Genomic DNA, 53421 nt, shown 5'->3' on the forward strand with positions numbered 1-53421 from the left:
CGCCAGCTTTATGTCGGGTCGCCGCAGCGTGACTTCGTCGGGTTCGACAAACGGAGCTGATCATATTTCATGCCGGGCGGCAGGAATGTCGCCCGGCATGGACATGATGACAACCAGCCGCCCTCTCCCGTCACCGGCCTGATTTCAGGACTGAAATAACGCGATAGGGTCGCATCGGGATTTACCCCCGATACAAAAAAGGCAGGCCACATTCATGTGCCTGCCTTTCTCATGTCTTTGGCCCCAGCCAGTGGGGTCAGTCGCACTCGCAGCCGTTTGTGGGGCCGGGGCGCTTCTGGATCACGTGATGGTCGATCCATTCCGACACCAGCCGCCGGGCCTCGTTCAGCGAGGATTCGGGATGGTGGATGCGGTAAAGGGTCGTGCAGGCATGGAAAGCCGACACATCGCTGGTCCCAACGCCACGCAGTTCCTGGTAGGCGGTGATTACGGCACGCTCACATTTACGAGCGATGCGACTGTTTTCAACAGACACGATGCGATGACCTATTATTGAGAATGATTATCAATACTGGGATACTAGAGCGAATGGACTGATTGGGCAAGGTATACATGCCCCTCATCCCGCGCCGAGTTGTCACATTATATTTCCCGGACCGCTTTTTTACGCATTTTTGGCCGCAGGCCGTGCAGACCGATGGATTTTCCCATCTGTTGCGGTTAATCGTCTGTCCTGTCATTCACGACAGCGAATATCATTTGGCCGGAGATAGGGTATGCACGACGCCACGGGAAACGGGGCTGGACTGTCAACAGGTTCAACAGCGTGGGACCGCGATGCGGCACTGATGACGGCGCGCCTTCTGCTGGAAATCAAGGCCGTCAACTTCCGTCCCGATGATCCGTATACCCTTACGTCCGGCTGGAAGTCCCCGGTTTACATCGATTGCCGCCGCATCATCTTCTTCCCCCGCGCGCGGCAGAAGATCATGGAACTGGCGGTCGAGAAGATTGGTCGCCATGTCGGCTATGAAAGCATCGACGCGGTAGTCGGCGGCGAGACGGCCGGGATTCCCTTCGCCGCATGGATTGCGGACCGCATGATGGCCCCCATGGCCTATGTGCGTAAAAAGCCCAAGGGCTTTGGCCGCAATGCGCAGATTGAAGGCGATGTGCCCGAAGGCATGCGCACCCTGCTGGTGGAAGACCTGACCACGGACGGTTCTTCCAAGGTGCAGTTCGCCAATGCCCTGCGCAATGCAGGCGCGATCGTGGACCACACATTCGTCGTGTTCTTCTACGGCGTGTTCCCCGGCGCCTACCGTACGCTGGCTGACATGAACATCAGCCTGCATGCCCTGTGCACATGGTGGGACGTGCTGGAAGCCTGCGCGGGCAAGCCCTATTTCTCAGAAAAGGATGCAGCCGAGGTCCGCCGCTTCCTTGAAGATCCCTGCGCATGGTCCGCAAAGCATGGTGGCGTGGGCAGCGCGGAAGAAGCGCTGGCGCTCAAGGCCAAGCGCGACGCCGGAGCCTGATCCGCATCCCTGCTGATGTCGCGTATCCTGGCTTTTGATTCCGGTATCGGGGGGCTGGGCGTTGTCGCCCGGTTGCGCACGCTCCTGCCCGCCGTTCCGATTGACTATCTGGCCGATACCGCCGTCTTTCCCTATGGGGAACAGCCCGATGCGCTCCTGCGGGAGCGCATCGTCAGGCTTCTGGGCCATGCCATCACCCGGCTGAAACCCGATGTGGTGGTCATTGCCTGCAATACCGCCAGCACCCTTGCGCTGGACGGCCTGCGCGCTGCCTATGCCGTGCCCTTTGTCGGGTGCGTGCCCCCAATCAAATGGGCGGCGGATCATACCCGTACCGGCACGATTGGCCTGCTGGCTACGCGCGCGACAGTGCGCCGTCCCTATCTGCATGATCTACAGATGCGTTTTGCACCGGCCTGCACGCTGCTGGCCCATGGTGCGCGCCATCTGGCGGATATGGGGGAAGCCGCATTCCGGCAGATCCCGCCCGACCCCGAACGACTGAAAGCCGAACTGGCTGGCCTGTTTGGCCAACCGGGTGGCGAGCATATTGATGTCGTGGGCATTGGCTGCACCCACTACACCTTTGTGCTTGATGCCATGCGGGCGCTGGGACCGGCTGATGTAACATGGCTGGACCCCGCCCCTGCGGTTGCAAGACAGGCCGCCCGCATGCTGGCGACATGCAGTTTCCCCCTACGGGAAACCATACCTGCCAGAGCCGAGCAGGTGCTGTTCACCGCAATGCCCGCTGATCTGGATGCCCTGCTGCCGGGTCTGGGCCATATGGGGTATGACGCCAGCAATATCGGCTTTTTTGACGAAGACGGGGCTGAGGCCCCTCGAAAGATGACTGCCCCATAAAAGGGGGCGTCTTCCAAAGCTTTTTGAAAAAAGCTTCACCAGAAATTTTCTTATGATTTCTGGATGTTTTCTGAACAGGGGCGGCTTTCACCGCCCCTGTCCGGGGTCAACGCAGGCGGTTGACCGTGTAGCTTGCCGTATCCTGCAAAAGCTGGCGCAGGCGGCCCGGCGGGAAGATCGACAGGGCCTCGCAGGCTGCCTGTGCATATTCCGTCGCACGGTCCAGGGTGATGCGGATCGCATCGGTCTTTTCAATCAGGCTAAGCGCATGATCCAGATCGTCGGGACGCTGCTCGCTTTCCTCAATCACGCGCTGCCAGAAGGCACGGTCTTCCTCCGATCCCGCGGCATAGGCCGCCAGCACCGGCAGGGTGATCTTGCCTTCACGGAAATCATCGCCCACCGTCTTGCCCAGACGGGCCTGATCGGCGGCGTAATCCAGCGCGTCATCCACAAGCTGGAACGCCATGCCCAGATTGGTGCCATAGGATTCAAGCGCGCGTTCCTCACGCTCGTCACGTTCGGCCACAACCGCCCCCACACGGCAGGCTGCGGCGAACAGGGCCGCCGTCTTGCCATGGATGACTTCCAGATACTGGTCGATCCTGGTGGAAAGATCGTTCTGGGTGGACATCTGCAGCACCTCCCCTTCCGCGATCGTGGCGGAAGCGGAGGAGAGGATGTTCATGACCTTGAGAGAACCGTCATCGGTCATGAGCTGGAAGGAGCGGGCGAACAGGAAATCGCCCACCAGCACCGATGCCTTGTTGCCGAATACGGCGTTGGCGCTCGCCATGCCGCGACGCAGGGCGCTTTCGTCCACCACGTCATCATGCAGCAGGGTCGCGGTATGGATAAACTCCACACAGGCTGCCAGCGCCACGTGCCGCTGATGGGTGGCATCGGGCTGGTAACCGCACAGCCGCGCAGAGGCCAGCGTCAGCAGCGGCCGCAGCCGCTTGCCGCCAGCGGCGACCAGATGGGCCGCAAGTTGGGGAATAAGCGCAACCGGGCTGTCCATCCGCTCGACAATGGCGCGATTGCACGCAGCCATGTCATCAGCGAGATATTCCGCCAGATCGCGCAGGGCGACTTCTGATCCATCTGCCATCGGGCGGCGAGCCCCTTCGTCTTTCTGACTTGCCGTTTCGTCGGATTCCGGCAGACTAACTGCTAGGGCCAAAAGGTTACTCTCCGGGTTCCGAATGTATGAACATGAATATGAGTATATGGGCGGCGCTGGAATAACGGTCAAGCGGGAGCAGACAGGCATGGGGTCCGGGGCGGGTGATTTGCTGCCCGCGCCACCTGTCGGCCTGCCCCCGGTCTCGACCGGTGCGCTGCTGGGCGGAAAGGTGATCTATCGCCAGTTTATCACGGGAAACAGGACCGGACTGGAACCGGTTCTGATGGCCGCTTTCGTGCCTGCGCGCGCCGGTCAGACCGTGCTGGAGGGTGGATGCGGCGCTGGCGCAGGGCTGCTCTGCCTGACGAATCGGATATCCGGTCTTGCCGGAATCGGGCTGGAGCATGACACGGCGACCGCCGCGCTCGCCGGTCATAATTTCGAACTGAACGGACGCCACGACCTGCGCGTATGCGCTGCCACCATTCCCGCCCTGCCTGATGATCCCCTGCTGTCAGGGCCGGGCAAGCGCCGGATCGACCATGCTTTTGCCAATCCGCCATGGCATGGGCATGATTCGTCCCCTTCGCCCCATCTGCGCCGTGATCTTGCCCGCCGCCTGCCCGCAGGCACGCTGGTGGGATGGGTAAACGCCCTTGGCAGCCAGCTTCGCCATCATGGCACGCTGACACTCGCCCTGCCCGCCACGCTGCTGGCCACGGGGATCGCCGCCATGGAAGACGCCGGGCTGGGACGGATCAGGATTTTCCCATGCTGGCCCCGGCAGGACCGCCCGGCGCGTATCGTGCTGCTACAGGGATGCGCGAACGCACGCGCGGGCAGCGAAATGCTGCCCGGACTGGTTCTGCATGAAGCCGATGGCCGCTTTACCGCCGCCACCCGCGCGGTGCTGGAAGATGGAGCCGCCCTGCTGCCCTGATCCGGGCAAAGGGCGGCCCTGCCGGCGGTTCAGTCGGCGAAAGCTTCTTCCCACGTGCCGGTGGTCGAGGCACGGCTGTATTCGGTCGCCCGGTTTTCAAAGAAATTGGCGTGTTCGACCGCGTTGATCATCTCATCCACCCACGGCAGCGGGTTGGTGGCGACATCATAGATGCCATCAAGCCCGAGTTGTCCCAGACGGCGGTTGGCGACAAAGCGGATGTACTGCTTGACCTGGCCGGCATCCAGCCCTTCGACCGCGCCCATTTCAAACGCGAGGTCGATGAAGGCGTCCTCGTGTTCGACAATGTCGCGGCAGATCTGGCGGATGTCGTCACGCAGCGTATCGGTCCAGATTTCCGGATTTTCCTGCACGAAGACCCGGAACAGCCGCGCCATCGAATCACAGTGCAGGGATTCGTCACGCACGGACCACGAGACGATCTGCCCCATGCCCTTGAGCTTGTTGAAACGCGGGAAGTTCAGCAGGATCGCGAAGGATGCGAAAAGCTGGAGCCCTTCGGTAAATGCGCCAAAAGCCGCGAGCGTGCGGGCAATCTGGTAGTTATCGGAGACCGAGAATTTCTGCATGTAGTCATATTTATCCTTCATTTCCTTATAGCTAAGGAAAGCGGAATACTCGGTCTCGGGCATGCCGATGGTATCGAGCAGATGACTGTAGGCAGCGATATGGATCGTTTCGATATTGGAAAAGGCTGACAGCATCATCAGCACTTCAGTCGGTTTGAACACCTGACTGTAGTGCTTCATGTAGCAGTTGTTCACCTCCACATCCGCCTGCGTGAAGAAGCGGAAGATCTGGGTGACCAGATGGCGTTCGCTTTCGCTCAGCGTGCGGTGCCAGTCCTTCACGTCATCGGCCAGCGGCACCTCCTCGGGCAGCCAGTGGACGCGCTGCTGCGTCAGCCACGCATCATAGGCCCAGGGGTAGCGGAAGGGCTTGTAGACGGGGTTTGAGGTCAGCAGGTTATGTTCCTGCCTGGTCGTGGCATCTGCGCCGGGGGCGTTGTCGGTCATGGCCATGCCTGTCCTGTACATCGATATGCGCCCCCCGGCCCGGACAGGCTGGGGAACGCATGGAATACTATATCAAGGGTGGAATGCCCCGCCTTACTGGCAGGCTAGGCATTCCTCGTAATCGGTGGAAGTGCCCGTGGCCGCCGGAGCGGGCGCGGAGCCTTCCTTCTGGGTCATGTCACGCTTTTCCTGTCCGTCGCTTACCGCATCGGCGCGCTGGATGGACAGCGAACGGCAGTAATACAGCGACTTCACGCCCCGCTTCCATGCCATGTAATGGATCTGGTGCAGGTCGCGCTTGTTCACGTTGGCGGGCAGGAAGATGTTGATCGACTGCGCCTGACAGATGAACGGCGCACGGTCGGCGGCATGTTCGATCACCCAGCGCTGGTCCAGTTCAAACGCGGTCTTGAACACGTCCTTTTCCTGCTGGGTCAGGAAATCCAGATGCTGCACGCTGCCCTTGTTCAGGGTGATGGAGGACCAGATATCGCTGGTGTTCTTTCCCTTTTCGGTCAGCAGGCGGTCAAGGTGGCGGTTGCGCACGGTGAAAGAACCCGACAGCGTCTTCTGCAGGAACACATTGGCCGCGATCGGTTCAATGCCGGGGCTGGCATTGCCCGCGATAATCGAAATCGACGCCGTGGGTGCAATCGCCATCTTGTTGGAAAAGCGTTCCATCACACCGTATTCGGCGGCATCGGGGCACGGCCCACGTTCCTGCGCCAGTTTGATGGACGCCGCATTCGCCTGCTCACGGATATGCTTGAATATCTTGCGGTTCCACACCTTGGCTACAACGCTTTCGAACGGCACGTTATTGGCCTGAAGGAAGGTATGGAAACCCATGACCCCCAGCCCTACCGAACGTTCGCGCATGGCGGCGTAGCGGGCGCGTTCCATATCGTCAGGCGCGCGGTCGATGAAATCCTGCAGCACGTTATCGAGGAACAGCATCACGTCCTCGATGAACTGCGGTTCGTCCTTCCACTCATCCCATGTCTCAAGGTTGAGCGAGGACAGGCAGCACACCGCCGTACGTTCCCGGCCATGATGGTCCATGCCAGTGGGCAGCGTGATTTCCGCGCACAGGTTGGATGTCTTGACCTCCAGCCCCGCCAGCTTGTGGTGTTCGGGACGGGCATTGTTCACATGGTCGGAATAGATGATGTACGGCTCACCCTGTTCCATGCGCGCGGTCAGAATCCGGATCCACAGCGCCCGCGCCGAAATCTTGCGGATGACCGTATTGTCCTTGGGCGAAAGCAGCGCCCATTCCGCATCGTCCGCCACCGCGCGCATGAACGCATCGGACACCAGCACGCCGTGGTGCAGGTTGAGCGCCTTACGGTTGGGATCGCCGCCGGTCGGACGGCGCAGTTCGATGAATTCCTCGATCTCGGGGTGCCAGACCGGCAGGTATACCGCAGCCGATCCACGGCGCAGCGATCCCTGGCTGATCGCCAGCGTCAGGCTGTCCATCACGCGGATGAAGGGGATGACACCGGATGTCTTGCCGTTACGGCCCACATTCTCGCCAATCGAACGCAGGTTGCCCCAGTAGGAGCCGATGCCCCCACCCTTGGAGGCCAGCCATACATTCTCGTTCCACAGGTCGACAATGCCGCGCAGGCTGTCATTCGCTTCGTTCAGGAAGCACGAAATGGGCAGGCCGCGCGTGGTGCCACCATTGGACAGCACCGGGGTTGCGGGCATGAACCAGTGGCGGGAAATATAATCATACAGCCGCTGCGCATGGGCTGCATCGGCACCGTAATAGGACGCAACCCGCCCGAACAGGTCCTGATAGCTTTCACCCGGCAGGAGATAGCGGTTATCAAGCGTGGCCTTGCCAAATGCCGTCAGCAGCGCATCGCGGGAATGGTCCACGCGCACGGGATGATGACCGGGCAGCTGGACCACGTTATCCAGCATGTCAGACATTGTCTCACTGTCCTTTCCCCGGACGCTACCGTCCCCGTAGGCAGAACAGTCGGACATGCCTTCGGATACGTCATCCAGGACCATTTACATTCTCCGTAATCGGCTCGTGCCAATGCACAGGGTCTTTCGAGCCTGTGGCTGGGGGCAAGGTTTTCTGATTTGCCCCCTATATATGGACCACCGCGCGCCCGATTGCACTATATAATGTAGGGGACAAAATTGTGGACGGATTGTCCGAATCAGCGGGGAAGCTGGGTCAAGCACGAAAAGGGGCAGAATATTTTTTAAATTTTCCGCCCCGACGCCATCAGGATTCCAGGGTGCCCCAGCGCGCCGTCGCCGCGTCATCCTGCGCCCGGGGTTCGACCCACGCGCTGCGACCATTTCCGAATTCCTCGCGTTTCCAGAAGGGTGCGCTGGTCTTGAGCCAGTCCATCATGAATTCGGTCGCATCGAAGGCGGCACTGCGATGCGCGGCGGCACATAATACCAGCACGATGGGCATGCCCACCTCCAGCCGCCCTACGCGATGGATGACCGTGCAGCCAACCAGCCCGAATCGCGCACATGCCGATTCGGCGATGCGCTGCATCATGGACTCGGTCATGCCGGGATAATGTTCAAGTTCCAGCGCACACAGCCCGTCACCGCCACGGACGATGCCGGTGAATGCGGCAACCCCGCCCACACTCTCCTGCCCGTCCAGCAGCAGGGTGGTTTCATGGCCGGAATCGAAGACTTCGGCCTGAACCCGGATCGTGATGCGCGGCATGACCGGATCAGCCCCCCGTGACCGGGGGGAAGAAGGCAATTTCGTCATTGGCGGCGATGGGGGCCGAAATGGCGGCGAAACTCTGGTTGACGGCAACGCGGATCAGTTCGGGCCGGGCAAAGATTTCGCCATATTCACCACCACGGGCACGCAACTGGTCAACCAGATCCTGCACGGAACGCGCGCCCTGTGGCAGGTCCAGCGTTTCACCTGAACGACCGAGCCGGTCCCGCAGCCATGCAAAATAGAGAATGCGCAGCATTCCGGTCTTATCTCCCTTAACGCCAGGCCGAAAACTGACAGCCACTCGCTGTCAGGGGGTCTGCTGTTCCTGCACCGTGCCGTCTGATGCGACCACGGTATTGGTGCCATCGCCGTTGGGCACGATGATGGCCGTATCCGACACGCCCTTATGCGTCGGCGATGCCCCCGAAGACAATGCAGAAACGCGCGCCCCCTGCCCCGGCATGGCAAGCAGCACGCCATCGTTGCCGATCTGCATCTCCCCACCCGCGGGCAGGTCCTGCTCTCGCACCGCCATGCGCGCGCCGACCGTTGTGCCGGATGTATCGTCCGTATCCGCCAGCATCGACTGCCCCCGGGGCACGACCGGCCATATATTGGTTTCCTGCGGCAGGATCGGCAGCACCTGTGGCGCTTCGCCCGCCACGCGCCGCATGTTTTCCACATCGGCACGCGGAGTATTGGGAAGCGAGCCGGGCAGTTCCGTATTGTCGGACAGGATTTTGCCGAATCCACCGCATCCCGCCAGACCGACCAGCACTGGCAGCATCAAGACATGGCGCACCGTTCTTCCCCCTTGACCTGTCTGGCAACAGGCGGGCGCATCGGCCCGCAGGAAAGAACAACAACGATACGCGTTAATTTTTCATGTAGGTCAGGAAGATAATTTGGTCGCGCCCGTACCGGTTCCGTTGACGTGGCGCAGCCCGGTGGACAGGTAATCCCACCCGGTGATGAGGGTCAGCGCCGCCGCGATCCACATCATTACCGCCCCCAGCGCATCAACCGGCAGCCAGCCGATATGCAGCAGGGCCGCCGTGCTGTCCCCGGCCAGCAGGAAGCCGATGGCCGTCATCTGGAATCCGGTTTTCCATTTTGCCAGCCGCGTTACCGGCAGCCCCACACGGGTCGCTGCCAGATATTCACGCAGGCCGCTGACCAGAATTTCGCGTGAAAGGATGATGATGGCCGGATACAGGCAGCCATAGGGCAGCCGCCCCAGCCCAGCCATGACCATGAGCGAGGCACCGACCAGCAGCTTGTCCGCAATGGGGTCGAGCATCCGGCCCAGATCGGAATTCTGGTTCCACGCCCGCGCCAGCTTTCCGTCCAGATAATCCGTGATCCCCGCAAGGATGAACAGCACGCAGGCCGCGCAATCGGTCTGCGGGGTATGGATGACGACCAGTCCCACAACAATGGGAACCACGACAATGCGGGACAGGGTCAGGAGATTGGGCAGGTCGGTAAGCATGCTGATACTGCTATAGCCAAGGATGAGGAAAAATCGAAATACCGATAACGCCTGTCAGGCAGGTTCTGCGCTCACACCTGCATGACAGGCGCTCAGTCCCCTGTCCAGTCCGGATGGAAATATCCGTATATGGCGCGCGCCATGTCACGGTTGATGCCAGGCGCATTTTCCAGTTCCCCCAGCCCCGCCTGCCGCACACTGCGCGCCGAGCCGAAGTGATTGAGCAGCGCACGCTTGCGTGCCGGACCAACGCCGGGAATATCATCCAGTTCCGAGCGCACCAGCGTCCTGGACCGCCCCGCGCGGTGGGTGGTGATGGCAAACCGATGGGCTTCATCACGCAGGCGCTGAAGGTAGTACAGGACCGGGTCGCGCAGCGGGAGCTGGAAGGGTGGACGGTCAGCCATATGGAACCACTCCCGCCCCGCGTCACGATCCGGCCCCTTGGCAATGGCCACCAGCGTCACGCCCGTCACCCCCAGTTCATCCAGAACCGCCCGCACGGCTGAATACTGCCCCGCACCGCCATCGATCAGCAGGATGTCGGGCCAGTCTTCGGGGCGGTTGCCTTCTTCCCGGTCGCGCAGGGCGCGGCGAAACCGGCGTTCCAGCACTTCGCGCATCATGCCGAAGTCATCGCCCGGCGTGACCGGTCCCTTGATGGAAAACTTGCGGTAGGCACGTTTGTCGAACCCTTCCGGCCCGCCAACCACCATCACGCCATAGGCATTCGCGCCCTGAATGTGGCTGTTATCGTAGGTCTCGATCCGCCTGGGCGGGGCATCCAGCCCGAACAGGTCGGCAACCCCCTGAAGCAGCCGGGCCTGCCCGGCACTTTCGGCCAGCCTGCGTTCCAGCGCTTCGCGCGCGTTGATTTCGGCATGTTCGATCACGCCGCGCTTTTCCCCGCGCTGCGGATGGGTGATTTCCACCTTGCGCCCGCGCCGTATGCTGAGGGCGGATGTCAGCACATCGCATTCCGGCAGGTCCTGATTGACCAGCACCTGCGCGGGGGGCGGCTTGTCATCGTAAAACTGCCCGATGAAGGCGGCCAGCACGTCGGGCGCGCTTTCATCGCGCGCATGGCTGGGAAAAAACGCGCGATTGCCGTTGTTGCGCCCGCCGCGGATGAAGAACACCTGAATGCAGGACTGTCCTGCAATCTGCCAGATGGCGATGATGTCCGCATCGCTCACGGTAGAGGGATTGATCACGCTGGAATCCTGCTGCAGCGCGGACAGGCCGCGTATCCGGTCACGGATGGCGGCGGCGCGCTCGAACTCCAGCGCCTCGGCGGCCTGTTCCATCTCCCGGCCCAGTTCCTCGCGCAGGTGGGTGCTTTTTCCGGCAAGAAAGTTACGGGCCTCGCGCGCCAGTTCGGCATATTCCTCACGGCTTATGCGGTCGGTGCAGGGCGCGGAACAGCGGTGGATCTGGTGCAGCAGGCACGGACGGGTGCGGCCCTGCATTTCACTGTCGGAACATGAACGCAGCAGGAAAGTCCGCTGAAGCAGGTTGAGCGTCTGGTTGACCGACCATGCGGACGCAAATGGCCCCCAGTACGACGCCCCCTTGACCGGCTTGCCCCGATGTTTGCTGATCTGGGGGAAATCGTGCCGGTCGGTCAGCATGATCCATGGATAGCTTTTGTCGTCACGCAGCAGGATATTGTAACGCGGCTGCATGCGCTTGATGTAATTGGCCTCCAGCAACAGGGCTTCGGCCTCGGTATGGGTCGTGACGATTTCCATGCTGCCCGTTTCGGACACCATGCGGCGCAACCGTTCGGTCAGGCGGCTGACATGGGTATACGACGTCACCCGTTTTTTCAGGTTCAGCGCCTTGCCCACATACAGCACATCGCCTTTCGGCCCCAGCATGCGGTACACGCCGGGCGATTGCGGCATGGTCTGCAGGGCATGGTGAATCGCTTCCACCCCTTTGGGACGGGTGGAGGGGGCTGAAATGGCTGTTGTCATGGATGGTAGCCGTTCATCCACCGATGATGTGGATAAGTCTGTGGAGCAGAAGCAGAAAAAAACGTGCGGATGGCGGTTTTCCTTTCCTGAACTTGGATTGCCCAAAAAAACATCACTAATGCTAACCCATTGGTTTTAAATAAATATATTTGGAAACCCATAGACCGGAACAAAATTCCTTCGCAACATTAGCCAAATTTAACCCTGTCAACCCCACAAGTGGACAAATTGTGGCATCCCTGTGTTCAAGAGGGTTGTTTTCCTTTTCACACGAAATATCAGCCGCCTTTTGCAATTCGTTCCTGTTTTTGTCCTGCCCGCTTCCCGATGGTGGCAAAAATATTCTTGTCAGCCCGCGCCGGATCGGCAATGCACCCGATATGCGTATCATCACCTGGAATATCAATTCCCTTCGCCTGCGGATGCCCCTGCTGGAACAGCTCTGCCGGGATACGGCACCCGATATGGTGTGCCTGCAGGAAACCAAGGTACCGGACAATCTGTTCCCCATGGAACAGGTCCGGGCGCTGGGATTCGATCATGTCGTTTTCCGGGGCATGAAGGGGTATAACGGGGTCGCCATCCTGTCACGCCAGCCCGTAACCGTGCTGGAGGATACACCCGACTGGTGCCAGCGCGGCGACTGCCGCCATATCGCCGTGCGCCATGGCGCGGGCGCGGACGCCATTGATGTGCATGACTTCTACGTCCCCGCGGGCGGCGATATTCCCGATCCGGTGGAAAATCCGAAATTCGCGCACAAACTCGCCTTTATCGAAGAAGCGCGGCACTGGTTTTCCGCCCGCGCGATGCGGCGCACGGTTCTGGTGGGGGATCTGAACATCGCCCCGCTGGAACATGATGTGTGGAGCCACAAACAACTGCTCAAGATCGTCAGCCATACGCCCGTGGAGGCTGAGGGACTGCTGAAATGGCAGGATACCGGTTTTGTTGACGCCATGCGTCACTTCGTCCCGGCCAGCGAGAAGCTTTATACGTGGTGGTCGTATCGCAACCGGGACTGGAGCGCATCGAACCGTGGGCGCCGCCTGGACCATGTATGGGTCACGCCGGACCTGAAGGACGCGCTGCGTGGCATGGAAGTGCTTCGCCCCGCCCGTGACTGGGACAAGCCATCCGACCATGTGCCGGTCATTGTCGATCTTGCCGTCTAGCAGCGTTTTTTCGACACAGGGCGGGAAGAAACAGGCCACCGGTTAACGCCCGATGTGGATGGCTTCCCCCTGAAATGCGACCGGGCCACCCATAACAGGTGGCCCGTCATAATCAGCCTGTAAATCCAGGGGCGAGCGTCCTCAGGCGAGGACCGTCTTGCCACCTTCGGGGTCCAGACGGTAACCGCCCCCTTCCGTCACCAGCAGCGTGGCGTTGGTGGGGTCCGGCTCGATCTTCTGGCGCAGGCGGTAGATATGGGTTTCCAGCGTGTGGGTGGTGACCGCTGCGTTGTAACCCCATACCTCGTTCAGCAGTACCTGACGGGGCACGGGACGCGTGCCGGCGCGGTACAGGAACTTCAGGATGGCCGCTTCCTTCTCCGTCAGGCGGATGCGGCGGTTCTTCGCCGTTTCCTGCAGAAGCTTGGCGGACGGGCGGAAGATATAAGGCCCGATAGCGAAAACCGCGTCCTCGCTGTTTTCAAAAATACGCATCTGCGCGCGCAGACGGGCCAGAAGTTCCGCGATACGGAACGGCTTGGCGACATAGTCATTCGCCCCGGCGTCAAGCCCGCGCACGACATCCGTTTCATCATCGGAACCGGTCAGGATGATGATGGGAATGCGCTTGCCCTTGCGGCGCAGCTCGGCGCAGAAATCGCGGCCATCCCCGTCGGGAAGGGAAACATCCAGAATAATTGCATCGAACCGGGCGCCCGGCGTCTGCAGTTTCTCCCAGGCTTCGGCGACGGAGCCAGCCTCGATCGCTTCAAATTCACCATCAACCTGTAGCTGTTCAACGAGCATTTGACGTAAAGTCTGATCGTCGTCCGCTATCAGTATGGGACGTGCTCCTGCCATCGAACCCTCTTTATCACTTTAGTCCCGGCCCGTTATCGGTCCGGTCTTTGTCTTGCCTGTTCATGCCCGGCCCCACAACCCCCGGTCATGATGCCGTACGCAGTCAGATCAGGGCCGGAGATAAACATAAATACGACCCAATCCAGAGGAATCCATGATACGCGCAATTTTGCAAACGAATACAGGGCTGGATGCACAACTGCATTGCATGCGCGAAATTGTTCCCGCCATCATCGGCGCGGGGGGCATAAAAAACCACAAAACTGAGGGAGATCACGCAACGCCTGCCGGTATTCTGCCGCTGCGGCGGGTTTTCTACCGCGCGGACCGCGTGTCATCACCAGTCTGTCATCTGCCGGTTGAACCCCTCTCCGCGTTTGATGGATGGTGCGATGACCCCACCCATCCCGACTATAACCGCCATATCACGCTGCCCCATTCCGCCCGCCATGAGCGGCTCTGGCGGGACGATCACGTTTACGACATCATCGTGGTACTTGGTTATAACGACGCGCCTGTACGCCGTGGCGCGGGGTCGGCCATATTCATGCACCTGCCGCCCGCCGGTGGCAGACCGACGGAAGGCTGCATCGCCCTGCCCGAACCCGTGCTGCGTCACCTGCTGGCGGCGGGACTGGGGGAAATCGAGGTCAGGCCGGTATAGGCGCCGCCATCTGTGGCGCATCCGGCGCTACGGCCTCTTCTGGCGGCACGTAGGTAATGATGATGTCACCCGCCGCAGGCTCGATCGGGGTTACGTCCTCGGCCGAAAAGACCCAGATCGCGGTTCCCTTGCGAATAATCATGAACAGCATGACCGGATCAGAGGGTAACGGGTTTTCATCCTCGTTATCGGATTCTTCGATGACGTGGCTGCTAAAACGCCAGCCTTTCGCATAAAGGGAATCGATCAGGGAGAAATTCCAGCCCGGTTCCCCCAGCACCTTCCCGCGCGAATCCCGGCTCAGGCCATGATACAGGTCCAGGCGCGCCAGTCCCGGACTGACCTGAAACACACGCTGCCGCCCCAGATCAGGCGCCATGCGCGCGCAGACAAGACCGTTATAGATGGCATCCGGCGTCGCCGCGATCAGGTAATCCGCAGGCCGCTCCTCAAGGCTCTCCTGTCCTTCGACCGATAACAGTTCCGCCTTGAGCACCGGCACGCCAAACCGCGCGGCCTTGTCCAGTGCCGGGGCATAGGTATCGACCAGCAGCACCGGCACTCCCACCTCGTGCACCACGCGGGCAAGGTTGGTGGACCACGCATTGGCCCCCATGATGGCCAGCGCCGGTTCATCAGACAGCGTAAGCCGCAGCGCGCGCGCCAGTGGACGCAGCGAGAAGCCATGCAGGATCATGGTCGACGCGATCAGGGCGAACACGGCGGGCGTAATCAGGTCCGCCCCCGGATAACCCGCTTCCTGCAACTGCAACCCGACCACCCCCGCCACGGCGGCGGCCACGATCCCGCGCGGCGCGATCCAGCCCACGAACAGCCGCTCCTGCCATGACATGCTGGCCCCGATGGTGGACAGGAAAATACCCAGCGGGCGCACCACGAACATGACCGTAAGTGTCAGCGCCATGATCGGCAGGGAAAGCTGGTTCAGCAGGGTACGCTGCAAATCGGCCGTCAGCAGGACAAACAGGCATGAAACCACGATCACGCCGAGGGATTCCTTGATGCGCTGCAGTTCCGACATGCCCGAGACCTGCAGGTTGGCCAGCGCCATGCCGAACACGGTCGCCGCCATAAGCCCTGCCCCCTGCATGACCAGATTGCACACCGCCGCAACCCCCACGGCGAAGGCCAGGATCATCGGGATACGCAGGATCTCGGGCAGCAGATCGCGTGAGGAGAGGAATTTGATCAGCAGGGCGGCAAAGACACCACATCCGATCGCAACCATGGTGGCGAACAGTAGTTGCGGCCCGATCTCGACCGCTTCCAGCGAAATGCCCCCCATATGCGAAGGCCGGATCAGCAGGTATTCCAGAACCAGCGTCGCAAGGATGGCCGCAATCGGGTCATTGACGATGGCTTCCCACCGCAGGAAGGCCGCCACCCGGGGTTGCAGCTTGGTATGCCGCAGCAGCGGCAGCACCACGGTCGGCCCGGTCACGACCACGATCGCGCCAAACAGCCATGCCGTGCCCCAGTTCAGGTGCCCGACATAATGCGCGGCAATGGATGCAAGTACCCAGTTGACCGGCAGGGCCGCCGCAGTCAGCCGCAGCACCCCTTCCCCCGATTCACGCCACTGGCGCAGGTTCAGGGCGAGTCCTCCCTCGAACACGATGAAGGCCACGGCCATGGAAACCAGGGGATGGAAATAGGGGCCAATGGTCGCCGCCGGATGCAGCATCCCCACCCCCGGCCCGTAAAACAGCCCGAGGGCGAACAGCAGCACGATGGCAGGTAGCTGAAAGCGCCACGCCACCCACTGCGCGGCGATCCCGCCGCCCAGAACGCACAGAATTCCTATGGCAAGGTTTGTGGCCTGCATGCCCGTATCCCACTTTGTTGCAAACACCCCTGCCGCCTGGCCGGCATCCAGTTCATGCGCGTAAATACGACCGGGCGTAATGGTTCGTGTATATCAGGATTTACGCTGCATCATGGCAGCAAAAAAGCCATCCGTATGATGCTGGCGGGGGGTAAGGCTGACCTGACCATCCGTACTCAGTCCGGGCGGCAGGTCATCATGTTCCGAATCAGGGGGAACCAGTGCGAAGTCGGGATTACGCGCCAGAAAGGCCGTGATCTGGTCCGTATTTTCTTCGCGCAGCACGGAACACGTCGCATAGACCATGCGTCCGCCGGGACGGACCAGTGCTGCGGCACGGTCAATGATTTCGGCCTGTTTGGCGATCAGTTCCAGCAGGTCCTGTTCACGCAGGCGCAGGCGGGCATCAGGGTTACGGCGCCACGTACCCGTGCCCGTGCATGGCGCATCGACCAGAACACGGTCGAAACTGCCGCTACGCCGACGCGCCCAGCGGTCGCCCGCTACCAGCAGGTGACGTTCGGCATTATGCACGCCCGCACGGCGCAGGCGGCGCACCGCCCCTTCCAGCCGGGGTTCGGATACGTCGCAGGCCACGATATGACCGCGATTTTCCATGGTCATGGCCATGCCCAGCGTCTTGCCCGCAGCACCCGCGCAATAATCCAGCACCCGCATGCCCGGTCGCGCACCAACGGCCGCGACGACAAGCTGGCTGCCTTCGTCCTGTATTTCGATCAGGCCACTGCGGAAAGCAGCGCTGGATGTAACCGGCAGGCGCCCCGTTACCCGCAACCCCCAGGGGGAAAGCGTGGTCTCCACGGCATGAATACCCTCCGTCCCCAGTGCCGCGCGCGCCGTGGGACGGTCGGACTTGAGCAGGTTTACACGCAGGTCGAGTGTCGCTTCACCTTCCATGGCCGCCAGTTCGGCTTCCAGCGCATCGCCGAACGTGCGTTCCAGCCGGGGCAGCAGCCAGTCGGGCACTTCCAGCCTGACGGCGCGCGGCATGTCCGGATGGAGCAGGTCCTGCCCCCGCAGCCGGTCATACAGCCGCCGCTCCGGTCCGGTCAGGCCCAGCGGGGCATAGCGTTCACCCGTAAAAAGATCATCGGGGTTTTCACGCCCCTGTGGCCCCAGCGCCATCATCGCCAGCGCCAGCAGACGGGGCGTCGGCTGCATGTCAGCGTTTTCAATCCACCAGTGCAGCCTGCGCCAGTGCCGCAGGATGCCCCACACCCGCGCCGATATGGCCCGGCGGTCGCCCCCGCCGATATAGCGCCGTTCACGGAAGAAGGCATTGGCCAGAGCGTCCGCCGGTCGCAGCGGCGTCGCCTCCATTGCGGTAAGAAGATCAATGGCGGCGGAAAGCCGTGCGCTGGGTGTCATGGATTATGGAACCGTTATACTGTCATGAAACCGGCAGGGTCAGTCCTGCCGGTAGTTCGGGGCTTCACGCGTGATGGACACGTCATGCACGTGACTTTCACGCAGGCCCGCGCCGGTAATCCGGCGGAAGCGCGCGCGTTTCTGCAGGTCGGCCACCGTAGCGGACCCGGTATAGCCCATACCTGCGCGCAGGCCACCCACCAGTTGATGGATCACGGCACCCATCGCGCCCTTGTACGCAACGCGGCCTTCGATCCCTTCGGGGACCATCTTGTGCGTGTCCTTGATGTCCTGCTGGAAATAGCGGTCAGCCGAACCACGGGACATGGCGCCAAGGCTGCCCATGCCACGATAGGATTTATAGGTCCGTCCCTGATACAGGAACACCTCGCCCGGGGCTTCTTCCGTCCCCGCCAGCAGCGAGCCGATCATGACCACGTCAGCACCCGCGCCGATCGCCTTGACGATATCGCCCGAGGTACGCACGCCACCATCGGCAATGGCAGGCACATCGAGTTCATGACAGGCCGCAGAGGTTTCCATAACAGCGGAAAACTGCGGTACGCCCACGCCAGCGACCACGCGCGTGGTGCAGATCGACCCCGGCCCGATACCGACCTTTACGCAATCGGCACCAGCGCCGATCAGCGCCCGCGCGGCTTCCGGCGTTGCGACGTTACCGGCGATGATCTGGATGTCATTCTCGATCGCGCGGATACGCTCGATGGTTTTCAGCACGCCAGCGGAATGGCCGTGGGCGGTGTCGATCACCACCACGTCCACGCCTGCCCCGATCAGTTCACGTGCGCGGACCACCCCGTCATCACCCACACCCGTCGCGGCTGCGCAGAGCAGACGGCCAAGGCTGTCCTTGTTGGCCTGCGGATACTGCACCGCACGGTCCATATCCTTGACGGTGATGAGACCGATGCAGCGGTCTTCATCATCAATGACCAGCAGTTTTTCGATCCGGTGGCGGTGCAGAAGCTGGCGGGCCTGATCGCGGTCGGCATTGTTGCGCACGGTCACAAGGTTTTCGCGCGTCATGAGTTCATACACGCGCTGCGCCGGATCGGTGGCGAAGCGGACATCGCGGTTGGTCAGGATGCCGACCAGACGGTTGGTCTCACGCTCGACCACCGGCAGACCGCTTATGCCGTGGCGGGACATGATGGCGTTGACTTCCGCCAGCGTCTGGTCCGGGTACACCGTGACAGGATTGACCACCATGCCGGATTCGAAGCGCTTGACGCGACGGACCTGTTCGGCCTGCTGTTCAACGGTCAGGTTTTTGTGGATGACACCCAGGCCCCCGTTCTGGGCCATGGCAATGGCCATGCTGTCTTCGGTCACGGTATCCATGGCCGAGGAAATGAGCGGAATGTTCAGGGTGATCTTGCGGGTCAGCCGGGTCCTGGTCGATGTCTGCGAAGGCAGGACACTCGATTCGTCGGGAACGACCAGCACATCATCAAACGCCAGGGCCTCGCGGATGCGATCCTCAAGCCGGGGAGCAGATGTGTTTTTCTGAATGGAAGACATGATGCAGGGGCCTCGTCAGCAGATGGCGGCTTCCCCGCGCCTCGGGTCACCGACCGTTGGCGCACCCTCATAGGGTGCGAAACCGCTGCTGGCAAGCATTACACGCATGGTCCGTACGTTTTCTGCCCCCCGTGGCCCGTACACGGTGCGGGATCAGGCGTACAGCCGCATCCCGTCATAGGCGGCCTCGACCCCTGCAGGCAGGTTTTCCTGCATCCAGCCCCAGTCCATGTCCGGCCCCATATGGGTCAGCACCGTGCGGCGGGGCTGTATGATCCCGCGCCAGTACAGCACCTGATCCAGCCACCCGTGGGAAAGGTGATCGTCACGCTGGAAACAGTCCACCACCCACGTATCGACCCCGCGCAGTGTATCAAGGGCCGCGTCGCTCAGTTCGACCACATCGGTGCAGTACGCCATCGGCCCCACCCGCAGGCCGATCGTCTCGGTCCGGCCATGCCGCTGGCTGAACAGGTGTATGGACATCCCCGCCATCACATGACGGCAGGGCAGCGTAAGCGGATGCGCGTCCAGTATGGGACGGAAAATGCGCGGCGGTGTCCACGGGCGAAAGGCATAGTCGAACCGGATGGCGATTTCATCCAGCGTCTCCGCCGTTCCGTAGACGGGCAGTGGTCCCTCGATAATACGGTTGATCGCCCGCAGTTCATCCAGCCCGCCCACATGGTCGGCATGGGCATGGGTATACAGAACCGCATCCACCACGCTGACACGCTGCGCCAGAAACTGGTCCCGCAGGTCCGGCCCCGTATCGACCAGCAATGTGCGTCCCGGCCCGTCACTGATGATGACGGAAGACCGGGTGCGGCGATTACGCGGCTCCGCCGGATCGCATTCGCCCCAGTCCCCTGCCCCGTCCGGACCGCCGAGCATGGGAACGCCAGCCGACCCACCGCAGCCGAGGATGATCATTTCCATCCCGTCAGACCGCCTGAGTGAACAGGCGGCTGAAATTGGCCGTGGTCATTTCGGCAAACGCCGCATCTTCCATCCCGCGCAGTTCCGCCAGAACGCGGGCGGTATAGGCGACATAACCCGGCTCGTTACGCTTGCCACGCCGGGGCACGGGAGCAAGGTATGGCGAATCGGTTTCCACCAGCAGCCGGTCGGCTGGCACGTCTTTCGCCACGTCGCGCACGGACTGCGCACGACTGAACGTCGCAATACCCGAAAAGCTGATATATCCCCCCAGTTCCAGCGCCCCGCGCGCCAGTTCCGGCCCCGACGAAAAGCAGTGGATCAGGAACGGGAAAGCACCGTTGCGCGTCGTCTCATCGCGCAGGATCGCCAGCGTGTCCTCATCAGCCTCACGCGTATGGATCACCAGCGGCAGGCCGGTCCTGCGCGCGGCGTCGATATGGACGCGGAAGCTTTCGTGCTGCAGCGGGCGGACATCGGCCTGACCGTGGAAATAGTCCAGCCCGCTTTCCCCGATTCCCACCACGCAGGGATCATCCGCCATGGCGGCGATGGTGGCGGCGTCGGGCAGGTCTTCTTCCGTCACATGGTCGGGATGGGTACCGATGGTGCACCACACCCGCAGGTCGGGCTGATCCAGCGTAGCCAGTTTCTTCTGCTGCTGCGCGCGCGACAGACGCGTGCCGATGGTGACCATGCCATCCACCCCGGCCTGTTGCGTGCGGGCCAGGATTTCGGGCAGTTCCCCGTCAGAAAAATGGTCGAGATGACAGTGGGAGTCAGTCAGTCCCGTACGGGTCATGTGGCCTCCGGTTCGACAAAGCGGGGGAAAATACCCTGCGGCGCGGGCAGCACCCGGCCACCGGGCAGCGGCGTATCAAGGGCCGCGAAATCACGTTCCCCGGCTTCCACGCCAAGCTGGGTCAGCATCCGGTCCATGCTGCCGGGCATATAGGGCTGAAGCACGGTGGCGATGATCCGCAGCGCATCAGCCAGCACGCGCAGCACGTCCGCCATGCGCGCGGCATCTGTCTTCTTCAGCTTCCACGGGGCCTGATGGTCGATATAGGCGTTACAGGCGCGGATGACCTTCCACACCTCCTCCAGCGCATCGGTCAGGGCCTGACGGTCAATCTGTTCATGCATGATCTGCGGCAGCAGGCTTGCCGGGGCCAGCAGGGCGGTGTCTTCCGCCGTGTGGGCGCCCTGCGGGGGCAGCACCCCTTCACAGTTGCGCGCGATCTGCGACAGCGTGCGCTGTGCAAGGTTCCCCAGATCGTTCGCCAGTTCCACATTCATGCGCGAGATGATGGCCCGGCGGCTGAGATCACTGTCCCCGCCAAAGGGCATCTCCCGCATCAGGAAGAAGCGGATCGGGTCAAGGCCGAAGGTGTTAACAAGGTCACGCGGGTCCACCACGTTGCCCAGCGACTTGCTCATCTTCTGGCCTTCGATGGTCCACCAGCCATGAGAGAACACACGCTCAGGCAGTTCAAGCCCCGCCCCCATCAGCAGCGCGGGCCAGTAGATGGCATGGAAGCGCAGGATGTCCTTGCCCACCAGATGCAGGTTGGCGGGCCAGAAATCCCATCGCGGCCCTTTTTCATCCGGGAAGCCAAGGGCGGACAGGTAGTTGGCCAGCGCATCCACCCACACATACATCACATGCTTCGGGTCACCCGGAACGGGAATGCCCCAGTTGAAGCTGGTACGGCTTATGGACAGGTCACGCAGGCCCTGACGCACGAAGCTTGCGACCTCGTTACGGCGGCTCTGCGGTTCGATGAAGCCGGGACGGTTTTCATACAGTTCCAGCAATCTGTCGCCAAAGGCCGACAGGCGGAAGAAGTAGGACGGCTCGCGCACCCATTCCACGGCAGCGCCGGTGGGGGCCACCTTCCTGCCATCGGGACCATCGACCAGTTCGTCTTCGCCGTAGAAACATTCGTCACGCAGCGCGTACCAGCCTTCATACGCATCAAGGTAGATATGGCCGTTTTCTTCCAGCCGCTTCCACAGGGCGGATGCCCCTTCGGCATGGCGGGGTTCGGTCGTACGGATGAAATCATCGTAGGAGATGGCCATCGTATCGTACATATCGCGGAAATCGGCCGCCACGCGGTCGGCAAACGCAATCGGTTCCATGCCCGCCGTCTGCGCGGCCTGTTCCACCTTCTGCCCGTGTTCATCCGTGCCTGTCAGGAAAAAGACATCAAAACCCGCCAGCCGCTTGAAACGCGCGATCACGTCGGCTGCAACGGATGTGTAGGCGTGGCCGATATGTGGCGCCCCGTTCACGTAATAGATTGGTGTTGTGACGTAGTAGCGCCGTGTCATGTTTCACTCACCCGCGCAAGCGCCGTTAGGACCGCCTGCTGTTTATCCAGATTGAATTGTTCGGTTTCCGCACGCAGCCGTACCATTTCCTGCCATAGCAGGGCCAGGCGGGCCGGGCGAAGGTCACTCATGCGCGCGGGGCCGGGATTGCAGGCCAGCGCGCGCGTCTTTTCAGATATGGCATTACACAGCAGATCGAAAAAGACGGAAAAGCCATTTTCCCGTTTTGTGACCTGTTCGGCAATATCATAGCCTGCCGCCTCGCCCCCTTCACCTTCCATGACGCGCGCGACAAGGCCGGCCAGCACATCCCCCTCACCATCAAGCAGCGCCAGCGCCCTGCCCGGCGCGCCACGGGCCTGCGGCAGGATAGTGGCCAGACTGCCCGCATCGGGACCACCCGTGCGCCCGGCGAACACGGTGCGCATGGCTGCGTCATCCAGCGGGGACAGGCCCAGCACCCGGCACCGGCTGCGTATCGTGGGCAGCAGACGCCCCGGCACGGAGCAGGTCAGGATCAGGATGGCGCGTTCGGGCGGTTCCTCAAGGATCTTGAGGATGGCGTTGGCCGCCGTGCGGTTCATGTATTCCGCACCATCCACGATCACCACGCGCCAGCCGCCCTCGGCTGCGGTGCGGCGCAGGAAGGCTGAAATGGGACGCACGTCATCGCCCACGATCTCGCGCCGCTGGCGGTGCCGTCGATCGTCCATCCCGCGGGCCACCACCAGCAGATCGGCATGCGTGCCAGCCGTGACCCGGCGGCCCACGGCGCTGTCATGATCTTCCGCGCCCAGCAGCACACGGGCCATCATGAAGGCCATGGTGGTCTTGCCGATCCCCTCGGGCCCTGTCAGCAACCATGCGTGGTGCAACCGGCCCGACCTTATGACCGCAAGAAACTCCTGCCATGCCGCGTCATGCCCGATCAGGCGACGGCAGGCACGGGGATCATCCATTGCCAGCCCTGCCCGCCATACCTGCAAGGAAAGGCTCCAGTTCCGCGCGAAGCGCTGCCTGCACCCCGTCCACCGCACTACTTGCATCAATGCGGCGGCAGCGCGTGCCGTCACGGCTGGCCACGGCATCAAACCCCTGCGCCACGCGGGCGTGAAAAGCGGTATCCAGCGCTTCATACCGATCCGTGCGGTCGCTGCCACGCTGCGCCATGCGGGCATGGGCGATGGCGGCAGGCACCTGCAGCACGAAGGTCAGATCCGGCACGACCGGAATGAGCGCGCGCAGACGGGCGATCATGTCCAGCATGGCAGGATCGGCATGGCTCAGCCCATAGCCCTGATAGGCTTCGGTTGAATCGGTAAAACGGTCACAGATGACGATCCGCCCCTGTTGCAGGGCAGGCAGGATGCGCCGCTCGACATGATCGGCCCGGGCGGCGAAATGGGCCAGCACCTCCGCCCGGGCGCACAGGTCATGACCACCGAACAGCAGGAAATCACGCAGCGCCTCCGCCCCCGGCGTGCCGCCGGGTTCGCGCGTAAGCTCCACCTCATGCCCCGCCGCGCGCAGGAAACCGGCCAGAAGGCCCGCCTGTGTGGACTTGCCCGCGCCTTCCCCTCCTTCAAATGTAATGAACAGGCCGGACATGCCTAGCCCCGTCCCAGCTTCTGGCCCAGAACCGCCGTAGCCCGCCCCATAAGCCCAAGCCGGGGCACGCTGGCGCCCGCGACCAGCGGCACGCGGATTTCAGCCAGCCCGGTATTGGCGATGACCAGTTCGCCCACCTGCTGCCCCGCCATGACCGGGGCGGGAATGGGACTGCTGTAATCCATGCTGACATGCACCCTGTTCTGCCAGCCGTGCGGCAGGGTCAGCGTCACGTCCCTTGTGGCCACCAGCGGCACGGTCGCCGTCTGCCCCAGCCATACGGGCGCGTTGTCCATGGCCACGCCCTTATGGATCAGCGTCGCGTTTTCAAAATTGACGAAGGACCATTCAAACAGCCGTTCGCCTTCCTGCGCGCGGGCGTTGCTGCTGGGCAGGCCATTGAGCGCCATGACGACACGGTTGCCGCCACGCTCGGCGCTGGCGCACAGGCCGAATCCACCTGCGTCCGTGTGGCCGGTCTTCAGGCCGTCCGCAATGCCCTTGACCACCAGCGCGTTGCGGTTTTCCTGCGTGATCTTGTTGAACTGGAAACTTTTTTCCGAAAAGAAATGATAATATTCCGGAAAGTCGTGGATCAGGTGCATGGCGATCGTCGCCACATCGCGCGCGGACATGTAATGCCCGTCCATCGGCCAGCCCGTCGCGTTCAGGAAGTGACTGTTGGCCATGCCCAACTGGGCCGCCTGCGCGTTCATCAGGCTGACGAACTGGTCCTCCGATCCGGCAATGCCTTCGGCCAGCACGATGCAGGCATCGTTACCGGACTGGATCACCATGCCCTGAATCAGTTCGGCGACCGTGACGGTTCCGTTCAGCGGCACGAACATTTTCGAGCCCTGCATCCGCCATGCCTTCTCGCTGACCGGAAGCGTCTGCTCCAGCGTCAGCCTGCCCGCATGCAGCATGCCGAACACCACATAGGCCGTCATCATCTTGGTCAGCGAGGATGGCGGCATCCGTTCATCAGCCGCCTTTTCCAGTATTACCGCCCCGGTGGTGTAATCGACAATGCACGCCCAGCGCGCGATCGTGTCGATGGGACCGATCAGACTATTCGCCGGGGTGGATGGCACGGCTGAAGCCTGCGTCGCGCCATCGGCTGCGTGTGGGGCCGCATGGCGGCGACGTGCCGGGGCCGCCAGCGCCGTGGTGGATACAAGAAGGCTGGTTGCCCCAGCCAGAAGGAAACGTCGGGTGTGCATTGCATCCTTGGTCCGGTAGGTACCGACCGGGCGCGGACCGCCGGTCGGGGTGACGGTGCCCGTCACGCGATTTCGTTCCCCAGCAGGCCAACGGCCAGCGCATAGAAATCAGATGGATTGTAGCGACGGATCGCGGCGAAATTACGATAGACCATGAAGGCTTCGCCCCCCGGCCCGTCCGGGCGCAGCACGGCGCCCGTCATGTCGGGCTGGGCGAAGGGCGCGCCACCGATCTGGCGCACGCCCATTGCCGTCCATTCCGCCAGTGTACGGATACGGGCATGGCCCAGTATGGCTTGCGGCACGCTGTCGGGCATCGTGACCTGCTGCCCCCAGCTTTCGCCCCCCACCCAGCCGGAACCGGCAAGGTAGCTGGCGATGGAACCGAATATGTCAGGCATCGAATGCCAGATGTCGCGTCGCCCGTCGCCATCAATATCCACGGCGTATTTCAGGTAGGCGCCTGGCATGAACTGTGGCTGGCCCATGGCACCCGCGTAACTGCCGGTCATGTCCCCCGGGGCGACATCCCCCGCATTGAGGATGGCCAGCGCATGGAACAGTTCATCGCGGAAGAACTTCGCCCGCCGCCCTTCATAGGCAAGGGTGCACAGCGCATCGACCACGTCGAACCTGCCGGTCAGCGTACCATAGGCCGATTCCAGCCCCCATATCCCCATAACCGCGCCCGGCGACACGTCGTAACGGGTCAGGACCTGCTGCTCCATCACGGCGCGTTGGGCGGCGAAGGCGGCGCGTCCGTCATCTATCTTGCGCTTTGTCAGCACACGGCTGCGGTACTGCGCCCATGTCAGGTGGAATTCGGGCTGGTTCCGGTCGCGCTGGATCACCTGCATGTTGGGCGTGGTCAGGGCAAGCGCCTGGGTTACGGCATCCGCCGTCAGTCCCTGCCGAATCGCATCACGCCTGATGCCTGCGACAAAACTGGCGTAATCCCCCGGCACCGCCGCCGCTTTCGCGCCCGCATGCGGATGTGCCGCATGGGCGGGCAGCAGCCACGACGCACCCGCCCCGGCGAGGGAGGCGGCGGCAACATGAAGAAGGCGACGACGTACGAGCATACCCGATGCTGTGCCACGCCGTTCCGCCCGTTTCAATCACTGATAAGCAGATCGGATAAGGCGTGATACAATACGCGACATAATTTCCGGTTTGTGGCCATGGACGAAGCATGCCACAAGAACGCCAACAGCAGTTCATGCGTTGGCCTTATGGCCTGTATTTCCCTGCCCGCCTGACGGGCCGACCGAAGGGCTTGTGTTACGTGGTTACGGTTTTTCCCTTCCATCCCCGCCGGATGTACTGAAACAGCCTGTATGCCAACATACCTGATGTCCTGCCTGGCCGCCGCCGGTGCCTCCCCCTTCGTGCAGGCGATGGCGATCATTGTCGGTACCTTTATACTGGAGGATGCGGCGACAATCCTGACCGCCATGCAGGTGCGCACCGGGCATGTCGATATCATGGTGGCGCTGGTCGCGCTGTATATCGGCATCGTGGTGGGGGACATGGGGCTTTATGGCATGGGCCGTCTGGCCGCGCTGTGGCCCCCGGCGCGACGGTGGATCACATTGCCCGATCACGTGCAGGAAGGCCGCTGGTTCGACCGCAACGTGTTCCGCATCGTGTTCATAAGCCGCTTCGTACCCGGCGCACGCTTGCCGCTTTATACGGCATGTGGTTTCTTTCGCGCCCGGTTCGGACTGTTCTGTATCGCCGCGGTCCTCGCAACCCTGATATGGACATCCCTGCTTTTTCTGGTCTCGCTACGCGTGGGACAGTTCCTGATTGACCATCTGGGAACATGGAAATGGGCGGGCATGGCCGGTTTTGTCCTGACCATTTTCCTGATCAGCCGCATGATCGCACGTTTGCAGAGCAATGAGACCCGATGACCGACATGACCACCACCCTTGACCACCGGCCGCCGTCATCAGCAGCCGCCCCCACCGTGTCGGCTTTCGAGTTCTGGCCGGGGTGGATCTTCTACACGCCGGTCGTCCTGTACTGGATCGTGCTGGGACTGTGGTACCGGGATTTCAGCCTGCCCACCGCCGCCAATCCGCGCATCGAAACCGGCGGGCTGTGCGGTGAAAGCAAAAGCTCCATCCTTGACATGGCGGGCGATGTGGCGCGCGAGTGGATCGCCCCCTACGCCGTGCTGACCACTGGCGACAACGACCTGCCCCGCGCGCTCGACGCCATGGAAAAGGCCGGCCTGTCCTTTCCCGTCGTGCTCAAGCCCGATATCGGCTGCAACGGAACGGGCGTGCGGATCATGCGCGACGTGGACAGCCTGCGCACCGGGCTTGCCGCCTTTGGCCGCAATGTGGCGGTCATGCTCCAGCACCTGATCCCCTACGGGCATGAAGTCGGGCTGTTCTATATCCGCCACCCTGACGAGGCGGAGGGCCGCATTACCTCCCTCACCTACAAGGAGGTGCCGCACCTGACCGGCGATGGCCATTCCACGGTGGAGGAACTGATCCACGCCGATGCCCGCACCCGGCTCGTGCCGCATATCTACCTGCCCCGTCTGAAGGACCGCCTGCGCGACGTTCTGCCCCTGGGTCAGTCCCTGCCGCTGGTATTCGCGGGCAATCACTGCAAGGGTTCGATTTTCCACGACCGGGCGGTGGACATCACCCCGGCCCTTGTCGCGCGCGTCAACACCATCATGCGCGACATTCCCGATTTCCACTTCGGCCGTATCGATGCCAAGGCGCAGAGCCTTGCCGCCCTGCGCCGGGGGGAAGATTTCCAGATCATCGAAATCAATGGCGTGGGTTCCGAAGCCACCCATATATGGGATGCGCGCACCACCCTGCGCGATGCCTACGCCACGCAGTTCATGCACTACCGCGAGACCTTCCGCATCGGCGCGCGCAAACGGCGCGATGGCTGGAAAAGCAGCGGCGCGATGACCATGCTGCGGAGCTGGCTGCGCCAGCGCAGGCTGATGGCCAGCTACCCCCTGAACGACTGAAGGCCGATTGCCTGCCCCGGTCAGTCCGTGGGCAGGCCGCCATTGCCGAAAATATAATTGCTGACCTGCTGCTCCAGACTGACCGGTTCGCGCGTATTGGTAATCACGGCGCCAGGGCGGAGCATGGTGGTCGCATGCCCGGCTTCGATCATCAGGGCGTTATCGGCGGTAAGGGTGGGGCTACCGATTGAAATGCTTGTATCTTCAGGCAGGGACAATGTACGGTCCACCGTGAAACCCACATTGGCCATATAAGTCGTCGGGTCTAACATGATGGAGGTAACCCGGCCCACTGGCACACCATCCATGGCGACATCCGCGCCCACGGACAGCCCGTTAGCCGACACGAAACGCGCGGTTACGGGGTAGCGGTCATGGTATCCGCCACTTTGCGATGCACGGGCATAAAAACAGAATCCCCCCGCAACCAGAAGGACAAGCCCGCTGGATATGATCGCGCCACTTCTTTCCCGTGCCATGCTGGCCCCCTGCCCGATGCGGCCCCGTACCATCCTGAAATCCGCCGCAATGCGGGACAAGGTGGGACCGGCGCTACGCCGTACCTTCTTTTTTCATCCTACTGCGTCATGGACGAGCGGACAATGACACTCCTTCAGGCAATTATTATAGCGATCATTCAGGGGGCTACCGAACAGTTCCCCATAAGCAGCCTTGGCCACGCGGCCATCGTGCCCGCCATCCTGAAATGGCCGGTGGACCTGCACGGGGAAATGTTCCTGCCCCTGCTGGTCATGCTGCATCTGGGCACATGCGTCGCACTGCTGGTATTTTTCTGGCGCGACTGGGTGGCGCTGTTTACCGGCACAACCGGGCGCTACGGCGTCACCATCCAGATGGACAGCATCCGTATCCTTGCACTGCTGATCGTGGCCACCATTCCGGCGGTGCTGATTGGCGGCCTGTTCGAACATGCCATCCGCAGCCTGTTCGGCACGGCGCGTTACGCAGCGGTTTTCCTGGCACTCAATGGCGTCATGCTGCTGCTGGTGGACCGGATGCGCGAAAACCTGCTGCCCGAAAGCGATCGCCCCCTTGCTTCACTGGGATTTGGGGAAGCCGTGGTCATCGGGCTGTTCCAGTGTCTGGCATTCTTTCCCGGCCTGTCGCGTTCGGGGGCATGCATCGCAGGCGGGCTGCTGCGCGGCCTGTCGCATGAGAACGCAGCGCGCTTCGCCTTTCTCATGGCGCAGCCGGTCATTCTGGCCGCCACCGTGCTTGAAGCGCTGAAACTGCGGCATGCCCCGCCCCTGCCGGGACAGATGCACGTGGCCGTTATCGCCGCGATCGTCGCCGCTGTCGTCGCACTGGTCTGCACCGGCATCCTGATGCGTTATTTCCGCGAACATGAGGACTGGGCGCTACGCCCCTTCGGCTGGTACTGCATTGGCGCCGGCGCGGCGGCGTTCCTTTACCTGTCCTGATCCATAACCGGCCGGTGGGGGTCAGCCATGCCCCTGCCCGCCATCGGTCGATCCCATACCGCCGCTCATGCCATTACGCGGCCCCATATAGGCGCCCGGCGGCGGGCGTGAGATGGGTGGTGACAGCATGGCCGGATCACCCATCATATCCAGCCCCGATGCGGATGCGACGTGCGAAAGCCGGTCACGCGGCAGGGCTTCGGGGCATTCATCGCGCAGGAAGGCAAGGATCTGTTCGCGGATTTCACAGCGCAGGTCCCAGCTCTGCATGGCGGAGCGCGCGCTTGCGATCACACGGATCGTCATGACATGGGCGTTGCAGTCGGAAACCTGAACGGCGAATTCCTTGCCATCCCACAAGGGGGCAGAATGCACGATTTCACGCAGCCGTGCCCGTATCCGGTCCATCGGCGCGTTAAAATCCACATAGATGAACACAACCCCGATCAATGCTGCCGAATTATGGGTCCAGTTCTGGAATGTATTTTCCAGAAAATAGGAAATCGGCACGATATGCCGCCGCCAGTCCCACACACGCAGCACAACGTAGGTTGAGGTGATTTCCTCCACCCACGCCCAGTCCCCGTTGATGATGATGAGGTCTTCCATACGGATGGGCTGGGTCATGGCGATCTGCATGCCCGCGAACAGGTTGGTCAGCAGCGGGCGCGCGGCCAGACCGACGACCAGCGATGCCGCACCGGCGGAAGCGAACAGGCTGAGGCCATATTGCCGTACCGGCTCGAACGTCATCAGCGCAGCACCGATGGTCAGCAGTCCGATCAGCAGATCCGTCGTGCGGCGCAGGACGCGCACCTGCGTCATGTGCGTGCGTAGCAGGATGTCGTCCTTGTCATCCTTGCCATTGATCCGCCTGAGATAGGCGTCGGACAGGATACGGGTGGCGACAACCGCCGCATAACCCAGCATCAGCACGAACAGCACCACCAGCGTATGGGTGGCGACCTGCATGATTGAATAAGGCAGCCCCGAAACCGGCAGCGCCGTGCCCACGAAAAGAAGCACCAGCATGATGCGCACGGGGCGCTGCATGGCCATGGTGAAGGAGCGTATGAAAGCCCCACGCTTCTGCCCCGGAATACGCAGGATCAGTTTCGTGATGAATCGGCTGAACATTTCAGCAGCTAGACCCGCCACGCAGAGCATGAGGATGGAAGACAGCAGGCCGGGCAACCAGCCGAACATCAGGCGTAGGGCAGTCAGAAATCTAAGGAATTCAGTTCTCACAAAGGATACGCAGCCTTTTCGGGTTGTGTGCGTGCCATGGGGTGAGCGGACACTTTTACCCCCTAACGACTGAGCCTGACAAATCAGGCGACTTTTTGCGCTTTTTCATGCAGGTGCCCAAAACGCGGGTTGACTTCCCCCATAAGCGCGGGTATTTCGCACTCATCCTAACGCGATGGCGGTGTAGCTCAGCGGTAGAGCAGGGGAATCATAATCCCTTGGTCGGCGGTTCAAATCCGTCCACCGCTACCATCACGTTAGGGTTTATCCTCAATGACTTAGACAGCTTTTCTACGGCTTGGCCGGTATCGTTGTTAGTCACTTTTTTTCCCCTGTTTAGAAATGTTAGTCACTCCCCTCTTTTCCTGCCCCTGCTCCAAGGCGCGGTTGGAGAGCTTGGCGATGGCATTCACAGCACGGGTTTTCTGCTCGGCATGACGTACATATACGCTCACGGATGCAGCCGTAGTATGTCCTGTAATCGACATGATTTCCCGTTCCGTGCATCCCATTTCTGCCAACCATGATGCCGCTGTCGCCCTCAGGCCATGCCACACGATTCCTTTCAAACCGGCAGACCGGATTGCCTTACTGACAGCAGATTGAAACTGTCCTAGTTCCCACGGCCTTCCCGGTGTGTGTGTCAGAATGGTATCGGCAGTCCGCAACGTCAGTTCCCTTTCAAGGGCGATTTTCAGTTCGGGGTGGCAAGGTATCCATACCTTTGCGCCGGTCTTCTCCTGCACCACCTCGATCACGTCCCCATCAAAGGCGCTCCAGGTCATGGCAATCTGGTCGATCCCACGCTGTCCCGTACCCAGTGCAAGCAGAAGGGGTAGCCGAAACTGCGGCTTTTCCCGCAGGAAGGTCTGAATTTCATCACGCGTCCATGCCCGATAGCCCGGACCAGTCTTGAGCCGTTTGGGACGAAGGGCCGGGTTATCGGAACGCATGCCGATCTCGATGGCATAGCTCATCAGGATCGAAAGCATCGATACCGTCTTGTTGGCACGACGCGGGCTTGGAATCGGATCGTCGCCTTCTTTCCGGCCTGGCCGGATGGCATAGCGATCCCGGACCAGCCTGACAGCCGCCCTGTCCAGATCAGACACCAGCGCCATGCCGAAATCATCCTCCAGCAGTTGGAGAAACTTTTCGTAGTCCTTCCGCGTGCTGGGCTTGAGCTGCGTCCATTCCGGTGTTCCCCGATAACGAGCAATCAATTCGGCCAGACTGCCGGGAATAATGCCCGGCCGAGGCCTTTCCCTTTGCTCAAAACGGTTATGAATTTCCTGGTAGGATTTCAGAAACTCGGGGCTGCCTATCTCGCCCGCAATTCGCAGGCGAACACCATCTCGACGGTAATAGGCGTATTTTTTGCGACGGGCCTGATAGGTATTAACGTAAGGTAGAACGACGTTGGCCACTGGTCTTTCCTGCCGCTGCTGCAGCAGCGGCCCATGAGTTAGTTGTCTGCTTCTTTTCTGGGTGGGCTGAGACAGCCTGCCCTTTTATCCGGTCCATCCATGCATCCAGTTCCTCAATGAACCAGACGACCCGTCGGCCAGAGATATGATGGGGCTTCGGAGCATTGCCTTCGGCCACTTCTCGCCGCAATGTCGTGACGCTGATGCCGCCAGCATACGCAGCCGCAAGTTCTTCACTCATGGCGCGCGGCCAATATGGCAGGCGTGATGCGTCCTTCATCTCGTATCATCCTTCCGCTTATCAGAAGTCCAAGCCTGCGTACCGCGCGCCCGGATCAGCTTACGTCCGTTCTCGGTGACAAGGCTGCCCCGAAAGACAATGCAGCATGGCCCGTCGTCCTCGCGCGTGACGCCAACATACTCGCCCCGGCCATTGCCATGGATTTCGACGCTGTAGATTTCTTTGCCGAATTCAAGGCCCTGCAGGATGGGATGGTTGGACAGATCGCTCATGCCGTCACCTGCCCGCGCGTTGCACTAGATGGCATGGTATAGCCGAGTTGGCCCTGACTGGCGGATATCGCGAGCCTACCTTCGCTGACCAGAATGTTCAGCATGCGGGTGACATGGCTCTGCCGCTTCAGGCCGGGCATGAAGCGCCGCACCGTCGTGGCGGGAATGACACCGGCACCGGTGTATCGGACCGCATCACGGTGGGCGCCAAGCACCTTGTCCTTCATGGTGAGCTGACGGCTATTCATGACAGCGCCTCCAGCACGATCAGGATCAGGCTGCCCCAGATGACACAGAACAGCAGCACATGCGCACCGACTTCCTGCGCTGTTGGCAGGTTATCGCGGATGCGGTCAAGGTGATGGTCGGGGATATGGATCATGCTTCCTCCATCACGCGGAAAGGTGTTTGGACCGGACCGGGCGCATGGAACGGTACGGGCTGCCAGTCGGGCAGCTTGCCGACCAGCCATTCCCGCAGTTCGCCAACCTTTGCGGGCGGTTTGCCGTGGCCGTCCGCAACAAGCAGGGACAGGGCACGCAACTGATCGCCCGACATTTCCCCCAGTATTTCCGGCGCATCGAGACGGGGCATGCTGTAGTCGGCATCCATCAGGGCGCCAATCCATTCGGCCCGGGCATAATGGTCCTGTGAATACGTGACGGTGTTTTGCCTGTGTTCAGGTGTGACGTGAACCTCGCGCGCCAGGGCCTCGCATGCCAGCCGCACCAGCTGGTCGGCTGGCGGGATGGTGATGTCCCCTGCCCTGTCCACCAGTCGTGCCAGTATGTCGGCCTTGAGGGCGTCCCCCGCCGTGACGCGAATAAGCAGCGCGGTCAGGGCCACATCGATGCCGGGCGTCTGGTTGCGCAGGGCGTCGTGCAGGGCGCGTGTACGGACCTTGGCCAGCACATCGTGGCCACGCCTGGTCAGTTTGATCGCGGCGTCGGTCACGACGATACCTCTACCTGAAAAGGATTGGTCTTCTCGTAATGGAAGGGTCGCCGCACGCCAGCGCTAAACCGTTCGGCCTGTAACAGGGCGCGGCTGAGCATGTTTTCAGGCGTCCGGCTTTTGTCATCAATCAGAATGGACAACGCTCCCAAGGCATAGGGCGCGCCGCACCCGACGGCATCGGGAGTGTCCTGAAGTCTGTGTATCTGGCCTGGCCCATGAGTTTTCAGATACTCAAGCGGCGAAGCGCTCGCCAAACATTATGGCGAACTGGTTGCGGGCTGCAAACCATTCCCGCACATTCCGCCCGTCTTTCTCAAAGTTGCGGATCGCCAGGTAGATCAGCTTTGCTGCGGCATCGTCAGTCGGGAACGAACCGCGCGTCTTGATCGATTTGCGGATGACCCGGTTCAGGCTTTCGATGGCGTTCGTCGTATATATGATCTTGCGGATCGCCGGATCGAAGGCAAAAAACGGGATCACTTCGGCCCATGCCCGGCGCCATGCCGGGGCGATTGACGCGTATTTCCCGGCCCATTTCTCCTCGAACTCATCGAGCTCTGCGGCTGCCAGGTCAGCGGTTGCGGCCCCGTAGATCCGGCGCAGGTCGGCAGCCACGGCCTTGCGGTCCTTCCATGAGCAGAAGTTCAGGCTGTGGCGGACCAGGTGGACTATGCAGGTCTGAACCATCGCCTCGGGAAAGGCGGCGGTGATGGCCTCGGGAAAGCCTTTCAGCCCGTCCACGACCGTGATCAGGATGTCCTGGATGCCCCGGTTTTTCAACTCGTTCATGACCGAAAGCCAGAATTTGGCGCCTTCATTCTCGGCGATCCAGAGCCCCAGAACCTCGCGCACCCCCTCGCGGGTGACACCGAGGGCGACGTAAACCGCCTTGTTTTTAACGGTCCGGCTGTCAGCATCGCGGATCTTTACCCGAAGGGCATCGAAGATCACGATGGGATACATCCGATCCAGCGCCCGGCCCTGCCACTCCCGGACCTCGTCCAGCACGGCATCGGTGACGCGACTGATCAGGTCAGGAGAGACCTTCAGGCCATAAAGATCAAGCAGATGGGTCTGAATGTCCCGGACAGTCAGACCGGCGGCATAGAGACCGATGATCCTGTCATCGATCCCGTCAATTCGGGTCTGGCCCTTCTTTACAAGCTCTGGTTCGAAGCTGCTGTCGCGGTCGCGCGGCACCGTCAAAGGCAAGGCACCGTCCTGGCCTTTGAGCACTTTGGTCGTGGAGCCATTCCGCCGGTTCGACTGGCCCGGCGGGGCAGCCTTGCCTTCCTCATAACCCAGATGCGCGGTCAACTCCGCACCCAGCATACGCTCCATGAGCCGAATTTTCAGCTCCTTCAGCAGACCGGCATCGCCGAGCAGGTCTTCAGGACGCTCCACGTCCGTCAGCAGTGCGTCCAGGATTTCTCTCGAGATGGTCATTCATGCTTCCTTTCGGGACAGCATGGACCAGATCAGTCATACACAGAAGATCGGACACTCTCACGGCATCAAATGCGTAATGGCTTTCACCGACCTGAAAATCGGATTCAATCTGGAAAAGGCGTCCTTCAATTCCGACCAGAAAGCAGCCTCCCCGTTCTTCGTTATTGTCGATGCGGGCATAGCCACCGCTTTTCAGACAGTTCCGAACGGCCGGAATGAATTCTGTAACCATGTAGGTAAACAGATCTACGTCCGGATGATGCTTTGGCACGGACAGGTTGTATTGCAACAGCTGCCCCATACGGAATGAACTGGTGAAGCCCATTACAACCTCACCAACACGGAACACCTTGTTATCCTTGCGCAAGGACAGGTCCCATCCGGCCACGCCGGCGCTATCTCCCATCATGTGTACGGCGCCACCGAAAACGACTGCGGCTATGCAGGTCATGACCGCACTCCTCCTGTGTGGATCTGGCGGAATGTAGCGGCCTCGATCTCGGGGCCTTCGGCCATGAACCGGCCCATGACCAGGCGCTCAAGGTCCTCCAGCCGGGCATCGGCCACACGGGCAGCGAAGCGGGCTGCGTGCAGGCTGCCCTGCGCGCGGTAGCCCGCTACGGCCATGAAGTTGCTGCGGAACTGGTGGTGCATGTTGATGGCGGCGGCCTGCTCCTTGGCGGATAGCAGGCCGACCAGCTCGCCGGGCGGAACGGGTGTAAGGTTCTGGCTCATGCCACACCCCGCGTGGTCTGTACCATATGGCGGGAGACGTGCCGACGGGCGATGCGGTTCAGTTCCGCTTCCTCGGCATCGATCTGGCGGTTGAGTTCTGCCGTAGCGGCGCGCAGGGCGCGGCGTTCGGACATGAGCAGGGCAATGCCGGCGCCCTGACGCGGCAGGGCAGCTGCCACGGCGCTTTCGGCCATCTGGCGGCGGACAATGATGTCCTGCAGGGCATCAGGGGCACTCGGTGGCGGGCCTCTCCTGATGGGAATGATCGTGATCTGTGACATGGAAACTCTCCATTACTGGACGCGCGTCAACAGGCCCGGCGATGCGGGGGAGCGCGAAAAGCTTGAAAATTGGAACGTAGGGTCTCAAATGCGGGAACGGCTGTTGTCAGCCATTCCCGCACTCTCCATCATCGGGTTCGAACAGACTCGATGAGGAAACTGATGGCAAAAGAAGACGCACCGCCTCCTCCACCGCCGCCGCCGCCGCCCCCTCCACCGCCGCCTGTGCGGCATGAAAAGGGGAACGGATTTCCGATAAAGGTCAGCTGACCAGGTGCAGCCAGTACTGCTCCGCAGCGAACAGGACCATCCAGATCAGGCCGATTACCGGAATGCGCAGGAACCAGATCCATGCCTTGCGTACGACGGTATAGGCCCGATGGAGGGTCTGTTCGTTGCGAGCCACTTCGCCAATATAGAGGCCAGCTATACTTTCCAGTGTGGTGCGTTCGGTTGGTTGGGGCCAGTCCCGCATCAGCCATTCGGGGCGTATGCCTGTAACTGACCACTCCTTGGGCTGATAGACGCGGTACAGGTAGTAACCCGACATCAGGGACGGAAAAACCACACCGATTGAGCCGACGACCCAAGGCCATGTAGGATGCGACCCCAGCATACCAGCAACCGCCAGCAGGTCCGCGCAGACCCAGCCGATAAGCGACGTGGCGCGCCCTTCGTGATACGCCATTGTTGCGGCCTGCGATGCCAGCAGTTTTTCCGCCTGGGCCACGGCTTCCCGCGCGCGCCACAGGGCATAATCCTCGCCCCGTGCGCCGTAAGGCGCGGGCTGATCGGTTTGCTCGGACATGTGGCCCTCCCTGTCTGGATGCAATCATAGCAGTGATAGGGAGGCTGCGCATTGATGGACCGAGGCCGCTGATGCGCGAAATCTCGTCGGGGTTGGTGAGCATGAAAAACCTCCATCACGTGGCGTGATGGAGACATAATGCGGTGAAGTCCCCGCATGTCAATAAAATATTGCGGGGATTTTACCGCAACAAGCGCGCAGGCTAATCGTTTGTCGTGTCCGGGAACTGCCCGACAGATATAGCTAAGCCTGCAGCGCCATCGCATGCGCTCGATGAGCTCTCCTCTTGGCATGCGTCGTGATAGGCCTTGCGCTGCATCCTGCAGGATATGTTTATCTGTCCTGCTCCGGTAATATCGCCAAGAATATTGTATTTTATTGCATTCGTGCGAGCGCATTGCGCAAGGGAAGTGGCGAGCGGCAAATGAGCAGTCCGCATGTAGTTAAATGCCTTAAACATTTCTTGTTTTGTATTTTCTGCTTCGGGCAGTTTGTTTGACGCCATCATCGCTTCTGCAGGCGACGTCGGTAGTCTGTCATCGCTCGCATCCGACGGCGGCGGACTGTCACTTAAAGAACTTTCGGGGACGGAAGACGCAGGCGTAAACGGAGCGGGAAGAATCCAAGAATGTTCCTTTGCATAAAATGAAAGGCATTCGATTGATACTGTGCTTCCCTCAAGAGAAATATTGTATTGAATGTTTCCTGCATGCACTTCAGCTACCTTGGCTGCTGTCAAAAGGTGAATAAAAAGTCCTATTTTTTCAACGGGAAGATCCTCGGCAAAGTCGTATCCTGTTAAATTCCCGCCATGGGTCTGGGTAAAACTGACGGATCCTTGACCAGGAAAATCAACATCCAGTTCTGGAGCGGAGATTGGTGTCTTCAAATGAACACCAATGGTAAACCTCTTTCCATCAGAATATAAATATAAAGTAGCATACGACGGTGTGGACCTAACTATTACATCAGTATTTGGACCTGTTAGGACCTGCCAGTTCCCCCCGTCACTCGCCGTGCGCCATGCGGACACCTCTTGGGCGGAAGCAGGAACTGCAAGCAGCATCATTCCTGCAGCTATCCATTCTTTTTGCAACACCGCATTACTTTCATGTGATAGAAAATTTCCCTATAGGGAGATGTGCGCCAATAACCAGCGCGAGGGTCTGAGTATCAGCACCATCAGATCTATCGCCGAAATCACGATAATGGCGCTCACCATCCTGCATATGGCAAAGGCGTATGGGCTGTTGCCAATTTGGATCCGTACTTTTGGGCCATAGTAAAATGGTGCCGTCGTCCGCACACTGATAGAGTTTAAGGGTAGCTTCCATGTCTGGGCCGTCTCTGCGAATTGCCACTACGCATTCGCCTGTTTCGGGAGCGCGTCCGATATCAGAGAAATTTACAACTTCGACAACGGTCCCGTTCGGGAACAACTTATTCATTGATTCGCCGCGAACTTCCAGTCCGTATCGCGGGAGATGGGTATACGGGCCCTTAGCGGGAACCATAATCTGATAACGGTCTGTGTCGGGTATTTCTAAAGCACTCCGCCACGCACCTCCCTGCACGTACCCGCGTACCTCAATGGGCTCTACAGGCGCGGGCATCAGATGCTCGCTCACATCATTAGGCGCGTCATTGCGGGATAGGGCCGCAACCAGTTGGGGCAAGGGAATGTTTAAAGCCTGCGCCAGGGCGGCCAGCTTTTCTGCCTTAGGGTCGTGATGCCTGCGGCGCATGTCACGAATAAAGTCCACCCCTACTTTCGGATTGATCTCTCGGGCAAGTAAACACGCCTTACGGTCGGAAAGACCAAGGGCAGTTAACCGTTCATCAATCACAGAAAGTAGATCTGATATGCTCATGCGGGGAATATCCCGCCAATGAACCCATTTGTCATTCGGTGTTATCCCCGCATTTTCCATTGACTATGCGGTATAATCCCCGCATATGTTTGAGTTATGACGCTCACTCTGAGACTGCTCGCCTTGTCGGAAGCCTATTGCGAAGCGAAAGGCATCGCATTGGCCACCCTGTCTGGTTATGCGCTGCGTGATTCCAGAACGCTGCCGCGCCTGCGGAACGGCGGCAGTATCACGCTGCGTAATTGTGAGCGCGTAATTGAATGGATTTCGAAAAATTGGCCAACGGACAAGGCGAAGCCGGATGGTTTGCTTCTTTTGAAATCTCCCGATGAAATATGTGAGCGAGGTGCGGCATGAAGATCGATGCGCTCGGAATCCGGGTCACCGAACTGGAAGTTTCCAACAGTGACCCGGACCTCGTATTTCTGATCAGTGCCCGGCAGATGGCGTTTCTGCTGCGGGCGCTGCAAAGCGCGCAGTCAGGTAAGACCGCGCCCAATCCAGCCACTCCTCTGTCGTGGTGGCTGGAAGGGTTTGAAGCTGGGCCTCGATTAGAACGGTCGATGAGCCTGCAAAACGGGTTTTGGGTTCGTGACCTGGCTGATGCGGTTCCACGATTTCCTCGTCTATCGCCGCAACGGTCAGAGCAACCTGATAGGCATGTGTCTGCGAATCCGGACCAAAGTCCTGTTCGATCGAAAGAGATGCAATCGCCAAATGATGTTTCATTGAGTTCCTCTGCTTCGTCATGTGTCGAAGCTGACAAGGTAGGGGATGCGGGGGATGGCGTCATGTCATCTCCCGACACAATAGCCACGTCTGGCATGCATAATCCCGAAACAACGCATGAGCGAGGTGCGGCGTGAGCGTCATGCGTGTGATTGAGGTGCATCGCGTCTGGTGTGCCGAGGTAGCCGATGGCTGCAGTGTCCTGAAGTTGTGCTGTCAGACCGAAGGTGCGCGGCTGCGCGCGTTCTGGTCTGACATTGCGCTGGATCGGCCGCGCCGGATGCGGTTTGAGTTCGTGGAGCTGATAGACGGTTTCTCGATCTATCAGGCGACGGAAATCCGACCGGATGTCTGCGAGATTGCAGAAAGCCATGAGCCGCTTGTGAGGCTACGGATGGCTAATATCATGGCGGCCTGGGCAGATGCGTTGGCTGGCGTTCATCGTGAATGGAAAGATGCTTTTGGCCGGCGTATCCGGGATCGGGGTTTCCGGGGGGCTCGCTCGTGAGCCGCGCGGTCGTGCCATATTCGGTTGCTCCCGTGTGTGCGTGCTGCGGTGGTCGTGGCTGGCTGCATACAACCTGGACGGGTGGTGATCTGCTGTCGCGCCGCACCGTGCCGTCACTGGCCATTTGCATGCTGTGCGACGGATCGGGTTATGTCAGGTATTCATCGGTGAATACCTGATGGCCGCGCGGGTTGACTGGGATGCGGCGCGGGCCGAACTGGTGCCGCTGCTGGCCGAAGGCCTGCAGCATGCCGAAATTGCGGGCCGGATTGGCCTGCCCCTGTCGACAGTGAAATACCGTATCCATTTCCTCGGTCTGTCGCGTCCGCGTCAATGCAGGCAGGACGGCCAGAAATTGAACCATGCCCAGTTGAACCGCACGGCGGCTGCGCATGGTGCTGCGTACGAGCGCAAGCCCGGTGCGGCGCGTAAGGAACATATCGACCGCCGGTGCTGCAACTGCCGCGGGGCGTTCGTGGCGACCAGCCGTTTTCTGTTCCGTTGCGAAACATGCCGCCGGATGTCGGACTGATGTCTGTGTCGTGTCATTTCCATTCAGGATTGGCAGGCCGCCAGCTTTCCATGCGTGTCCAGCGCGCTGGCGGTCTGCCCTTCCCTGCCCTTCGCAATATCCGGGGGAAAGTCCCCCCTGACATCCATGAAGGTGTCAGGGAGGGCGTCCGAGGTGTCGGGTATTTTGCCGTTTTTGTCCGAGCGCGCGGGTATTTTGGCCGATTTGTCCGAGCGCTCGGACGTTTTGCCCATTTCACCCGCGCGCGCGGGTGCATCCAGTCCGGATCGGGAGGCCAGACATAAGATGTGCGCCGATGCGATGCGCGATGAATTCCAGAATCTGGTCAGCGCCGAGGTCAGCGCGCGGCGCGACCGTCTGGGGCTGGCCGGTGCGTTTGCCGAGGTGGCGCGTGCGCTGGGCTTTACCGTGCGCCGCGTCCGCGCGTGCTGGCACCATGAGGTGCGCGCCGTAACGCTGGCTGAATGGCACGCTGTTCGCGTCCTTGGCGCGGCCCGTCTGGCGCAGGAAGAAAGCCGCCTGCGACATGAAGATGCGCTGATCCGCCAGCGGCTGGAAAATATCCGGCAGCGGCAGGCCGCACTGCGGGACCTGCTGTGACCCATGCCTTTTATGTCTGGATCAGTGTGTCCGTTTTTGGCGTTCCCCTTTGCCTGGTGCTGGTGCAGCGCCGTGGGCGCGGGTGGATCGTCCTCAAGTTTTTCCGGTTGATGCTTGGCGCGCTCGACGCGTGGGCATTGCGGGAATCCGTCATTCTGGAACGCAGGACCGAACGGCTTGAGCGCATTGCGCGCCTCAAGGTCCGCCTGCGCCGGAACCTGTTTCACTGATGGGCCGGCGTGCCGCATGCACGCGCCCCGCGCAGGGAGAATACAATGCCAGCTATTGCCATAGACTGGGACAGGCTTGACCCCATGTTGCGCCAGCTTTCGGGTATGGGCGTATCGGTTTCCGCCATGGCGCGGAAGATGGGCATTTCGGCCCGTGCCGTGCGGTCGCGCATGCAGTTGCTGGGGCTGAACAATCAGGTCAGTGTCGCCATCACGTCTTCCGGTCGCACCTATCTCGGGCGCGGCCACGTCACACTGCCGCGCTTTGGCGGGAGGCGTCCGTCATGAGCGGGGCAATGCTGACGGCAACCGAAATGTATGCCGTGCTGAACGCCCGCGTGCGTGAGGCTGGCGGCGTGGCAAAACTGGCCACGAAAACCGGCCTGAACCTACGTACGCTGGCCAATGCGGTGAACGGGCACAAGGGGCTGGGTACATCCGTGCCGCTGGCGCTGGGTTATCGCCCGGTCACGGTTACAATGTACCAGCCGTTTTTCATGCCCCCTGTCCAGACGGATGATCAGTCATGAACGGCCCCGCTCCCCTGTTTGGCACGGCCCTGCGCAACAGGCCCACGAATGTCGAGGCGGAAAAGGCCCTGCTGGGCGCGATCCTGACCGATAATGCCGCGTTCGGGCGCGTCGAGGAAATCCTTGAGCCCGAACACTTCTACATTCCGCTGCACGGCGCGATCTATGGTGCCATGCGCACGCTGATCTGGGCGGGCAACGTGGCCGACCCGGTCACGCTGCGGCCAAAGTTTGAAAACGATCCGCTGCTGCCGTCTGACATGCATGCAGGCATGGTTTTTGCCACATTGTTGCAGTGCATGGTCGGTATTACCAATGCAGCGGATTATGCCTGGGCGATCCGTAGCGCATGGTTCCGGCGTAATCTGTTTGACGTGTGTTCCGAGACTGCGGACCTGTGCTGCATGCCGGGCGAACGGCCCGACAGCGCCATCATGGAACTGCTGGAAAGCCGCATCACCCGCATCGCGTCCGGTAGCGTCGAGATCCAGCCAACGGTGCAGATCGGCGATGCCATCGGGCTGGCCATCGAAAACGCCCGCGCTGCTGCCGAGCGCGGCGATGGACTGGCGGGCATCACGTGGGGTTACAAGGCGCTCGATCGCATGACCGGCGGCCTGCATGCCGGTGATCTGACCCTGCTGGGCGCGCGTCCGGCCATGGGCAAGACCGCGCTTGGACTTGGCATTGCCGTGCGATCGGCGGCGGCGGGTAATTCCGTGCTGTTCTGGTCAGGTGAAATGCGTGCTGCACAACTGGGCGCGCGTGCCGGCGCGGCATGGGCCGGTCTGTCCACGCTATCGGTCTTTACCGGTCGGCGTTACGACATTCCGCCGCATGTCGATACCTCCCAGCGCGAACCGCTGGCCGATTATCAGTGGCGGGAACTGGAGGAAGGCGAGCACGCCGCCGCCAGCCTGCCGCTGTGCATCGATCATCGCTCCGGCATCACGGTGGCGGAACTGCGCACACAGGCCCGCGCCATGAAGCGGTCGAAACAGGGGCTGGACCTGATCGTGGTCGATTATGTTGGCCTGCTCAGCGCCTCGACTGATTCCCGGTCGTTCAACCTGACGCACAAGATGACAGAAATCAGCAAGGATCTAAAAAACCTTGCAGGTGAACTGGAAATCCCCGTGCTGGCGCTGGCGCAGCTGTCACGCGAGAGCGCCAAGCGCGAGGACAAGCGGCCGGAACTGACCGATCTGCGCGATAGTGGATCTCTGGAGCAGGATGCGGCCACCGTGCTGTTCCTGCACCGCGACCATTATTACCTGAACAAGCAGTTGGGCGACGGCAACATTCCCCGCAATGACCGCGAAACGGATGAAGCCTACAGCGCCCGCTGCGCCAGCCTGATCCAGCGCACGCGTGACAGCAAGGGAAAGGCGACCGCCTACATCGCCAAGAACCGGCATGGCGCGACCGGCGGCTGCGCGCTCCAGTTCCAGGACATGACCACGTGGTTCCGCGATGTGGATGAAAGTGAAAACGGTCCGGCATGGACCAATACGGCGCCGGAGTTCTGAACATGCGTAAACGTTTCCGCGTATCGATCCCTGAACTGCTGCGCTCTGCCCTGCTTGGCGCGCTCTGCGCCATGGCGGGTTGCTATCTGGCTGGACCGCACGGGGACGCCATCGTGTCGCTCCTGATCATGTTCGGTCTGATGGCTGGTTGGGCGCTTCTGTCTGTCCTGATCCTTATCGACCGCTGGGAAGGATAACCCATCCATGAAATCGCCGCGTCAACGCCCCGGAAAGCACGCCCGCGTGCTGATGACAGACCGCCGCTGGCGTCTGCTTGGCCTGTCGGCCCGTGCCATGTGGCTGGAACTGACTGACGCGGCCGATGTCATGCCGGAAATGCGTGCGCCCGTGCGCACGGCACCCGACCTGGAACAGTTTACCCGGCTTGTGGCGGCTGATGCCGCCGAAGTCGGCACCGCAATCGAGCAACTGGTGCGGCTCGACATTCTGGAGCCTTTCCGGAATGGCTACCGTCTGAAAGCGTACTGACATGGCCCGCGTAACAACCGAACAGAAAATGCTCCAGATGGCGACGCACAACATCCGCCTGCGCGCGCTGGGCCATGCTGCCATCGGGATCTGGGTGCAGCTCATTTCCTACATCATCGAATACGGAACCGACGGCGTGCTGGTGCCCGGGAACGGCGGGGCGCCCACACTGGAGGAAATCGCCACCGTCGGGTTGCGCATGGATGTAACCGAACTGGTAACCCATCTGGAAACCTACACCGAAACCCAACTGATAACCCACGACCGCACGGTCGGTACTATCGGGCTGCCGGGTGCGCTCATGCCGTCACGCAAGGCGCTGGCGGCGCGCGAAAACGGGAAAAAGGGCGGCAGACCGCCAAAACATCACAATCCGAAACCACAGGACGATCCGCGCCAGCGCACCGCCATCATGGGCATTGCAGGAGGAAAAGACATGGCCACCGAAACCCAACACGAAACCCACGACCCTAAGCTTAGCTTAGAGGTTAATAATAACCTTAAAGCTAAGCCTGCGGCACAGGACGTGGATGCGGTGTTCAAGGTTTTGGGGCGCAAGGCATGGGAACGCGCTGGTTTCGATCCGGCCCGTGACCGTGGCAACTGGGGACAGGTTCGCCAGTGGGTGGCCGATGCGCTGGCCGAGGGCCTGAGTGCAGCTGAGACTGAACGGCTGGTGATGCATGTAGTCGGCACGCTGGCTGACCGGGAGGCAGAAAAGAAAACTCCAATTGCGCACATGGGCTATTTCAACAAGGCGATTGCCAGGGCCATTGCCGAACGCGACATCCCTGCCCTGGTCTGCACCACGGAAGCCGAGTTCGCGGCGGATGCTGCCTATCAGGAAGCCCATCGCCAGTGGGTTCTGGATGCTGCAAACGGCAGCGATGCGCCCCAGCCGCGTCGGGAAGACTTCATTACCCGCGCACGGGTGGCGGCATGAAGCGCCCCCTCACCATTCCCGAAGGTCTGGCCATCGCGGACGTGGTCGGAGAACGCCTGTTTGAGGCCGGTTGCACGCTGGCGGCATTGCCTGCCCATGGCCTGAAACCCGGCGGCGTACGTGTGGCATGGCCGGAAATGCTGGAGGAAGCGGATCTCGACTGGATCAATGCCTGTCCGGATGATGACATGCGACCACCTCGCCCCAGTTCGTCCGCGATTACGCGCATGGATGAGGCGCTGTCGTGGATCGGGCTGATCGGTGCTGACCGAATGAACTGGCGTAAGGTGGTCTGCCTGCGTCTGATCGTGCATCCGATCTCGCACCGATACCGCTGGACATGGCGGAAAATAGCGGATCGTCTGCATACCAATCACCATACAGCCAAGTCGTGGCACCAGATGGCAATAGCCGACATCGCAAGAAAAATCGCACAACCTACATTTTTCACTTCCCAAACTTCCCATTTTGCCGCATAGGGGTTGTTATGTTAAGGCGGCGTGCACCCTTCGGGGTTCACGCCGTTTTTCGTTATGGGCACTCTCCATGCAATTGCGGTGATGGAGGCAGTCATGTAATCCGCCCCGATCCCCTGCGCGGGCCTTCCTCCCCTCCCCCGACCATGGCGGGAAATCTCTTGGGTCCTTCCTGGGAGGGTCAGGCTCCGCGAGTTGTTCGCGCCCGGTTGCTCTCTGGCTTTTATAAATTTTTCAAAGGCTTGGTGTTTCCATTGGTGTTGTTGTCAGACAATGAAACAGCGCGGGAAGATCAGGTTGCCACGCCACGTCCGACTGTGAACAAGCGGGAACTGGCCAGTCGGCTGCGGATTTCGCTTCCGACATTGACCAGCTGGCTGGATCGTTGGCCGGATTTTCCCGTGGTCGAACGTGGACGCAATGGTGTCAGCTGGACCTTTCATCTGGATGAGGTCTTTGCCTTTCTGACCGCGCGACGCGAAGAGGAAGCGGAAAAAGAGGCCAATCGTGATGCGGAGCTGATGAAGCTCCAGCTTTCACTATGGCCCGAACCTGTTCCTGCGCCCTCGTCCGACAGTCGTCTTTCCATCAAGGAGAGATATGACCTGGCCCGCCTGCAGGACTTGCAGATAAAACAGGCCAAACTGGCTGGAAAACTGGTTCACGCGGAAGATCTGCAGGACCTGTTCACGTCCGTGTTCGGGCGCCTCGGACGTGATATCAATGTTTTCATCCGTCAGTTGGGCCGTGAACAATCATGGCCTGATGCCATGATTCGACAGGCCGAAAGTAAAGTGGCCGATATGCAGCGCACGGCGGTCCAGAAGGTGCTGGACGACATGAAAATAGGCGAAACAGAAGATGACGGACCTCAGCCCGACCTCCTTGGATAAGGTCCGGTTTGTCGATCCACGTACTATTATCTCCAACTCTATCCGGGCCTTCCTGCCGCCGGCGCAGATAGATGTCGCCGATTACGCGGCACAGCATCGTTATCTGGACAACCGCGGCGGTGGATACGTTGGCCGGTGGAACCATGACGAAGCGCCCTACCTCGTCGGGCCGATGCGTATGCTGACCAGTCGCGACCATCTGACCGTCGCGGTGGTTGGGCCTGCCCGAAGTGGCAAGACCGCGATTGGCCAGAACTGGATGTGCCAGTCCATCGACGCGGATCCAGCGGACATGCTGGTTTACAGTGCGACCGACGCCATGATCGAGGAGTACGTGAAGGCGGAAATCAATCCGCTGATCGACAGTCATAAGCGTCTGAAAGATAAATTGGGGAAGTTGCCACGCGACAACTCCATGCATTTCAAGAAATTCTCTAGCATGTGGGTGCAGTTTCTGGCCGCCAGCTACAGAAACCTCATTCAGAAATCCGCACCCCGCATCATTATTACCGAACTGGATGCCTGCGACGGCAATACTTATGAGCTTGCCAGCGTGCGCCGCCAGTCGTTCATGTATGAATCCATGGTGCTGGCCGAAAGTCATCCAGACATGGCTGCCGGCGCCAACCCGGATAAATGGACTGCCGGGGTCATGTCTCTCTATCGGGACAGTGACCGCCATATCTGGTACTGGCCATGCCCGAACTGCAATGCCTACTCCGCCCCCAACCCCATGGGGGAACGGGTCATGACGCTGGACTGGCCTGCGGATGCCCCCCTTGATGAGATCAAGGAAGCCGCACGCCTTGTCTGTCCATGCTGCGGCTCCCTGATCGAAGATAAATGGCGACGCGCCATGAACCGTGATGGCGTATGGGTTGGCACTGGTCAGGCCATCAGCGAGGCGGGCGACATATCTGGCGAACTGGCAGCAAAAGAGATCGCAGGTTTCTGGATCACGGGGGCCATGTCGCCTTTCGTGATCGGCGGCATCGGATCGCTCGCCTATGAAATGGAGAAAGCGCGTCGTGCGCTGGAGAATGGTGAGGAAGACGCGCTCCAGAAGCTCAAGGATGTTACAGTCAAGCGCTGGGGGCTTCCGTTCCAGCCGCCTAAATCGGTTGGCAGCATAGATGCCTGCGTTGTAGCTGAACGTGCCGAACCCGGCATGATACTGGGAACCGTTCCCGAGGGTGTCCGGTTCCTTACCGCAGCAGTTGATATTCAGGGCCGTCATTTCGAGGCAATGGTTCGCGGGTGGGGCATCGGCGGCGAAAGCTGGGTCATCGATTATTTCAGGATGTCAGCGGATCCGGCGACCAGTCCTGCGGATTGGGATGCGTTGCTTCACCGCCTGCGCACACATGTATATCCGCTTGTGGATGCCCCGCATAAAGGGATGAAGATCCTTGCTATCGGTTACGACAGCGGCGGCCAGGAAGGCGTCACGCTCCAGGCGTATGAAGCATGGCGCCGTGCCCGAAAGCGCAAGGACGCGCTGTTCCTTGGCAAAAAGGACGGACGCGATGCCTGGACCATTCTTCCACTCAAGGGGGCGAGCGGTATCAATGCCGCCTCGCTGGTCGTCAACTATCCGGAGACCCAGCGCAAGGACAGGTTTGCAGCCAATCGGGGCGACGTGCCGCTGGGCATTTTCAATCCGAACACTGCCAAGGATGTCGTGGCGCTTCAGCTCCAGCGGGGTGAAGCCGGGCCATTATACGTTCATTTCCCTGCTGCGCTGAAAAGCGCCGCTTCGCCACATCCATTTTTTGACCAGCTGGTGGCCGAACAGCGGATGGCGAATGGCAGATGGGAAAAAGCGACATCGGGGGCGCGAAATGAAGCGCTTGACCTTATGGTCATGACCAACGTGATGGCCAACCTGCACGGATTGCGCCGGATCGACTGGACCGCGCCACCATCGTGGGCAATGCCTCACGATAGCAACGTCCTGGTCGTGGATGTGCCCGGCCCCGTCCACCAGATGGTGGAAAGTCTCAAGGTCATTACCGAAGCCGTCGCGCCATCTCCGATGCCATCACCGCACCCGACCGAGACTATGGCCGAACGTATGAAGCGTCTCGCCCAGCAGTTCGGATCAGGCAATTTCTGAACCGAGGAGATCGAAATGCCACCTGAATTTCTCAAGCTGGGCATATCTGTCGAGGCAGCGGACGTGCAGAAAAATCTGGCAAAACTGTCGGAAACTGGCATCCGGTCAGCTACGGCCAACGCCATGAACAAGCTGGCCAATGGCGCGCGCTGGCAGATTATCGATCGCATGAAAGAGGTGTTTGACAGTCCCAGCCGGTTCACTCTTGGCGGTTTTACCGTCAAGAAGGCGACGCCGTCTGATCTTTCTGCATGGGTAGGCACGATCGATTTCACGCCCAGGGGAACACCCGCCATCCGTTATCTTGGTCCCCAGATATGGGGCGGCCCGCGAGATATGAAGCGGTCAGAAGAATTGCTGTCTGATATATCAGGCGGTCAGTTCTGGGTGCCGGGCCCTGGCGCTCCGCTTGATGCATCCGGCAATATCCAGCGGTCAGAAATCGTACGGATACTGTCGCGCCTGGGCGTAATGCAGCAAAGCCAGAAAAATATGAGCGACCGCACGGCCCGGCGGCTTCAGCGTCAGAATAAAAACGCACGCGGTCAAAGGTCGGAATATTTCGTAGGACATGCGAAAGGGCGCGGCGGAAACGGACGCCCGACAGGCATCTTTAAGCTCGTCGGCCCCGGCAAGGTCGTGCCGATCCTGTGGTTTGTGCCGACGCGTCCGACCTACCGCGTGCGCCTGCCCGTCAACGAAATCGTCGAAAACACGGTATCTGCCCGCATGGAGCGCACCGTGACGAACGCCATCAATGCGGAAGTCAAACGGGAAATGTCCTGATCCTGCCTTCCGCCTGCAGGAAGCCACGCCATGATGAACCGCTTCAACCCATGGGGCGTTCCCCCCATCCAGTATAACCCCAACACCTCGACGCTGGCGGGGATGACCACCGCGCAGCTGCAGGCGGCTCTTGCATCCGCACAGGCCGCCCTAGTCCAGCTCCAGACCGGCGGCAAGGTGGTCTCGGTCAGTTACGCGCAGGGCGATGGTTCACGCTCGGTATCCTACACGCAGGCCAGCCTGCCCAACCTGACCCAGTTCATCATGCAGATCCAGCAGCAGCTGGGCGTCCCCGGCGTCCGGCGCCGTGCATTAAGGCCCATATTCTGATGACGAAACTGACAGACGCATTCGCTGCCCTGTCCGGTCAGCGCGCACCGTCTGTCCCTGCCAGACCGCGTCAGATCGCACGCCCTGCAGCACCCGCAACGCCGCGCGTGACGCCGGATCAGAAGGCACATCCCGTCGGTCCGAACAGACCTGCCGCGCTCAATGCCCCCTATGGCGTGCCCTACGATGCGGCGGATATGTGGGGGCAGCACACCCGGCAATGGGCGCCCCCGCTGTGGTCGGCCGATACGGAACTGAACCCGTGGCGTGACCGGATCGTCAGCCGCGTGCGCGACCTGGTCCGCAATGACGGATGGGCGGCAGGTGCCGTCACCCGCACGTTGGACAACGCCATCGGGGTCAATTTCCACCCCATATCCAAGCCCGATTACCGCGCACTGGCGCACATAACCGGCAACCCGGCATTCGACGCCAAATGGGCGCGGGAATTCGGGCGCGCGGTCGATGCGCGCTGGCGCACCTGGGCCAATGATCCTGGCCGCTATAATGACAGCCAGCGCATGCTGACATTCGGCCAGCAGGCCAACCTGTCTTTCCGGCACCTGCTGGTGGATGGCGATGCACTGACCACCCTGCCGTGGATGCCCGAGCGCGTATCACGTGGTCGTGCCCAGTATGCCACGACCGTGCAGGTCATTGATCCGGACCGCCTGTCCAACCCGCAGATGTTCATGGACATGAGCCGCATGCGCGGCGGCGTGGAACTGGACTATGCCGAAGCCCCGATTGCCTACCACATCCGCCGCGCCCACCAGGGCGACTGGTACAACGCGGCGAAATCAGTGGAATGGGAACGCATCGAGCGCGAAAGCTCATGGGGTCGCCCGCAGGTGGTCCACATGTTCGAACACCACCGTGCCGACCAGCACCGGGGCGGTGCTGGCATGCTCGCCCCTGTCGTCCAGCGTCTCAAGATGCTGACCAAATACGACAGCACCGAACTGGACAGCGCCATCGTCAATGCGATTTTCGCCGCCTATATTGAAAGTCCATACGACCACCAGATGACGGCGGAAGCGCTGGATTCCCCAACCGGCGGTGGCTTCGATGGCGGCCGCTGGGCCGGGCAGCTGGCATGGAATTCGGGTCGGGACCTGTCGCTCCAGGGCGCGCGGATCCCGATGCTCTACCCGGGTGAAAAGATCAACGCCGTCACGGCGGCGCGGCCCAACAGCAACTATGCCGATTTTCAGGCTGCCGTGCTGAACAACGTGGCCAGCGGTATGGGCCTCGCCCCCATGCAGGTCAGCAATGACTGGTCAAAGGTGAATTACAGTTCTGCCCGTGGCGCCCTGCTGGAGGCATGGAAAACGCTCAAGCGTCGGCGGGAAGAATTTTCCATCGGCTGGGCCGCTCCCATCCGCATCGCGTGGATGGAGGAATCCATGGAGGTCGATGACCTGCCCCTGCCTCGTGGCGCGCCCGACTACATTGATGCCCGCGCCGCCTACGCCCGCTGCCAGTGGATGGGGCCCGGTCGCGGCTGGATCGATCCCGTGTCGGAAAAACAGGGCTCCATTCTCGCCATGGATGGCGGCCTGTCCACGCTGGAAAAAGAATGCGCCGAAAACGAAGGCGCGGACTGGGAGGAAAACGTTCACCAGCGCGCCCTTGAGATCGAGACATTCAGGGAACTGGGCATCCCGCTGCCGGAATGGACCGGCACGGAAGCCACGGAAAACACCGAACGCAAGCCGGAGGCTGAATGAGGCACCTCACACTCACCCAGAACCTGCTGGGTCGGCCACTGGCCCTGTCGGGCGAGCGTGTGGCCGTCATACGTCAACTGCTGGCGCAGGGCGCAGACGACATCGGCCTGTTTGGCCGCACCCTGAACGCCGGGTTCTGGCAGGACGATACCGACAGCCGCCCCATCTCCCAGCTGTCGGACATCGTGGCGGGCGTGGGAATCATGCGTATATCCGGCGTCCTGATGCCCGGCTGCGGCGGTTCGCCCTGGTGGGACTGGGTCACGCTGTATGGCGACATCGATGCCGCACTGCGTGAGGCCACGGGCAATGAGGATATAAAGGCAATCGCCCTTCACATCGACAGTCCCGGCGGCACGGTGGCGGGATGCTTCGATACGGCGGACCGCATTTACGCCGCGCGCGGCACCAAGCCGATCGTGGCCATCGTGGATGAAGCCGCCTACTCCGCCGCCTACGCCATCGCCTCGGCTGCCGATCGCATCATCGTCCCCCGCACGGGCGGCGTTGGCTCGATCGGCGTGGTCGGCATGCATGTCGATATCACCGGCATGCTCGACCAGGCGGGCATCAAGGTCACCACCTTCCAGTTCGGTGACCAGAAGACGGACAGTTACCCTACCACGGCCATGACGGATGGCGCTGCCAGCCGCTTCCAGGCGGACATTGATGAAATGGGCGAACTGTTTGTCGCCACCGTGGCGCGTAATCGTGGCCTGTCGCCCGATGCCGTACGCGCGACACAGGCCGCCACCTTCCTTGGCCAGCACGGCGTTACCGCCGGTCTGGCCGACGCCGTCATGTCCGCAGACAGCGCGATGATGGACGTGATCGCCTCGCTGGGCTGATGGCCCACACCATTCCTGACAGGGACAATACGAGCATGAGCAACACGCTACGCGCAGGCGTCAGCCGTTTCGCATTCCTCAACGGCAGCGCTGCCGAGGATGATGACACAAACACCACGCCCGATAACGGCGGCGGCGATAGCGACACCGACGAAAACGGCAAGAAAAAGGGCAAGAAGGCCGACGACGACGGCGGCGACCCGGATACCGATGGCGACGACACCACCGATGCCGAGGACGAAAGCGACGGCGAAAAAGCATCCGCCCGCGCCCGCGAGCGTGGACGTTGCGCCGCCATTTTCAGCAGCACATTCGCGGCCAGCAATCCCGCCGCCGCTGCGGAAATCGCCTTCGGTACCAGCCTGCCCCGCAGTGCTGCCGTCCGCCTGCTCTCCACCATGGGCGCGGTAGCCCCGCCTGCCGCCAAAACCGCAAGCCAGCCACACGCGCGTGAAGGCCTGCGCGAACGCATGGGGCGCGAACCCGGCGCGCCGCCGCTGCCCGCCGGCGGCAATGATGCCGCACAGCAGCCTGGCGCACGCCTCGCCGCCATCGCCAACGCGCGCAAGAACCGCAAGCGCTGAACACAGGAAGCCATTCCATGTCCTACGGTTTCATGCCGGGCATGCAGTCGGTGACGTTCGTCCCCGACCAGCTGATTGCCGGCAATCTCAAGGTCGTCACCCAGCCGATCACGATCGGCGCCAACCAGGCCCTGATCCGGGGTGCCGTGCTGGGCAAGGTGACGGCGACGGGCGAGTACATCCTGTCTGTCGCCACCGCAACGGACGGGTCCGAAACCCCCTGCGCCATCCTGGTCGATGATGTCACCACGGCGGCTGGCGCGACAGTCACAGGCGATGCCTACGTCATGGGCGAGTTCAACACGAACTACATGACCTATGACGCCAGCTGGACGGTCGCCATGCTGACCGAGGCCATGCGCCCGTTCGGCATCTACCTCAAGACGTCGGTCTCCGGCGCCCCTCCCACCGCGTAAAACGGGATAACACTTCATGTCCGGAACTATTTCCGCCGAGGCCGGGGCGCAGGCATCGCTTGCCGCCATGCTGTCGGCATACGACACGGCGCAGCTGATCGGCGCGGTCGAGAACCTGATGGTGGCCGACACCTTCCTGCTCGACAATTTCTTCCCGAACATCGTTGTCAG

At 61.2% G+C, this 53421-nt stretch carries 66 protein-coding genes and 1 tRNA gene (2 of these 67 running past the window's edge); 31 read left to right on the plus strand and 36 right to left on the minus strand.

Annotation, left to right across the window (positions count from 1 at the left end; translation table 11 throughout):
- Positions 1–60 carry the end of a citrate synthase gene (locus KSAC_RS04015; protein ID WP_102323479.1) on the plus strand. Its footprint begins 1239 nt before the window's first position, so only the last 60 of its 1299 coding nucleotides appear in the window; its start codon lies off the left edge, out of view; the stop codon is at positions 58–60.
- Positions 61–256: 196 nt separating this feature from the next.
- Here KSAC_RS04015 and KSAC_RS04020 read toward each other — a convergent pair whose 3' ends face one another.
- On the minus strand, positions 257–511 hold the full coding sequence (locus KSAC_RS04020; protein ID WP_102323478.1) for a hypothetical protein: 255 nt from the start codon (positions 509–511) through the stop codon (positions 257–259).
- 226 nt (positions 512–737) lie between these two features.
- Between KSAC_RS04020 and KSAC_RS04025 the strand changes: the two genes are divergently transcribed.
- Positions 738–1499, plus strand: a complete 762-nt coding sequence (locus KSAC_RS04025) for an orotate phosphoribosyltransferase (protein WP_102323477.1) — start codon at positions 738–740, stop codon at positions 1497–1499.
- 15 nt (positions 1500–1514) lie between these two features.
- Positions 1515–2363: a glutamate racemase gene (locus KSAC_RS04030; protein ID WP_132304321.1), complete on the plus strand. Its 849-nt coding sequence runs from the start codon at positions 1515–1517 to the stop codon at positions 2361–2363.
- 106 nt (positions 2364–2469) lie between these two features.
- Here the strand turns inward: KSAC_RS04030 and KSAC_RS04035 are convergent, their stop codons facing one another.
- Positions 2470–3474, minus strand: a complete 1005-nt coding sequence (locus tag KSAC_RS04035; protein ID WP_110547983.1) for a polyprenyl synthetase family protein — start codon at positions 3472–3474, stop codon at positions 2470–2472.
- Between the two features lie 160 nt (positions 3475–3634).
- On the opposite strand from KSAC_RS04035, the gene KSAC_RS04040 reads away from it, so the two are divergent.
- Positions 3635–4429, plus strand: coding sequence for a methyltransferase (locus KSAC_RS04040; protein WP_132306104.1), 795 nt, complete (start codon positions 3635–3637; stop codon positions 4427–4429).
- A 29-nt stretch (positions 4430–4458) separates the two neighbouring features.
- Here the strand turns inward: KSAC_RS04040 and KSAC_RS04045 are convergent, their stop codons facing one another.
- From KSAC_RS04045 to uvrC, 7 genes are all read right to left on the minus strand, one after another.
- Positions 4459–5472: a ribonucleotide-diphosphate reductase subunit beta gene (locus tag KSAC_RS04045; RefSeq protein WP_102323474.1), complete on the minus strand. Its 1014-nt coding sequence runs from the start codon at positions 5470–5472 to the stop codon at positions 4459–4461.
- Positions 5473–5559: 87 nt separating this feature from the next.
- Positions 5560–7410, minus strand: a complete 1851-nt coding sequence (locus KSAC_RS04050; protein WP_408884743.1) for a ribonucleoside-diphosphate reductase subunit alpha — start codon at positions 7408–7410, stop codon at positions 5560–5562.
- Positions 7411–7717: 307 nt separating this feature from the next.
- On the minus strand, positions 7718–8182 hold the full coding sequence (locus KSAC_RS04055) for a molybdenum cofactor biosynthesis protein MoaE (RefSeq protein WP_102323472.1): 465 nt from the start codon (positions 8180–8182) through the stop codon (positions 7718–7720).
- Positions 8183–8189: 7 nt separating this feature from the next.
- Positions 8190–8444, minus strand: coding sequence for a molybdopterin converting factor subunit 1 (gene moaD / locus KSAC_RS04060; RefSeq protein ID WP_102323471.1), 255 nt, complete (start codon positions 8442–8444; stop codon positions 8190–8192).
- A gap of 51 nt (positions 8445–8495) precedes the next feature.
- Positions 8496–8990 (minus strand): hypothetical protein, encoded by a 495-nt coding sequence (locus tag KSAC_RS04065; RefSeq protein ID WP_243705301.1) that lies wholly within the window; start codon positions 8988–8990, stop codon positions 8496–8498.
- A gap of 90 nt (positions 8991–9080) precedes the next feature.
- Complete coding sequence (gene pgsA / locus KSAC_RS04070) at positions 9081–9680, minus strand: CDP-diacylglycerol--glycerol-3-phosphate 3-phosphatidyltransferase (RefSeq protein WP_102323469.1); 600 nt, start codon at positions 9678–9680, stop codon at positions 9081–9083.
- 92 nt (positions 9681–9772) lie between these two features.
- The gene (gene uvrC, locus KSAC_RS04075) at positions 9773–11659 is read right to left on the minus strand and encodes an excinuclease ABC subunit UvrC (protein ID WP_118963114.1); all 1887 of its coding nucleotides are present in this window, start codon (positions 11657–11659) and stop codon (positions 9773–9775) included.
- A gap of 380 nt (positions 11660–12039) precedes the next feature.
- Here uvrC and KSAC_RS04080 point away from each other — a divergent pair, with 380 nt between their 5' ends.
- On the plus strand, positions 12040–12834 hold the full coding sequence (locus tag KSAC_RS04080) for an exodeoxyribonuclease III (protein WP_165927282.1): 795 nt from the start codon (positions 12040–12042) through the stop codon (positions 12832–12834).
- Positions 12835–12975: 141 nt separating this feature from the next.
- On the opposite strand, the gene KSAC_RS04085 is transcribed toward KSAC_RS04080, so the two are convergent.
- A complete protein-coding gene (locus KSAC_RS04085) occupies positions 12976–13695 on the minus strand; it encodes a response regulator transcription factor (protein ID WP_102323466.1) in 720 nt (239 codons plus the stop codon).
- Positions 13696–13903: 208 nt separating this feature from the next.
- Between KSAC_RS04085 and KSAC_RS04090 the strand changes: the two genes are divergently transcribed.
- Positions 13904–14359: a L,D-transpeptidase family protein gene (locus KSAC_RS04090; RefSeq protein ID WP_118963112.1), complete on the plus strand. Its 456-nt coding sequence runs from the start codon at positions 13904–13906 to the stop codon at positions 14357–14359.
- Here KSAC_RS04090 and KSAC_RS04095 read toward each other — a convergent pair.
- From KSAC_RS04095 to KSAC_RS04140, 10 genes are all read right to left on the minus strand, one after another.
- Positions 14346–16205, minus strand: coding sequence for a cation:proton antiporter (locus KSAC_RS04095; RefSeq protein ID WP_132306106.1), 1860 nt, complete (start codon positions 16203–16205; stop codon positions 14346–14348). The genes KSAC_RS04090 and KSAC_RS04095 overlap by 14 nt on opposite strands.
- Positions 16206–16298: 93 nt before the next feature.
- Positions 16299–17594, minus strand: a complete 1296-nt coding sequence (locus KSAC_RS04100) for an RsmB/NOP family class I SAM-dependent RNA methyltransferase (RefSeq protein ID WP_132304327.1) — start codon at positions 17592–17594, stop codon at positions 16299–16301.
- Positions 17595–17633: 39 nt separating this feature from the next.
- A complete protein-coding gene (gene guaB / locus KSAC_RS04105) occupies positions 17634–19136 on the minus strand; it encodes an IMP dehydrogenase (RefSeq protein WP_132304329.1) in 1503 nt (500 codons plus the stop codon).
- A gap of 153 nt (positions 19137–19289) precedes the next feature.
- Positions 19290–20075 (minus strand): MBL fold metallo-hydrolase, encoded by a 786-nt coding sequence (locus KSAC_RS04110; protein WP_102323462.1) that lies wholly within the window; start codon positions 20073–20075, stop codon positions 19290–19292.
- A 4-nt stretch (positions 20076–20079) separates the two neighbouring features.
- Positions 20080–20877, minus strand: coding sequence for a TatD family hydrolase (locus tag KSAC_RS04115; RefSeq protein WP_102323461.1), 798 nt, complete (start codon positions 20875–20877; stop codon positions 20080–20082).
- Positions 20874–22412, minus strand: a complete 1539-nt coding sequence (gene metG, locus KSAC_RS04120; RefSeq protein ID WP_132304331.1) for a methionine--tRNA ligase — start codon at positions 22410–22412, stop codon at positions 20874–20876. The genes KSAC_RS04115 and metG overlap by 4 nt, the downstream gene beginning before the upstream one ends.
- Positions 22409–23371 (minus strand): DNA polymerase III subunit delta', encoded by a 963-nt coding sequence (locus KSAC_RS04125; RefSeq protein WP_102323459.1) that lies wholly within the window; start codon positions 23369–23371, stop codon positions 22409–22411. Before KSAC_RS04125 ends, metG begins: the two co-directional genes overlap by 4 nt.
- A complete protein-coding gene (gene tmk / locus KSAC_RS04130) occupies positions 23364–24020 on the minus strand; it encodes a dTMP kinase (RefSeq protein WP_132304333.1) in 657 nt (218 codons plus the stop codon). The genes KSAC_RS04125 and tmk overlap by 8 nt, the downstream gene beginning before the upstream one ends.
- A gap of 2 nt (positions 24021–24022) precedes the next feature.
- Positions 24023–25309, minus strand: a complete 1287-nt coding sequence (locus KSAC_RS04135; protein ID WP_408884744.1) for a D-alanyl-D-alanine carboxypeptidase family protein — start codon at positions 25307–25309, stop codon at positions 24023–24025.
- Positions 25306–26325 carry a lytic murein transglycosylase gene (locus KSAC_RS04140; RefSeq protein ID WP_132304335.1) on the minus strand — a complete coding sequence of 340 codons (1020 nt, stop codon included), beginning with the start codon at positions 26323–26325 and terminating at the stop codon, positions 25306–25308. The genes KSAC_RS04135 and KSAC_RS04140 overlap by 4 nt, the downstream gene beginning before the upstream one ends.
- A gap of 255 nt (positions 26326–26580) precedes the next feature.
- Here KSAC_RS04140 and KSAC_RS04145 point away from each other — a divergent pair, with 255 nt between their 5' ends.
- Positions 26581–27159 carry a DedA family protein gene (locus KSAC_RS04145; protein WP_110547973.1) on the plus strand — a complete coding sequence of 193 codons (579 nt, stop codon included), beginning with the start codon at positions 26581–26583 and terminating at the stop codon, positions 27157–27159.
- On the plus strand, positions 27156–28250 hold the full coding sequence (locus KSAC_RS04150; RefSeq protein WP_132304337.1) for a D-alanine--D-alanine ligase: 1095 nt from the start codon (positions 27156–27158) through the stop codon (positions 28248–28250). The genes KSAC_RS04145 and KSAC_RS04150 overlap by 4 nt, the downstream gene beginning before the upstream one ends.
- A gap of 20 nt (positions 28251–28270) precedes the next feature.
- Here KSAC_RS04150 and KSAC_RS04155 read toward each other — a convergent pair whose 3' ends face one another.
- On the minus strand, positions 28271–28762 hold the full coding sequence (locus KSAC_RS04155; RefSeq protein ID WP_243705302.1) for an MlaD family protein: 492 nt from the start codon (positions 28760–28762) through the stop codon (positions 28271–28273).
- Positions 28763–28852: 90 nt separating this feature from the next.
- Between KSAC_RS04155 and KSAC_RS04160 the strand changes: the two genes are divergently transcribed.
- Positions 28853–29692 (plus strand): undecaprenyl-diphosphate phosphatase, encoded by an 840-nt coding sequence (locus KSAC_RS04160; RefSeq protein ID WP_102323454.1) that lies wholly within the window; start codon positions 28853–28855, stop codon positions 29690–29692.
- 21 nt (positions 29693–29713) lie between these two features.
- Here the strand turns inward: KSAC_RS04160 and KSAC_RS04165 are convergent, their stop codons facing one another.
- The gene (locus KSAC_RS04165; RefSeq protein ID WP_102323453.1) at positions 29714–30940 is read right to left on the minus strand and encodes a mechanosensitive ion channel family protein; all 1227 of its coding nucleotides are present in this window, start codon (positions 30938–30940) and stop codon (positions 29714–29716) included.
- Between the two features lie 177 nt (positions 30941–31117).
- On the opposite strand from KSAC_RS04165, the gene KSAC_RS04170 reads away from it, so the two are divergent.
- A tRNA-Met gene (locus KSAC_RS04170) sits at positions 31118–31192 on the plus strand.
- A gap of 62 nt (positions 31193–31254) precedes the next feature.
- On the opposite strand, the gene KSAC_RS04175 is transcribed toward KSAC_RS04170, so the two are convergent.
- The 13 genes from KSAC_RS04175 to KSAC_RS04240 form a co-directional block, all read right to left on the minus strand.
- Positions 31255–32367: a site-specific integrase gene (locus KSAC_RS04175; RefSeq protein ID WP_132304339.1), complete on the minus strand. Its 1113-nt coding sequence runs from the start codon at positions 32365–32367 to the stop codon at positions 31255–31257.
- The gene (locus tag KSAC_RS04180; protein ID WP_081500376.1) at positions 32339–32647 is read right to left on the minus strand and encodes a helix-turn-helix transcriptional regulator; all 309 of its coding nucleotides are present in this window, start codon (positions 32645–32647) and stop codon (positions 32339–32341) included. Before KSAC_RS04180 ends, KSAC_RS04175 begins: the two co-directional genes overlap by 29 nt.
- Positions 32644–32880, minus strand: coding sequence for a hypothetical protein (locus tag KSAC_RS04185; RefSeq protein ID WP_132304341.1), 237 nt, complete (start codon positions 32878–32880; stop codon positions 32644–32646). Before KSAC_RS04185 ends, KSAC_RS04180 begins: the two co-directional genes overlap by 4 nt.
- Positions 32877–33128, minus strand: coding sequence for a hypothetical protein (locus tag KSAC_RS04190; protein ID WP_132304343.1), 252 nt, complete (start codon positions 33126–33128; stop codon positions 32877–32879). Before KSAC_RS04190 ends, KSAC_RS04185 begins: the two co-directional genes overlap by 4 nt.
- Positions 33125–33262, minus strand: a complete 138-nt coding sequence (locus tag KSAC_RS17225; protein WP_165927283.1) for a hypothetical protein — start codon at positions 33260–33262, stop codon at positions 33125–33127. Before KSAC_RS17225 ends, KSAC_RS04190 begins: the two co-directional genes overlap by 4 nt.
- Positions 33259–33834, minus strand: coding sequence for a chromosome partitioning protein (locus KSAC_RS04195; protein WP_132304345.1), 576 nt, complete (start codon positions 33832–33834; stop codon positions 33259–33261). The genes KSAC_RS17225 and KSAC_RS04195 overlap by 4 nt, the downstream gene beginning before the upstream one ends.
- Positions 33835–34068: 234 nt before the next feature.
- Positions 34069–35283, minus strand: a complete 1215-nt coding sequence (locus KSAC_RS04205; protein ID WP_132304347.1) for an IS256 family transposase — start codon at positions 35281–35283, stop codon at positions 34069–34071.
- Positions 35228–35737, minus strand: coding sequence for a hypothetical protein (locus KSAC_RS04210; RefSeq protein WP_207918766.1), 510 nt, complete (start codon positions 35735–35737; stop codon positions 35228–35230). The genes KSAC_RS04205 and KSAC_RS04210 overlap by 56 nt, the downstream gene beginning before the upstream one ends.
- A complete protein-coding gene (locus KSAC_RS04215) occupies positions 35734–36021 on the minus strand; it encodes a hypothetical protein (protein ID WP_132304349.1) in 288 nt (95 codons plus the stop codon). Before KSAC_RS04215 ends, KSAC_RS04210 begins: the two co-directional genes overlap by 4 nt.
- Positions 36018–36302: a hypothetical protein gene (locus KSAC_RS04220; RefSeq protein ID WP_132304351.1), complete on the minus strand. Its 285-nt coding sequence runs from the start codon at positions 36300–36302 to the stop codon at positions 36018–36020. The genes KSAC_RS04215 and KSAC_RS04220 overlap by 4 nt, the downstream gene beginning before the upstream one ends.
- A 262-nt stretch (positions 36303–36564) precedes the next feature.
- On the minus strand, positions 36565–37110 hold the full coding sequence (locus tag KSAC_RS04230; protein WP_132304355.1) for a hypothetical protein: 546 nt from the start codon (positions 37108–37110) through the stop codon (positions 36565–36567).
- Positions 37111–37312: 202 nt separating this feature from the next.
- Positions 37313–38179, minus strand: a complete 867-nt coding sequence (locus KSAC_RS04235) for a hypothetical protein (RefSeq protein WP_132304357.1) — start codon at positions 38177–38179, stop codon at positions 37313–37315.
- Between the two features lie 40 nt (positions 38180–38219).
- Positions 38220–38981 (minus strand): LexA family protein, encoded by a 762-nt coding sequence (locus tag KSAC_RS04240; RefSeq protein ID WP_132304359.1) that lies wholly within the window; start codon positions 38979–38981, stop codon positions 38220–38222.
- A 96-nt stretch (positions 38982–39077) separates the two neighbouring features.
- Here KSAC_RS04240 and KSAC_RS04245 point away from each other — a divergent pair, with 96 nt between their 5' ends.
- Positions 39078–39338 (plus strand): hypothetical protein, encoded by a 261-nt coding sequence (locus KSAC_RS04245; RefSeq protein ID WP_132304361.1) that lies wholly within the window; start codon positions 39078–39080, stop codon positions 39336–39338.
- Positions 39339–39410: 72 nt separating this feature from the next.
- Here KSAC_RS04245 and KSAC_RS04250 read toward each other — a convergent pair whose 3' ends face one another.
- Positions 39411–39710, minus strand: coding sequence for a hypothetical protein (locus KSAC_RS04250; RefSeq protein ID WP_132304363.1), 300 nt, complete (start codon positions 39708–39710; stop codon positions 39411–39413).
- A 142-nt stretch (positions 39711–39852) separates the two neighbouring features.
- Between KSAC_RS04250 and KSAC_RS04255 the strand changes: the two genes are divergently transcribed.
- The 20 genes from KSAC_RS04255 to KSAC_RS04350 form a co-directional block, all read left to right on the plus strand.
- The gene (locus KSAC_RS04255) at positions 39853–40218 is read left to right on the plus strand and encodes a hypothetical protein (RefSeq protein WP_165927284.1); all 366 of its coding nucleotides are present in this window, start codon (positions 39853–39855) and stop codon (positions 40216–40218) included.
- Positions 40219–40396: 178 nt separating this feature from the next.
- Complete coding sequence (locus KSAC_RS04260; protein ID WP_132304367.1) at positions 40397–40750, plus strand: hypothetical protein; 354 nt, start codon at positions 40397–40399, stop codon at positions 40748–40750.
- 285 nt (positions 40751–41035) lie between these two features.
- A complete protein-coding gene (locus KSAC_RS04265) occupies positions 41036–41350 on the plus strand; it encodes a hypothetical protein (RefSeq protein WP_132304369.1) in 315 nt (104 codons plus the stop codon).
- Entirely contained in the window at positions 41347–41580 is a 234-nt protein-coding gene (locus KSAC_RS04270) for a hypothetical protein (RefSeq protein WP_132304371.1), read from the plus strand. The genes KSAC_RS04265 and KSAC_RS04270 overlap by 4 nt, the downstream gene beginning before the upstream one ends.
- A 45-nt stretch (positions 41581–41625) precedes the next feature.
- The gene (locus KSAC_RS04275) at positions 41626–41868 is read left to right on the plus strand and encodes a hypothetical protein (protein WP_243705303.1); all 243 of its coding nucleotides are present in this window, start codon (positions 41626–41628) and stop codon (positions 41866–41868) included.
- Positions 41865–42110, plus strand: a complete 246-nt coding sequence (locus KSAC_RS04280; protein WP_132304375.1) for a hypothetical protein — start codon at positions 41865–41867, stop codon at positions 42108–42110. Before KSAC_RS04275 ends, KSAC_RS04280 begins: the two co-directional genes overlap by 4 nt.
- Complete coding sequence (locus tag KSAC_RS04285) at positions 42107–43639, plus strand: replicative DNA helicase (protein ID WP_132304377.1); 1533 nt, start codon at positions 42107–42109, stop codon at positions 43637–43639. Before KSAC_RS04280 ends, KSAC_RS04285 begins: the two co-directional genes overlap by 4 nt.
- A gap of 2 nt (positions 43640–43641) precedes the next feature.
- Positions 43642–43836: a hypothetical protein gene (locus KSAC_RS04290; RefSeq protein WP_243705304.1), complete on the plus strand. Its 195-nt coding sequence runs from the start codon at positions 43642–43644 to the stop codon at positions 43834–43836.
- Positions 43837–43843: 7 nt separating this feature from the next.
- On the plus strand, positions 43844–44128 hold the full coding sequence (locus tag KSAC_RS04295; RefSeq protein ID WP_132304381.1) for a hypothetical protein: 285 nt from the start codon (positions 43844–43846) through the stop codon (positions 44126–44128).
- Position 44129: 1 nt separating this feature from the next.
- Positions 44130–45071 carry a hypothetical protein gene (locus KSAC_RS04300; RefSeq protein ID WP_132304383.1) on the plus strand — a complete coding sequence of 314 codons (942 nt, stop codon included), beginning with the start codon at positions 44130–44132 and terminating at the stop codon, positions 45069–45071.
- Complete coding sequence (locus KSAC_RS04305; RefSeq protein WP_132304385.1) at positions 45068–45550, plus strand: DUF6362 family protein; 483 nt, start codon at positions 45068–45070, stop codon at positions 45548–45550. The genes KSAC_RS04300 and KSAC_RS04305 overlap by 4 nt, the downstream gene beginning before the upstream one ends.
- Positions 45551–45708: 158 nt before the next feature.
- A complete protein-coding gene (locus KSAC_RS04310) occupies positions 45709–46440 on the plus strand; it encodes a DNA packaging protein (RefSeq protein ID WP_243705305.1) in 732 nt (243 codons plus the stop codon).
- Positions 46409–48556 carry a terminase gpA endonuclease subunit gene (locus KSAC_RS04315; protein WP_132304387.1) on the plus strand — a complete coding sequence of 716 codons (2148 nt, stop codon included), beginning with the start codon at positions 46409–46411 and terminating at the stop codon, positions 48554–48556. Before KSAC_RS04310 ends, KSAC_RS04315 begins: the two co-directional genes overlap by 32 nt.
- Before the next feature lie 123 nt (positions 48557–48679).
- On the plus strand, positions 48680–49342 hold the full coding sequence (locus KSAC_RS04320; RefSeq protein ID WP_243705306.1) for a hypothetical protein: 663 nt from the start codon (positions 48680–48682) through the stop codon (positions 49340–49342).
- 30 nt (positions 49343–49372) lie between these two features.
- On the plus strand, positions 49373–49672 hold the full coding sequence (gene gpW, locus KSAC_RS04325) for a gpW family protein (RefSeq protein WP_243705307.1): 300 nt from the start codon (positions 49373–49375) through the stop codon (positions 49670–49672).
- Positions 49672–51402, plus strand: a complete 1731-nt coding sequence (locus KSAC_RS04330; protein ID WP_207918768.1) for a phage portal protein — start codon at positions 49672–49674, stop codon at positions 51400–51402. Before gpW ends, KSAC_RS04330 begins: the two co-directional genes overlap by 1 nt.
- A complete protein-coding gene (locus KSAC_RS04335; protein WP_132304391.1) occupies positions 51399–52250 on the plus strand; it encodes a S49 family peptidase in 852 nt (283 codons plus the stop codon). Before KSAC_RS04330 ends, KSAC_RS04335 begins: the two co-directional genes overlap by 4 nt.
- 35 nt (positions 52251–52285) lie before the next feature.
- The gene (locus KSAC_RS04340; protein WP_132304393.1) at positions 52286–52834 is read left to right on the plus strand and encodes a hypothetical protein; all 549 of its coding nucleotides are present in this window, start codon (positions 52286–52288) and stop codon (positions 52832–52834) included.
- A gap of 17 nt (positions 52835–52851) precedes the next feature.
- A complete protein-coding gene (locus KSAC_RS04345; RefSeq protein ID WP_132304395.1) occupies positions 52852–53250 on the plus strand; it encodes a head decoration protein in 399 nt (132 codons plus the stop codon).
- A gap of 16 nt (positions 53251–53266) precedes the next feature.
- Positions 53267–53421: the start of a major capsid protein gene (locus KSAC_RS04350; RefSeq protein WP_207918770.1), read on the plus strand. 955 nt of this gene lie beyond the right edge of the window; 155 of the gene's 1110 nt are visible here — the first part of the coding sequence; its start codon is at positions 53267–53269; its stop codon lies beyond the right edge, outside the window.

Source organism: Komagataeibacter saccharivorans, assembly GCF_004348195.1.
GTDB classification, from domain to species: domain Bacteria; phylum Pseudomonadota; class Alphaproteobacteria; order Acetobacterales; family Acetobacteraceae; genus Komagataeibacter; species Komagataeibacter saccharivorans.

Bases quoted from the DNA above. Each gene is read 5' to 3' on its own strand.
- KSAC_RS04040 (WP_132306104.1), top strand. From the start codon at position 3,635: ATGGGGTCCGGGGCGGGTGATTTGCTGCCCGCGCCACCTGTCGGCCTG.
- KSAC_RS04030 (WP_132304321.1), top strand. From the start codon at position 1,515: ATGTCGCGTATCCTGGCTTTTGATTCCGGTATCGGGGGGCTGGGCGTT.
- KSAC_RS04100 (WP_132304327.1), bottom strand. From the start codon at position 17,594: ATGACACCCAGCGCACGGCTTTCCGCCGCCATTGATCTTCTTACCGCA.
- KSAC_RS04255 (WP_165927284.1), top strand. From the start codon at position 39,853: ATGCGTGTGATTGAGGTGCATCGCGTCTGGTGTGCCGAGGTAGCCGAT.
- KSAC_RS04150 (WP_132304337.1), top strand. From the start codon at position 27,156: ATGACCGACATGACCACCACCCTTGACCACCGGCCGCCGTCATCAGCA.
- KSAC_RS04300 (WP_132304383.1), top strand. From the start codon at position 44,130: ATGGCCCGCGTAACAACCGAACAGAAAATGCTCCAGATGGCGACGCAC.
- KSAC_RS04335 (WP_132304391.1), top strand. From the start codon at position 51,399: ATGAGGCACCTCACACTCACCCAGAACCTGCTGGGTCGGCCACTGGCC.
- KSAC_RS04085 (WP_102323466.1), bottom strand. From the start codon at position 13,695: ATGGCAGGAGCACGTCCCATACTGATAGCGGACGACGATCAGACTTTA.
- KSAC_RS04245 (WP_132304361.1), top strand. From the start codon at position 39,078: ATGACGCTCACTCTGAGACTGCTCGCCTTGTCGGAAGCCTATTGCGAA.
- KSAC_RS04125 (WP_102323459.1), bottom strand. From the start codon at position 23,371: ATGGATGATCCCCGTGCCTGCCGTCGCCTGATCGGGCATGACGCGGCA.
- moaD (WP_102323471.1), bottom strand. From the start codon at position 8,444: ATGCTGCGCATTCTCTATTTTGCATGGCTGCGGGACCGGCTCGGTCGT.
- KSAC_RS04330 (WP_207918768.1), top strand. From the start codon at position 49,672: ATGACGAAACTGACAGACGCATTCGCTGCCCTGTCCGGTCAGCGCGCA.
- KSAC_RS04080 (WP_165927282.1), top strand. From the start codon at position 12,040: ATGCGTATCATCACCTGGAATATCAATTCCCTTCGCCTGCGGATGCCC.
- KSAC_RS04220 (WP_132304351.1), bottom strand. From the start codon at position 36,302: ATGTCACAGATCACGATCATTCCCATCAGGAGAGGCCCGCCACCGAGT.
- KSAC_RS04315 (WP_132304387.1), top strand. From the start codon at position 46,409: ATGACGGACCTCAGCCCGACCTCCTTGGATAAGGTCCGGTTTGTCGAT.
- guaB (WP_132304329.1), bottom strand. From the start codon at position 19,136: ATGTCTTCCATTCAGAAAAACACATCTGCTCCCCGGCTTGAGGATCGC.
- KSAC_RS04290 (WP_243705304.1), top strand. From the start codon at position 43,642: ATGCGTAAACGTTTCCGCGTATCGATCCCTGAACTGCTGCGCTCTGCC.
- KSAC_RS04155 (WP_243705302.1), bottom strand. From the start codon at position 28,762: ATGGTACGGGGCCGCATCGGGCAGGGGGCCAGCATGGCACGGGAAAGA.
- KSAC_RS04115 (WP_102323461.1), bottom strand. From the start codon at position 20,877: ATGACCCGTACGGGACTGACTGACTCCCACTGTCATCTCGACCATTTT.
- KSAC_RS04140 (WP_132304335.1), bottom strand. From the start codon at position 26,325: ATGCTCGTACGTCGTCGCCTTCTTCATGTTGCCGCCGCCTCCCTCGCC.
- KSAC_RS04340 (WP_132304393.1), top strand. From the start codon at position 52,286: ATGAGCAACACGCTACGCGCAGGCGTCAGCCGTTTCGCATTCCTCAAC.
- KSAC_RS04185 (WP_132304341.1), bottom strand. From the start codon at position 32,880: ATGAGCGATCTGTCCAACCATCCCATCCTGCAGGGCCTTGAATTCGGC.
- KSAC_RS04215 (WP_132304349.1), bottom strand. From the start codon at position 36,021: ATGAGCCAGAACCTTACACCCGTTCCGCCCGGCGAGCTGGTCGGCCTG.
- KSAC_RS04240 (WP_132304359.1), bottom strand. From the start codon at position 38,981: ATGAGCATATCAGATCTACTTTCTGTGATTGATGAACGGTTAACTGCC.
- KSAC_RS04260 (WP_132304367.1), top strand. From the start codon at position 40,397: ATGGCCGCGCGGGTTGACTGGGATGCGGCGCGGGCCGAACTGGTGCCG.
- KSAC_RS04055 (WP_102323472.1), bottom strand. From the start codon at position 8,182: ATGCCGCGCATCACGATCCGGGTTCAGGCCGAAGTCTTCGATTCCGGC.
- metG (WP_132304331.1), bottom strand. From the start codon at position 22,412: ATGACACGGCGCTACTACGTCACAACACCAATCTATTACGTGAACGGG.
- KSAC_RS04295 (WP_132304381.1), top strand. From the start codon at position 43,844: ATGAAATCGCCGCGTCAACGCCCCGGAAAGCACGCCCGCGTGCTGATG.
- KSAC_RS04090 (WP_118963112.1), top strand. From the start codon at position 13,904: ATGCGCGAAATTGTTCCCGCCATCATCGGCGCGGGGGGCATAAAAAAC.
- KSAC_RS04285 (WP_132304377.1), top strand. From the start codon at position 42,107: ATGAACGGCCCCGCTCCCCTGTTTGGCACGGCCCTGCGCAACAGGCCC.
- KSAC_RS04345 (WP_132304395.1), top strand. From the start codon at position 52,852: ATGTCCTACGGTTTCATGCCGGGCATGCAGTCGGTGACGTTCGTCCCC.
- KSAC_RS04305 (WP_132304385.1), top strand. From the start codon at position 45,068: ATGAAGCGCCCCCTCACCATTCCCGAAGGTCTGGCCATCGCGGACGTG.
- KSAC_RS04110 (WP_102323462.1), bottom strand. From the start codon at position 20,075: ATGGAAATGATCATCCTCGGCTGCGGTGGGTCGGCTGGCGTTCCCATG.
- KSAC_RS04190 (WP_132304343.1), bottom strand. From the start codon at position 33,128: ATGAATAGCCGTCAGCTCACCATGAAGGACAAGGTGCTTGGCGCCCAC.
- KSAC_RS04050 (WP_408884743.1), bottom strand. From the start codon at position 7,410: ATGTCTGACATGCTGGATAACGTGGTCCAGCTGCCCGGTCATCATCCC.
- KSAC_RS04210 (WP_207918766.1), bottom strand. From the start codon at position 35,737: ATGACCTGCATAGCCGCAGTCGTTTTCGGTGGCGCCGTACACATGATG.
- KSAC_RS04045 (WP_102323474.1), bottom strand. From the start codon at position 5,472: ATGGCCATGACCGACAACGCCCCCGGCGCAGATGCCACGACCAGGCAG.
- KSAC_RS04205 (WP_132304347.1), bottom strand. From the start codon at position 35,283: ATGACCATCTCGAGAGAAATCCTGGACGCACTGCTGACGGACGTGGAG.
- KSAC_RS04180 (WP_081500376.1), bottom strand. From the start codon at position 32,647: ATGAAGGACGCATCACGCCTGCCATATTGGCCGCGCGCCATGAGTGAA.
- KSAC_RS04320 (WP_243705306.1), top strand. From the start codon at position 48,680: ATGAACAAGCTGGCCAATGGCGCGCGCTGGCAGATTATCGATCGCATG.
- KSAC_RS17225 (WP_165927283.1), bottom strand. From the start codon at position 33,262: ATGATCCATATCCCCGACCATCACCTTGACCGCATCCGCGATAACCTG.
- KSAC_RS04145 (WP_110547973.1), top strand. From the start codon at position 26,581: ATGCCAACATACCTGATGTCCTGCCTGGCCGCCGCCGGTGCCTCCCCC.
- KSAC_RS04025 (WP_102323477.1), top strand. From the start codon at position 738: ATGCACGACGCCACGGGAAACGGGGCTGGACTGTCAACAGGTTCAACA.
- KSAC_RS04160 (WP_102323454.1), top strand. From the start codon at position 28,853: ATGACACTCCTTCAGGCAATTATTATAGCGATCATTCAGGGGGCTACC.
- KSAC_RS04230 (WP_132304355.1), bottom strand. From the start codon at position 37,110: ATGTCCGAGCAAACCGATCAGCCCGCGCCTTACGGCGCACGGGGCGAG.
- uvrC (WP_118963114.1), bottom strand. From the start codon at position 11,659: ATGACAACAGCCATTTCAGCCCCCTCCACCCGTCCCAAAGGGGTGGAA.
- KSAC_RS04265 (WP_132304369.1), top strand. From the start codon at position 41,036: ATGTGCGCCGATGCGATGCGCGATGAATTCCAGAATCTGGTCAGCGCC.
- KSAC_RS04035 (WP_110547983.1), bottom strand. From the start codon at position 3,474: ATGGCAGATGGATCAGAAGTCGCCCTGCGCGATCTGGCGGAATATCTC.
- gpW (WP_243705307.1), top strand. From the start codon at position 49,373: ATGATGAACCGCTTCAACCCATGGGGCGTTCCCCCCATCCAGTATAAC.
- KSAC_RS04275 (WP_243705303.1), top strand. From the start codon at position 41,626: ATGCCAGCTATTGCCATAGACTGGGACAGGCTTGACCCCATGTTGCGC.
- KSAC_RS04095 (WP_132306106.1), bottom strand. From the start codon at position 16,205: ATGCAGGCCACAAACCTTGCCATAGGAATTCTGTGCGTTCTGGGCGGC.
- pgsA (WP_102323469.1), bottom strand. From the start codon at position 9,680: ATGCTTACCGACCTGCCCAATCTCCTGACCCTGTCCCGCATTGTCGTG.
- KSAC_RS04235 (WP_132304357.1), bottom strand. From the start codon at position 38,179: ATGATGCTGCTTGCAGTTCCTGCTTCCGCCCAAGAGGTGTCCGCATGG.
- tmk (WP_132304333.1), bottom strand. From the start codon at position 24,020: ATGTCCGGCCTGTTCATTACATTTGAAGGAGGGGAAGGCGCGGGCAAG.
- KSAC_RS04280 (WP_132304375.1), top strand. From the start codon at position 41,865: ATGAGCGGGGCAATGCTGACGGCAACCGAAATGTATGCCGTGCTGAAC.
- KSAC_RS04250 (WP_132304363.1), bottom strand. From the start codon at position 39,710: ATGAAACATCATTTGGCGATTGCATCTCTTTCGATCGAACAGGACTTT.